The 57671-nt window shown below is 42.9% G+C and carries 56 protein-coding genes, 2 tRNA genes, 3 pseudogenes, 1 riboswitch and 1 other annotated feature (1 of these 63 running past the window's edge); of the genes and pseudogenes, 9 read left to right on the top strand and 52 right to left on the bottom strand.

Features of this window, described 5'->3' with window-relative positions; translation table 11 throughout:
- Positions 1-316 precede the first annotated feature (316 nt).
- From PGY05_RS13895 to PGY05_RS13930, 8 genes are all read right to left on the bottom strand, one after another.
- Complete coding sequence (locus PGY05_RS13895) at positions 317-2164, bottom strand: ABC transporter ATP-binding protein (protein ID WP_055246763.1); 1848 nt, start codon at positions 2162-2164, stop codon at positions 317-319.
- 1 nt (position 2165) lies between these two features.
- On the bottom strand, positions 2166-4559 hold the full coding sequence (locus tag PGY05_RS13900) for an ABC transporter ATP-binding protein (protein ID WP_055246765.1): 2394 nt from the start codon (positions 4557-4559) through the stop codon (positions 2166-2168).
- A 32-nt stretch (positions 4560-4591) separates the two neighbouring features.
- Positions 4592-5092 carry a MarR family winged helix-turn-helix transcriptional regulator gene (locus PGY05_RS13905; protein ID WP_022220104.1) on the bottom strand — a complete coding sequence of 167 codons (501 nt, stop codon included), beginning with the start codon at positions 5090-5092 and terminating at the stop codon, positions 4592-4594.
- Between the two features lie 275 nt (positions 5093-5367).
- Positions 5368-6393 carry a threonine aldolase family protein gene (locus PGY05_RS13910; RefSeq protein ID WP_270476153.1) on the bottom strand — a complete coding sequence of 342 codons (1026 nt, stop codon included), beginning with the start codon at positions 6391-6393 and terminating at the stop codon, positions 5368-5370.
- Positions 6390-7028: a thiamine phosphate synthase gene (thiE, locus tag PGY05_RS13915; RefSeq protein ID WP_117556911.1), complete on the bottom strand. Its 639-nt coding sequence runs from the start codon at positions 7026-7028 to the stop codon at positions 6390-6392. The genes PGY05_RS13910 and thiE overlap by 4 nt, the downstream gene beginning before the upstream one ends.
- Positions 7015-7836: a hydroxyethylthiazole kinase gene (gene thiM, locus PGY05_RS13920; protein ID WP_270476155.1), complete on the bottom strand. Its 822-nt coding sequence runs from the start codon at positions 7834-7836 to the stop codon at positions 7015-7017. The genes thiE and thiM overlap by 14 nt, the downstream gene beginning before the upstream one ends.
- Positions 7837-8117: 281 nt before the next feature.
- Positions 8118-9560 carry an MFS transporter gene (locus PGY05_RS13925; protein ID WP_175306022.1) on the bottom strand — a complete coding sequence of 481 codons (1443 nt, stop codon included), beginning with the start codon at positions 9558-9560 and terminating at the stop codon, positions 8118-8120.
- Between the two features lie 37 nt (positions 9561-9597).
- Positions 9598-10773 carry a M20 family metallopeptidase gene (locus PGY05_RS13930; RefSeq protein WP_008374392.1) on the bottom strand — a complete coding sequence of 392 codons (1176 nt, stop codon included), beginning with the start codon at positions 10771-10773 and terminating at the stop codon, positions 9598-9600.
- 280 nt (positions 10774-11053) lie between these two features.
- Here PGY05_RS13930 and PGY05_RS13935 point away from each other — a divergent pair, with 280 nt between their 5' ends.
- A complete protein-coding gene (locus PGY05_RS13935) occupies positions 11054-12373 on the top strand; it encodes a hypothetical protein (RefSeq protein WP_270476156.1) in 1320 nt (439 codons plus the stop codon).
- A gap of 144 nt (positions 12374-12517) precedes the next feature.
- Here the strand turns inward: PGY05_RS13935 and PGY05_RS13940 are convergent.
- From PGY05_RS13940 to PGY05_RS13955, 4 genes are all read right to left on the bottom strand, one after another.
- Positions 12518-12588, bottom strand: a tRNA-Trp gene (locus PGY05_RS13940).
- A gap of 73 nt (positions 12589-12661) precedes the next feature.
- Positions 12662-13168: an anaerobic ribonucleoside-triphosphate reductase activating protein gene (gene nrdG, locus PGY05_RS13945; protein WP_022220109.1), complete on the bottom strand. Its 507-nt coding sequence runs from the start codon at positions 13166-13168 to the stop codon at positions 12662-12664.
- A gap of 240 nt (positions 13169-13408) precedes the next feature.
- A complete protein-coding gene (locus tag PGY05_RS13950) occupies positions 13409-14539 on the bottom strand; it encodes a M56 family metallopeptidase (protein ID WP_330673024.1) in 1131 nt (376 codons plus the stop codon).
- Between the two features lie 6 nt (positions 14540-14545).
- A complete protein-coding gene (locus PGY05_RS13955) occupies positions 14546-14920 on the bottom strand; it encodes a BlaI/MecI/CopY family transcriptional regulator (protein ID WP_270476157.1) in 375 nt (124 codons plus the stop codon).
- 151 nt (positions 14921-15071) lie between these two features.
- Between PGY05_RS13955 and PGY05_RS13960 the strand changes: the two genes are divergently transcribed.
- Complete coding sequence (locus PGY05_RS13960) at positions 15072-15581, top strand: hypothetical protein (protein ID WP_270476159.1); 510 nt, start codon at positions 15072-15074, stop codon at positions 15579-15581.
- A gap of 86 nt (positions 15582-15667) precedes the next feature.
- Here PGY05_RS13960 and nrdD read toward each other — a convergent pair whose 3' ends face one another.
- From nrdD to ribD, 16 genes are all read right to left on the bottom strand, one after another.
- On the bottom strand, positions 15668-17857 hold the full coding sequence (gene nrdD / locus PGY05_RS13965; protein ID WP_270476160.1) for an anaerobic ribonucleoside-triphosphate reductase: 2190 nt from the start codon (positions 17855-17857) through the stop codon (positions 15668-15670).
- 140 nt (positions 17858-17997) lie between these two features.
- Complete coding sequence (locus PGY05_RS13970) at positions 17998-18591, bottom strand: HD domain-containing protein (protein WP_270476162.1); 594 nt, start codon at positions 18589-18591, stop codon at positions 17998-18000.
- A gap of 227 nt (positions 18592-18818) precedes the next feature.
- Entirely contained in the window at positions 18819-19232 is a 414-nt protein-coding gene (gene atpC, locus PGY05_RS13975; protein ID WP_117556897.1) for an ATP synthase F1 subunit epsilon, read from the bottom strand.
- 11 nt (positions 19233-19243) lie between these two features.
- On the bottom strand, positions 19244-20641 hold the full coding sequence (atpD, locus tag PGY05_RS13980) for a F0F1 ATP synthase subunit beta (protein ID WP_117556895.1): 1398 nt from the start codon (positions 20639-20641) through the stop codon (positions 19244-19246).
- 8 nt (positions 20642-20649) lie between these two features.
- Positions 20650-21543, bottom strand: a complete 894-nt coding sequence (gene atpG / locus PGY05_RS13985) for an ATP synthase F1 subunit gamma (protein WP_173698972.1) — start codon at positions 21541-21543, stop codon at positions 20650-20652.
- A gap of 1 nt (position 21544) precedes the next feature.
- Complete coding sequence (gene atpA, locus PGY05_RS13990; RefSeq protein WP_022220892.1) at positions 21545-23053, bottom strand: F0F1 ATP synthase subunit alpha; 1509 nt, start codon at positions 23051-23053, stop codon at positions 21545-21547.
- Between the two features lie 5 nt (positions 23054-23058).
- Positions 23059-23589, bottom strand: coding sequence for an ATP synthase F1 subunit delta (atpH, locus tag PGY05_RS13995; RefSeq protein ID WP_319637934.1), 531 nt, complete (start codon positions 23587-23589; stop codon positions 23059-23061).
- Positions 23573-24067, bottom strand: a complete 495-nt coding sequence (atpF, locus tag PGY05_RS14000; protein WP_117557023.1) for a F0F1 ATP synthase subunit B — start codon at positions 24065-24067, stop codon at positions 23573-23575. The genes atpH and atpF overlap by 17 nt, the downstream gene beginning before the upstream one ends.
- Positions 24068-24100: 33 nt before the next feature.
- A complete protein-coding gene (gene atpE, locus PGY05_RS14005) occupies positions 24101-24319 on the bottom strand; it encodes an ATP synthase F0 subunit C (RefSeq protein WP_008374373.1) in 219 nt (72 codons plus the stop codon).
- A 53-nt stretch (positions 24320-24372) separates the two neighbouring features.
- Positions 24373-25038 (bottom strand): F0F1 ATP synthase subunit A, encoded by a 666-nt coding sequence (locus tag PGY05_RS14010; RefSeq protein ID WP_081445281.1) that lies wholly within the window; start codon positions 25036-25038, stop codon positions 24373-24375.
- A 497-nt stretch (positions 25039-25535) separates the two neighbouring features.
- Positions 25536-25606, bottom strand: a tRNA-Trp gene (locus PGY05_RS14015).
- A gap of 124 nt (positions 25607-25730) precedes the next feature.
- The gene (mgrA, locus tag PGY05_RS14020) at positions 25731-26729 is read right to left on the bottom strand and encodes an L-glyceraldehyde 3-phosphate reductase (protein WP_055156444.1); all 999 of its coding nucleotides are present in this window, start codon (positions 26727-26729) and stop codon (positions 25731-25733) included.
- A gap of 167 nt (positions 26730-26896) precedes the next feature.
- On the bottom strand, positions 26897-27370 hold the full coding sequence (ribH, locus tag PGY05_RS14025) for a 6,7-dimethyl-8-ribityllumazine synthase (protein ID WP_008374369.1): 474 nt from the start codon (positions 27368-27370) through the stop codon (positions 26897-26899).
- A gap of 59 nt (positions 27371-27429) precedes the next feature.
- The gene (locus PGY05_RS14030; RefSeq protein WP_270476163.1) at positions 27430-28650 is read right to left on the bottom strand and encodes a bifunctional 3,4-dihydroxy-2-butanone-4-phosphate synthase/GTP cyclohydrolase II; all 1221 of its coding nucleotides are present in this window, start codon (positions 28648-28650) and stop codon (positions 27430-27432) included.
- 86 nt (positions 28651-28736) lie between these two features.
- Positions 28737-29384, bottom strand: a complete 648-nt coding sequence (gene ribE / locus PGY05_RS14035) for a riboflavin synthase (RefSeq protein ID WP_270476164.1) — start codon at positions 29382-29384, stop codon at positions 28737-28739.
- Complete coding sequence (gene ribD / locus PGY05_RS14040) at positions 29385-30497, bottom strand: bifunctional diaminohydroxyphosphoribosylaminopyrimidine deaminase/5-amino-6-(5-phosphoribosylamino)uracil reductase RibD (protein ID WP_022220886.1); 1113 nt, start codon at positions 30495-30497, stop codon at positions 29385-29387.
- A gap of 328 nt (positions 30498-30825) precedes the next feature.
- A riboswitch (FMN riboswitch) is annotated at positions 30826-30940 on the bottom strand.
- 178 nt (positions 30941-31118) lie between these two features.
- Between ribD and PGY05_RS14045 the strand changes: the two genes are divergently transcribed.
- Positions 31119-32393, top strand: coding sequence for an MATE family efflux transporter (locus PGY05_RS14045; RefSeq protein ID WP_270476165.1), 1275 nt, complete (start codon positions 31119-31121; stop codon positions 32391-32393).
- A 92-nt stretch (positions 32394-32485) separates the two neighbouring features.
- Positions 32486-33109 (top strand): flavin reductase, encoded by a 624-nt coding sequence (locus PGY05_RS14050; protein WP_022220884.1) that lies wholly within the window; start codon positions 32486-32488, stop codon positions 33107-33109.
- Positions 33110-33208: 99 nt separating this feature from the next.
- On the opposite strand, the gene PGY05_RS14055 is transcribed toward PGY05_RS14050, so the two are convergent.
- The 9 genes and pseudogenes from PGY05_RS14055 to PGY05_RS14095 form a co-directional block, all read right to left on the bottom strand.
- Complete coding sequence (locus tag PGY05_RS14055) at positions 33209-34387, bottom strand: iron-containing alcohol dehydrogenase (protein ID WP_118198531.1); 1179 nt, start codon at positions 34385-34387, stop codon at positions 33209-33211.
- A 202-nt stretch (positions 34388-34589) separates the two neighbouring features.
- The gene (trpA, locus tag PGY05_RS14060; RefSeq protein WP_270476168.1) at positions 34590-35372 is read right to left on the bottom strand and encodes a tryptophan synthase subunit alpha; all 783 of its coding nucleotides are present in this window, start codon (positions 35370-35372) and stop codon (positions 34590-34592) included.
- Positions 35365-36549: a tryptophan synthase subunit beta gene (trpB, locus tag PGY05_RS14065; RefSeq protein ID WP_270476169.1), complete on the bottom strand. Its 1185-nt coding sequence runs from the start codon at positions 36547-36549 to the stop codon at positions 35365-35367. Before trpB ends, trpA begins: the two co-directional genes overlap by 8 nt.
- Positions 36542-37165 carry a phosphoribosylanthranilate isomerase gene (locus PGY05_RS14070; RefSeq protein ID WP_270223520.1) on the bottom strand — a complete coding sequence of 208 codons (624 nt, stop codon included), beginning with the start codon at positions 37163-37165 and terminating at the stop codon, positions 36542-36544. The genes trpB and PGY05_RS14070 overlap by 8 nt, the downstream gene beginning before the upstream one ends.
- On the bottom strand, positions 37166-37951 hold the full coding sequence (trpC, locus tag PGY05_RS14075) for an indole-3-glycerol phosphate synthase TrpC (RefSeq protein ID WP_270476171.1): 786 nt from the start codon (positions 37949-37951) through the stop codon (positions 37166-37168).
- Positions 37952-37960: 9 nt separating this feature from the next.
- Entirely contained in the window at positions 37961-38983 is a 1023-nt protein-coding gene (gene trpD / locus PGY05_RS14080) for an anthranilate phosphoribosyltransferase (RefSeq protein WP_270476172.1), read from the bottom strand.
- An 84-nt stretch (positions 38984-39067) separates the two neighbouring features.
- Positions 39068-39184: pseudogene (locus PGY05_RS14085) on the bottom strand (glutamine amidotransferase-related protein); the annotation flags it as partial.
- Between the two features lie 17 nt (positions 39185-39201).
- Positions 39202-39447: pseudogene (locus PGY05_RS14090) on the bottom strand (anthranilate synthase component I); the annotation flags it as partial.
- Between the two features lie 218 nt (positions 39448-39665).
- Positions 39666-39923 (bottom strand) — a binding site (T-box leader).
- A 101-nt stretch (positions 39924-40024) separates the two neighbouring features.
- The gene (locus PGY05_RS14095) at positions 40025-40906 is read right to left on the bottom strand and encodes a LysR family transcriptional regulator (protein ID WP_055249238.1); all 882 of its coding nucleotides are present in this window, start codon (positions 40904-40906) and stop codon (positions 40025-40027) included.
- 146 nt (positions 40907-41052) lie between these two features.
- Between PGY05_RS14095 and sdaAB the strand changes: the two genes are divergently transcribed.
- Positions 41053-41721 carry an L-serine ammonia-lyase, iron-sulfur-dependent subunit beta gene (gene sdaAB, locus PGY05_RS14100; RefSeq protein WP_270476174.1) on the top strand — a complete coding sequence of 223 codons (669 nt, stop codon included), beginning with the start codon at positions 41053-41055 and terminating at the stop codon, positions 41719-41721.
- Between the two features lie 20 nt (positions 41722-41741).
- Positions 41742-42611, top strand: a complete 870-nt coding sequence (gene sdaAA / locus PGY05_RS14105) for an L-serine ammonia-lyase, iron-sulfur-dependent, subunit alpha (protein ID WP_270476175.1) — start codon at positions 41742-41744, stop codon at positions 42609-42611.
- Between the two features lie 142 nt (positions 42612-42753).
- On the opposite strand, the gene PGY05_RS14110 is transcribed toward sdaAA, so the two are convergent.
- Positions 42754-44478 (bottom strand): ABC transporter ATP-binding protein, encoded by a 1725-nt coding sequence (locus PGY05_RS14110; RefSeq protein WP_008374347.1) that lies wholly within the window; start codon positions 44476-44478, stop codon positions 42754-42756.
- A gap of 226 nt (positions 44479-44704) precedes the next feature.
- On the opposite strand from PGY05_RS14110, the gene PGY05_RS14115 reads away from it, so the two are divergent.
- A complete protein-coding gene (locus tag PGY05_RS14115; protein WP_173692369.1) occupies positions 44705-45733 on the top strand; it encodes a YeiH family protein in 1029 nt (342 codons plus the stop codon).
- Between the two features lie 428 nt (positions 45734-46161).
- Here PGY05_RS14115 and PGY05_RS14120 read toward each other — a convergent pair whose 3' ends face one another.
- The 8 genes and pseudogenes from PGY05_RS14120 to PGY05_RS14155 all read right to left on the bottom strand — a co-directional run bounded on the left by PGY05_RS14120 (position 46162) and on the right by PGY05_RS14155 (position 51509).
- Positions 46162-46623: an Hsp20/alpha crystallin family protein gene (locus PGY05_RS14120; protein ID WP_008374342.1), complete on the bottom strand. Its 462-nt coding sequence runs from the start codon at positions 46621-46623 to the stop codon at positions 46162-46164.
- A 105-nt stretch (positions 46624-46728) separates the two neighbouring features.
- Positions 46729-47154 carry an Hsp20/alpha crystallin family protein gene (locus tag PGY05_RS14125; RefSeq protein WP_008374340.1) on the bottom strand — a complete coding sequence of 142 codons (426 nt, stop codon included), beginning with the start codon at positions 47152-47154 and terminating at the stop codon, positions 46729-46731.
- Between the two features lie 165 nt (positions 47155-47319).
- Complete coding sequence (locus tag PGY05_RS14130) at positions 47320-47553, bottom strand: hypothetical protein (protein ID WP_270476177.1); 234 nt, start codon at positions 47551-47553, stop codon at positions 47320-47322.
- A gap of 171 nt (positions 47554-47724) precedes the next feature.
- Complete coding sequence (locus PGY05_RS14135; protein WP_173685679.1) at positions 47725-47886, bottom strand: hypothetical protein; 162 nt, start codon at positions 47884-47886, stop codon at positions 47725-47727.
- Positions 47887-47902: 16 nt separating this feature from the next.
- Entirely contained in the window at positions 47903-48295 is a 393-nt protein-coding gene (locus PGY05_RS14140; RefSeq protein WP_022220878.1) for a VOC family protein, read from the bottom strand.
- 1 nt (position 48296) lies between these two features.
- Positions 48297-49301 carry a carbohydrate kinase family protein gene (locus tag PGY05_RS14145; RefSeq protein ID WP_270476203.1) on the bottom strand — a complete coding sequence of 335 codons (1005 nt, stop codon included), beginning with the start codon at positions 49299-49301 and terminating at the stop codon, positions 48297-48299.
- 222 nt (positions 49302-49523) lie between these two features.
- Positions 49524-49826, bottom strand: a pseudogene (locus PGY05_RS14150) (GntT/GntP/DsdX family permease); the annotation flags it as partial.
- A 66-nt stretch (positions 49827-49892) separates the two neighbouring features.
- On the bottom strand, positions 49893-51509 hold the full coding sequence (locus PGY05_RS14155; RefSeq protein ID WP_022220875.1) for a mannitol dehydrogenase family protein: 1617 nt from the start codon (positions 51507-51509) through the stop codon (positions 49893-49895).
- Positions 51510-51755: 246 nt separating this feature from the next.
- On the opposite strand from PGY05_RS14155, the gene PGY05_RS14160 reads away from it, so the two are divergent.
- The gene (locus PGY05_RS14160) at positions 51756-52895 is read left to right on the top strand and encodes an ROK family protein (protein ID WP_270476179.1); all 1140 of its coding nucleotides are present in this window, start codon (positions 51756-51758) and stop codon (positions 52893-52895) included.
- A 229-nt stretch (positions 52896-53124) separates the two neighbouring features.
- Here the strand turns inward: PGY05_RS14160 and PGY05_RS14165 are convergent, their stop codons facing one another.
- Entirely contained in the window at positions 53125-53619 is a 495-nt protein-coding gene (locus PGY05_RS14165; RefSeq protein WP_008374319.1) for a nitroreductase family protein, read from the bottom strand.
- A gap of 13 nt (positions 53620-53632) precedes the next feature.
- The gene (locus PGY05_RS14170) at positions 53633-54508 is read right to left on the bottom strand and encodes a LysR family transcriptional regulator (protein WP_022220873.1); all 876 of its coding nucleotides are present in this window, start codon (positions 54506-54508) and stop codon (positions 53633-53635) included.
- 132 nt (positions 54509-54640) lie between these two features.
- On the opposite strand from PGY05_RS14170, the gene PGY05_RS14175 reads away from it, so the two are divergent.
- Positions 54641-55132, top strand: coding sequence for a GNAT family N-acetyltransferase (locus tag PGY05_RS14175; protein ID WP_008374316.1), 492 nt, complete (start codon positions 54641-54643; stop codon positions 55130-55132).
- A 75-nt stretch (positions 55133-55207) separates the two neighbouring features.
- Here PGY05_RS14175 and PGY05_RS14180 read toward each other — a convergent pair whose 3' ends face one another.
- The 4 genes in view from PGY05_RS14180 to PGY05_RS14195 are tightly spaced (at most 21 nt apart) and all read right to left on the bottom strand, a layout consistent with a single transcriptional unit that may run on beyond the window.
- Positions 55208-55384, bottom strand: a complete 177-nt coding sequence (locus tag PGY05_RS14180; RefSeq protein WP_022220872.1) for a hypothetical protein — start codon at positions 55382-55384, stop codon at positions 55208-55210.
- A gap of 21 nt (positions 55385-55405) precedes the next feature.
- A complete protein-coding gene (locus PGY05_RS14185) occupies positions 55406-56587 on the bottom strand; it encodes a MalY/PatB family protein (RefSeq protein WP_270476180.1) in 1182 nt (393 codons plus the stop codon).
- Between the two features lie 10 nt (positions 56588-56597).
- Positions 56598-56831 carry a thioredoxin family protein gene (locus PGY05_RS14190; RefSeq protein WP_173688056.1) on the bottom strand — a complete coding sequence of 78 codons (234 nt, stop codon included), beginning with the start codon at positions 56829-56831 and terminating at the stop codon, positions 56598-56600.
- Positions 56832-56846: 15 nt separating this feature from the next.
- A protein-coding gene (locus PGY05_RS14195) for a CobW family GTP-binding protein (protein ID WP_270476182.1) crosses the window boundary here: on the bottom strand, positions 56847-57671 show its 3' portion. The gene runs 108 nt beyond the window's last position; only the last 825 of its 933 coding nucleotides appear in the window; its start codon lies beyond the right edge, outside the window; the stop codon is at positions 56847-56849.

The following is a 57671-nucleotide window of genomic DNA, read 5'->3' on the forward strand; positions in this document are numbered from 1 at the left end:
GTTGTTTAACCAATTGACCTAAAAAATTTACTGTGTCCTTGACATGGGGTCCAGTTTACGTTGCTAGAGATGTTGGAAAATAATTGAATTAAATTTAGGGAACGCAAGACAGGCGCGGGAAGCGGAGCTGAAGCTCCTGTTCCGCTGGAGATTGATTAGTTTGTGGAATGATGCACTCTACTCTTTTGTCCCGACACATACGCTGTGCTGCATTCGGCTAATGCTGTCGCATCATCCGAATGAGAGCTGGCGCTCTATATAAAAATAAAAAGATGCCAAAAATCATGCGAGCATGATTTTTGGCATCTTTCCATCTTTATGCACAGCTTGTAGCGTTTTCAAATTGCGAGTTATACAGCTCTGCGTAGAATCCATTTTTTGCCAGGAGTTCTTCGTGGTTTCCTTGTTCGATGATATCGCCGTCTTTCATTACCAGGATGAGATCTGCGTCTCGTATGGTGGAGAGTCTGTGGGCGATTACGAAGCTGGTTCTGCCTTTCATGAGGTTATCCATGGCTTTCTGGATCTGGACTTCGGTTCTGGTGTCTACGGAGCTGGTGGCTTCGTCTAGGATCAGAATCTTTGGATCAGCCAGGATGGCTCTGGCGATCGTGAGGAGCTGTTTCTGACCCTGGGATACGTTGCTGGCTTCTTCGTTGAGAATCATGTTGTATCCGCTTGGAAGAGTCTGGACGAAACGATGTACGTGGGCAGCTTTGGCTGCTGCTACGACTTCTTCGTGGGTGGCATCGAGTTTTCCATATTTGATATTATCTTCGATGCTTCCGCTGAACAGCCAGGTATCCTGAAGTACCATTCCGAACATCTGTCTGAGTTCGCTCCGGTTGAAGTCTTTGATGTTGTGTCCATCGATCTTGATTGCCCCGCTGTTGACATCATAGAAACGCATCAGCAGTTTGATCATGGTTGTCTTTCCTGCTCCGGTTGGTCCTACGATGGCGATCTTCTGTCCTTCTTTTACTTTTGCAGAGAAATCATTGATGATGATATGCTCCGGATTGTATCCGAAGTGTACGTGTTCAAATTCTACATTTCCCTGTAATCCTTCTACAGATACTGGATTTTCAGCAAACTGATCTTCTTCTTTTTCGTCCAAGAATTCAAATACTCTCTCTGATGCAGCGGCTGTCGACTGGAGCATGTTTGCTACCTGTGCAACCTGCTGGATCGGCTGTGTAAAGGATCTTACATACTGGATGAAGGACTGGATATCTCCAACTTCGATGGTCTGTTTGATTGCAAGGTAACCACCTAAGATAGAAACTCCTACATATCCAAGGTTTCCGACAAACTGCATGATCGGCATCATCATTCCGGAAAGGAACTGTGATTTCCATGCAGAACGGAACAGGATATCATTAGTCTCATCAAATTCGCGGATCACGTCTTCTTCTTTATTGAATGCTTTGACAATATTATGTCCGCCATATACTTCTTCTACCTGACCATTGATATGTCCCAGATATTCCTGCTGGCTTTTGAAGTATTTCTGTGAGTGTTTTACGATTACAGAAATCAGTACCATAGATACCGGCAGGATCAGAAGTGCGATCACAGTCATCAGCGGACTGATACTGATCATCATGATCAGTACACCGATGATCGTTGTCACGGATGTGATCATCTGGGTTGCACTCTGGTTCAGGCTCTGGCTCAGAGTATCTACGTCATTGGTTACTCTGGAAAGTACCTCACCGTGTGTAGTCGTATCAAAATAATTCATCGGCATACGATTGATTTTTTCAGAAATTTCTTTTCGCATGCGATAGGTCAGCTTCTGTGATACGCCTGTCATGATATATCCCTGGATAAAGGAGAAACATGCGCTGATCACGTACAGACACAATAAAGTTAACAGGATTTTACCAATCTTTGTAAAATCAATTCCGCTGCCGCCGGATACTTTTCCGACCAGACCTTTGAAAATTTCGGTCGTCGCTTTTCCGAGAACCTTTGGTCCAATAATATTGAAAACCGTACTTCCGATTGCAAATATCATAACAAAGAAAATACCGATTTTATATTCACTAAGGTAAGTAAAAAGTTTCTTCATGGTACCTTTGAAGTCTTTTGCCTTCTCGCCGGTTCCCATTCTTCCATGTCCACCGCCCATAGGTCCTCTTCTTCTTGGCTGATTACTCATACTATGCTTCCTCCTTTCCGTCATTTTCGTTATTTAAGTCTCTCGCAAGCTCTGCTTCAGAAAGCTGCGATGACGCAATCTGATAATATGCATCACAGGATTTCAGAAGCTCTTTGTGTGTTCCGATTCCCGCAATCTTTCCATCATCCAGCACAATGATCTGCTCCGCATGTAAAATGGTGCTGATTCGCTGTGCTACAATGATCACTGTGCTGTCCTGTGTCTTTTCTTTCAATGCAGCACGAAGGGTTACGTCTGTCTTATAATCCAGTGCTGAAAAACTGTCATCAAAAATATAAACTTTTGGTTTCTTTGCAATCGCACGTGCGATAGAAAGACGCTGCTTCTGACCGCCGGATACGTTGGAACCGCCCTGTGCGATCGGACTTTCGTATTTTTTATGTTTTTCTTCGATAAATTCGGTTGCCTGTGCGATTTCTGCGGCTTCCTTCATCTCGGCTTCGGATCCATCCGGATTGCCATACAGAATATTGGACTCGATTGTTCCTGAGAAAAGTACACCTTTCTGTGGAACGTATCCAAGTTCATCCCGCAGATCATGCTGGGAAATGGTACGAATATCTTTTCCATCCAATGTGATCGTACCTTCTGTTACATCATAAAATCTTGGGATCAGGTTGATCATCGTAGATTTACCACTACCGGTACTTCCGATGATCGCCGTTGTCTGTCCCGGTTTTGCTGTAAAGCTGATATCATGAAGTACGTCTTCTTCTGCTCCCGGATAACGGAAGGATACGTGGTCAAATTTTACTTCGCCTTTTCTGGATTCTTCCAGTTTTTCCGGTGTTTTCGGATCTTCGATCGCTGTCCTGCTTGTCAGGATCTCATCCACACGGTCTGCTGCAACAGCTGCTCTTGGAAGCATAATAGAAATCATACAGATCATAAGGAAGGACATGATGATCTGCATTGTATACTGGATAAATGCCATCATATCACCAACCTGCATCTGCCCGTCACTGACACCATGTGCGCCGCTCCATACGATCAGTATGGTAATTCCGTTCATGATCAGCATCATCATCGGCATCATAAATGTCATGGCACGGTTTACAAATAAATTGGTTCTTGTCAGATCTCTGTTCGCTTTATCAAATCGTTCTTCTTCATGCTTTTCTGTACTGAATGCACGGATAACCGGAAGTCCGGTAAGGATCTCACGGGTAACAAGGTTCAGTCTGTCAACCAGGTTCTGCAGAATCTTAAATTTTGGTATTGCCACAATAAATAATACAGCAACAACCATCACGATCAGGATTACCCCAAGTACGATGATCCATGACATGCTGACATTCGTATGGAGAACCTTGAAAATACCTCCAATTGCCATGATTGGTGCATACATCACCATTCTCAGAAGCATAACTGCAAGCATCTGGATCTGCTGGATATCATTGGTACTTCTTGTGATCAGTGATGCAGTTGAAAACTTGTCAAATTCTGCATTGGAAAATCCAACAACTTTTTTAAATACCTTTCCTCTCAGATCACGTCCCGTACTTGCTGCCACTCTGGAAGCAAGAAGTCCTACGGTAACACTTGCGAGCATTCCAAGAAATGCAAGTGCAAGCATCTTACCGCCAGTTGTTAAAATATATCTGTTCTGGATCTTATCTGTATTCACGCCCAGAACACTGTAGGTTTCTTTAATATATGAAGTTGCTGACTGTTCCAGCATAGTATCCGGCATATCGTCCATTTTTTCTGATATTTTATCAATAACGTCTGCTCTCTGTTCATCCGGTATCATGTTCAGGATCTCAAAGATATCTGCATTTTCGATCTTTTTCACCTGTTCATCAATGTTTTTCTGCATTTCATCCTGCTGTTTCTTGGCAAGCTCCGGATTTGCCGCAAGTGCTGCTTTCTGCTCATCTGTCATCTGGGACTGCATACTCTCTGCCTGTTTCTCAGCCTGTTCCTTTATAGAAGAAATCATGTTTTCTTTCATAGATTCTTCCATCTTCTTTGTTGTATCGCTTCCAGATTCAAATCCATAAGTCAGAAGCATCGGCTTTCCAAGGATGTCAAATACCTTTCCTGACTTTTCTTCATCTTTTTTCACGGAATCCTTCAGAACATAAATTGCTCCATCATACTTATAATCCGAATCGGATTCCTTTTTCTCATATGCATCCAGCACTGTCTGCTGGTCTTCTTCTGCCACAAAAAGCAACAGCTTATTCATCTCTTCCTCTGCGATTGCATCCGGAATCTTCTCATCAATTCCTCCCTGCTGGATTCCGACATTGACAATGTCTGAAGTATAAGAAGGCAATGACAGATCACAGTACGCCTGAACGATCAGGATAACAACAATCGCTGCTATAGTTGCTGCATAAGGCTTCAAATGTTTGAATAACTTTCTCATATAGCAATTATTTCCTTTCTTAGTAACTATTTTTATTCCTTAAATGGATTTTTACATGGCATATCACGGAATTCTTTTTCCTGGAAAAGATTGTCACTCATCTGTAAAAGCAGTCTTCTGCACAGTATTTTCTCTTCTGTGCTCATATTCTTCAGGAGTGTATCTTCCGTGCTTCGGAGAATCTCATGCATGTTGCCAAGAATCTTCTCTCCTCGTTCTGTCAGATGGATCCTTGTCATCCGCTGGTCTTTTTCGTCCTGCTCTTTTCTAATATATCCGAGCTTTTCCAGTTTCTGAACTGCTACATTCACCGATGGCGGCGTAATATGAATATGATCTGCAAGCTCTCTCTGTGACATCGGTCCTACCATCTGCAATATTGCAAGAATTCCTGCCTGTCCGGCTTTCAGCTCTGTATCCTTCATCTGTTTCGTCACATACCATTTATACATATGTCCGACCTGTGCAAGAAGAAGTTGTACCGGCATATTCTCCCTGGTAAAATCCCCACACTCAAATTTATCCGACTTCACCCTTTCACCTCCCGCAATTTGATTAGATATCTATTCATTAGAAGTCTAATCGTTATTTTATGCGTATCACACACATAAGTCAACATTTATTCTCAATAATTTATATTTTTATAATATTTTTCACAAACAAATAATTAAATGCCTAACTATTATTTTCTCATATTAAAACACTACGAAAAGCAAAAAAGGACTCTTCTGCCATTTTCTGTGCAAAAAAGTCCTTATCATTTACCATATCTGCCTTACCTGTAAAGCTTTATTCAATTTTTCACAAATTACATATCTTGCAGGAATGCCTTCACATTTTCCTCTTTTGTCGCCCAGGAAGTGCATAATCGGATCACACTATGGGTCTCATCGTACCTTTCCTGATAAGTTACGCCATATTTTTGACGGATTTCCTGCAATTTGGCATCTTCCACAATAATGAACTGCTGGTTGGTATCGCTGTCCATGAAGAATTCATATCCTTTTTCTTTCAGTCCGTCTTTCAAAAGCATTGCCATATCAATCGCATGTTTGGAGATTTCAAAATAAAGACCATCTTTAAAAAGCTCCAGGAACTGAACGCCAAGCAGTCTTCCTTTTGCAAGCATTCCACCTTTTTGTTTAATGCAGTAACGAAAATCTTGCTTTAGACATGGATTTGTGATTACCACAGCTTCTCCGAACAATGCACCGACCTTTGTTCCTCCAATATAGAATACATCACAACACTTTGCAATATCCGGAAGTGTCACATCGGTTCCCGGTGCCATCAGTCCATAACCCATTCTTGCCCCATCCAGGAAAAGATAAAGTCCACATTCCTTACATACAGTAGAAATATTTTCAAGTTCATTCTTTGTATACAATGTTCCTACCTCTGTCGGATGTGAAATATAAACCATCTTTGGCTGTACAATATGTTCACGAGACTCATCACTCCAGTGCAGGTCGTAATATTCCTTGATCTGCTGTCCTGTAATTTTTCCTTCCTTTGAAGGAAGTGCCAGAACTTTGTGTCCGGTCGCTTCTACAGCCCCGGTCTCATGGACATTGATATGTCCGCTATCTGCACAGATCACTCCCTGGAACGGGCGTAAAATAGAAGAAATTACTGTAAAATTCGTCTGGGTTCCTCCCACCAGAAAATGAACATCTGCCTCCGGTGCTTCACACACCTTCTTAATTGCTTCTCTCGCTTCTTCACAGTAAGGATCTTCCCCATATCCTACTGTCTGCTCCATATTGGTCTCGGCAAGCTTCTCGATAATTCTCGGATGTGCCCCTTCTGTGTAATCGCTAGTAAACAAAATCATTTCAACATCCCCTCTACTTTCTCTTTTAATTCTTTTGTAGCCTGCTCAATATCCGGCTGTCCGAAAACTGCACTGATCACGGCAACTCCACAGATTCCGTTTCCGGCAAGCTCTGTCACATTCTCTTCCGTGATTCCCCCAATTGCCACAACCGGAATGTCCACCGTCTCGCAGATTTCCTTTAAAACCTTATGATCCAGCTTTGTTGCATCTGCCTTTGATGTCGTGCCAAAGACTGCACCGACTCCCAGATAATCGGCTCCATGTGCCTGTGCCTTTAGCGCCTGCTCGACCGTCTTTGCCGTAACACCGATGATCTTGTCCTCACCCAGTGTTTTCCGCACATCAAGAGCTTCCATATCGCTCTGCCCCACATGCACACCATCGGCATCTACCTTCTTTGCAATCTCTACATTGTCATTGATCACAAATGGTACATGGTAGGATTTACAGAGCCTGGCAATCTCTTTTGCTTCTGCCAGGAACTCTTCCTCACCCAGATTTTTTTCCCTGAGCTGGATAAATGTAGCCCCACCTTTCAGCGCTTTTTCCACCTGGCTGTACAGACTTTCTCCATTCAGCCAGTGGCGGTCTGTTACCGCATACAGAACCATATCTTTCTTATCTAATCTCATATTTTGCACCTTCTTCCAATTCTTTTCCTTCCATATTATAAATCGCATCGATGATCCGATTACGGTAGGTTGCGTTTCCATCTCCCGGCTGCATATATTTCCAGCCAGTCTCACCGGCAAGCCCCATGGCACAGACCGCTGCTGCCGCTGCTTCCAGATTATTCTCCGGATTCGCCGCAAGGAATGCCGTCATCATCCCGGAAAGCTGACACCCGGTTCCGGTGATCCGTCCCATCTCCGGACGACCGTTCCGGATCACAAAGCACCTCTTTGCATCACTTACAAGGTCTATTCCTCCAGTCACAGCAATCACGGAACCTGTCCTTCTGGAAAAATCCTTTATAAACGAAATCATTTTCTCCAGATTCTGCTCCGTCAGTGTATCTGCCTCGTCTGCATCCACACCACTCGTTGTACCATGTCCTGCTACTAAGGTCTTGATCTCAGAAATATTTCCCCGGATCACATCAAACTGAATATCACGTATCAGATTCAGTGCCGCCTCTGTTCGGAACGAACTCGATCCTGCTCCAACCGGATCTAACAGTACTTTATGATACAGTTCATTGGATTTCTTTCCTGCTTTTTGCATGCTTTCAATCTTACGCGGATTCAGCATTCCCATATTGATATTCAGTCCCTGACAGATGGATGTGATTTCTTCAATATCAGTCGGCTCATCCGACATAATCGGACTTGCACCGCAGGCAAGAACCATATTTGCCACATCATTGATCGTCACATAATTGGTGATATTGTGTATCAGTGGTGCTTTTTTTCGTACTTCATCCAGATAGTTTCCAAGCATTCTTTTCCTCCGGTAAATCATATTATTTCTTATATCTTTAAAATTGTCTCTATAATTATAAAAAGACAGATATATGTCTGCCTTTCTTCTTTTCACTATTTCTTATTATACTCTTGATTTTCTGAAATGCAATCTGCATTTACCTGAAACATATGTCATTTCCATTCTCATCCCTGTATCCGGCAGATCTATAAAAGACTTCTCCAGATAACAACCGGGACAGATGTTTTTTCACATCCGCCCCGGCTTCTTATTCACATGTTCACATGGATTTCAATATTCTATTTGCTTTCTGCTGCTTTCTTGCTCATCTCCGGTTTTACAATGAAGATTACCAGAAGAAGTCCAATCAGAGTAACGACTGCTGCTGTCCAGAATACAGATTTTACACCATTCTGGATCAGTGCTACATTGGTCGGATCAGCTGATGTACTTGCATTATATGCGACTGCAAATACTGCAACTGCAATTGTTCCTGAAAGTGAGTTTGCGAAGTTAACCAGAGAAGTTCCGATTCCCATATCTTCCGGTGCCAGCATTGCCTGTGCTGTTGGCGTAATGGATACAGCACGGAAGCTTTCAGCAATACCTGTAACTGCAAGTGCTACAAAATAAATCATGATCGAAGCACCTGAATTTGTTACCAACGCCATCACAGCCATCGGGATCATTGCAAGACTTGTACCAATTACCATTGCTTTCCATGCATTGGCAGCTTTCTTTCCTACCCATGCACCTGCGATAGTAGGAAGAATGATTGTAATCAGTGTACGAGGCATCTGCAGTGCACCTGCTGCACTCGTGGATGCTCCCATAACCTGCATGGCACCGATCGGTGCATAATAGTTCATGGCATTCTGATAAAAATAGCAGATAAATCCTACAATAAGGAGTACTGTGTAGTTTTTATTTTTAAATAATTTCATTGGAATCAACGGCTCTGCAGCTTTATTTTCAATCTTAACAAGTGCAATAAGAGCAATGATACCAATTACAAGACCTGCAAGAATCATTGGATTTGTCCATCCCATAGAAGATCCAAAGTTCAGTGCAAGCAGAATTCCGCAAAGTGATACGATGAGTGCGATCATTCCCGGAACATCAATCGTAACCTTTCCTTCTCTTTTCTGATTCGGCATGTTCATTCCGATCAGTACTATACCAAGAATAAGTGGAATTGCCGGCATAAGGATTGCCACAGTCAATAATCCCATATCTGTTAAAATACCTGCGATGATACTTCCTCCAAATCCACCAACAGCGATTGCGGTTGCAAGCATACCCATTGCCTTTGGTACATCTTTTCTTTCATTGATAAGACCTGCGATAATGTATGGTGCTGCTGTAAATGCGCCCTGTGCAAGGCTGACAATCAGTCTGAGGATCATCAGTGGAATCAGAGATCTGACAAATGCAAATGCAAAACCTGCAAGTGCGCAGATAATTCCAGGAATCACTACAATGTTTCTTCGCCCAATAAGGTCACCTAATTTTCCTCCGATCGGAGTCATAATCGATACACCGATCGCACCTACGATAGAGAAGAGTCCTACATATCCCATCGCATCAACTTTTTCAAGGATAGGTGCTGTTAACGTTGCAAATACCAGTCCATACATTGCTACGGAAAGCATCATGCAGATACATCCGATCTGAACCAAGTTTTTCTTTGCCTTCGGAAGCGGAATCGCAACCTGTGGCTGTGCCTGCTGTTCTTTACTCATATTCTTTTCCTCCTGTTCCTAAAGAAACCTTTACTCTCTATTTGTTATTTTTAAGCCACTGTGAAGCGCAATGTGCAAGACAAGCTGCTCCAATCGGGCAAACATCCTCATTAAACTGTGCTTTCGGATGATGTGCCGGATACTGTCCTCTTTCATCCAGATATCCTGCTGACAGATACATAAATGTACTTGGAACCTTTTCAGCGATCACTGCGAAATCTTCAGAAGCACTTGCAGAAATTCCCGGATATGGTGTGAGTCCCGGAATTCCAAGCTCCTGCATATATCCAACCACTTCGTCGGTAAGCTTCGGATTGCAGATCAGCGGAGGAACTTCTGAGATCATCTCAATATCAACGGTTCCGTTATATACAGCTGCTGTCTTTTCAGCGACTTCTTTCATTCTGCGGACCAGAAGTTCTCTTGCTTCCGGCTTGTTGGTACGGATTGTTCCCTGGAGAACAGCGGTCTCAGGAATGATGTTTGCTGCAGTTCCGCCTGCAAACTGTCCGATTGTAAGTACACAAGAATGTGTCGGATCACTTTCTCTTGCGATCAGTTCCTGCAATGCAAGATGGATATGAACTCCGATGTTGATCGGGTCAACTCCTACATGTGGATAAGCACCATGGGATCCTTTTCCATGGATGGTGATCTTAAATCCATCTACAGAATACATCATCGTATCCTTATCATTGTACATAAAAAGTCCGATTGGCATTTTTCCCGGTGATACATGGTATGCAAGTGCTGCATCAACCGGAGGATTCTCAAGAATACCATTCTCGATCATATTCTTGCTTCCTTCAAAAGTCTCTTCTGCCGGCTGGAACATGAATTTGATAGTTCCTTCCAGTGTATCTTCTTTTTCTTTCAGCATCTTTGCTGCTGTAAGAAGCATTGCAGCGTGGAAATCATGTCCGCATGTATGTGCTTCTTTTCCTGTAGGACATGCAAATTCTTCTCCGCTTTCTTCCGGCATCGGAAGTGCATCCATATCTGCTCTCAGAAGAAGAACCTTTCCCCCTTTGCCGAGTGTAGCTGTTACCCCGTAGCCACAATCCTTCGGCTCAAGTCCGTATTCTGTCAGCTTTTCCATAACATAAGCTTTGGTCTTTGGAAGATCCAGACCAGTTTCAGCATTTTTGTGGATGTGTCTGCGGTTTGCAATTGTTTCATCCTTTAATTCCAATGCTCTTTCATAGTAATTCATACTAAGCCCTCCTTTAACTTTGTTCCTGCCATTTACATTAAAAATACTGTTCTACTTTTAGAATATTTACAGAACATTTTTATTAGTTTTTGGAACATTTACAGAATAGTTATCACGATTACATAATACCAACTTCTAAAATTTTAGTCAATAATATTACAGAATATTCTTGATTTTCGTTGTTTTTACCTATTTAATCGTTATTTTTTTAATTTTCAGAATATTATGGTTGATTTATGGAAGATAATTTTATATGATACTTTTTGAGAGGTGAAAGAAAATGAGAAGAAAAATTGTGGCTATTACCAGCCAGTACTTAAAGGAACCTATCTCGCAGATCGTCTCAGAACTAAAACTAAACTGCGACATCCAGGTGGTTTCCTACAACAAATTTGACACAATATCAGAAGTTTACGATTCTTACGCCGGGGACACTGACGGATTTCTTATCAGTGGTAAGATCGCAAAAGCTGCCATTGAGTCAACTGCGCACGCTTATAACCGTCCGATTGTATCCTTTGAAATTGATATAGCCGGTCTGTACCGTGCTCTTTTGAATCTGCTGATTTCCAACCGGAATCTGGATATGGACCGTATTATTCTGGATTTCCTGATTCCGATCGATGGCGGCTGTACTGCAACCGCTTTCCTTAAGGAGCTGGACATTGATACAGTTCCACCACATATTAACAACTGGACCAAGGCACTGACCCGCACCAGTATCAGTACGATTGAAAATCATGTCCTTTCAGAGCTGATCCGTATGTGGAACAACAATGAAATGGATATGGTTCTCTGTCAGTACAGTAATATCCTGCCGGAGCTTCGTGCGCACGGGATCCCGACAATCTATCCGCTGCCAAGTGTCAGCCATATCCGGGATCTTGCAAATGAACTTCTGTCCACGATTGAGCTGGAGCACATGCGTTCCAACCTTCCGGTTATCATCAATGTATCTCCCCGTAGTTCGACAGATAACACACCGGAAAATATCCAGCAGATCTATGTCTGTATGGAAGATTTCTTTAAAAAGAATCTGATGAATTGTATCTCTCAGAAAGTGGATAATCACTGCAGTGCCCTGACCACTGTGGAAATGCTGCAGCATATTACACACAATAACAAGGTCTGCGAACTGAATGAATTTCTCACCGACAAACTGCATTTTGAATGTGCTGTAGGATACGGAATCGGGGCAAATTTTGACAATGCGATCCGTAATTCTGTAAATGCCCGCAAAGAGGCTGTTCAGTTTGGAAAAAGTTTTATCCAGAATGAAAACGGGGATATGATCGGACCCCTTGGTTCATCCGACCGAAGAGTGATCCCGAATCAGTATGTGCAGAATCTTGGAAAGATTGCAAAGCAGTGTAATCTTTCACCGGTTACGATCAAGAAAGTCCTTGCCAGTACGCATGCTGCCGGATCAAATAAAATTACAACGCACGAGCTTGCCGAACGTATGGGAAGTACGGTGAGAAATGCGAACCGGATTATTCAGAATCTGGAAAATGGAGGAGTCGCGAAGCTCGCTTATACGCAGACGACCAATGCGAAGGGGCGGCCGGTTAAGGTGTACGAACTTTATTTTAATTTCTAAAGAAATATATTGATTTACAAAAATATAGGTTGTGTCAACATCAGACAAAAATAATTCCCACCAGATTCTTTGTGCAAACAATTGAATCTGGTGGGAATTATAGAGTATAAAAAATCTCCCGGAACTACTTCCGAGAGGTTTCTACAGGGGATGACAGAATCGAACTGCCGCTAAGAGTTTTGGAGACTCCTGTCATACCATTTGACCAATCCCCTATTTGATTTTATGATCTAAAAAAGACCACTTGTTATTTATATCACAGTGGTCTTTTTTTGTCAATGAATTATTTTAGTTTTTCGCATTTTGGCGGATTTCATCAAGGTGAAGGATTCTCTGGTTGCGGCTTCCGCGGAATTCCAGGGTGAGATCTTTTTCGGCTTCGATGAACTCGCCGTCTACGAGGGTATCGATACAGGCGAGCATCTTGTCAGTGTATTCGGTGTAGACTTTTCCGCCGGGGATGAGGTCTACATCATAGAGATATCCGGTGTAGCACCAGACATTTTTCTCCGGGTAGCTTTCTTTGATCTTTTGCAGGAGTCCTGCGAGCTCTTTCTGGTTCTCCGGCTCAAAGGGTTCTCCACCGAGGAGGGAAAATCCCTGGATATATGCCGGTTTAAGTGCTTCGAGGATCTCTGCTTCTACTTCTTTGGTATATGGATTGCCGTAATTGAAATCCCAGGTCTCGGAATTGAAGCATCCTTTGCAATGATGCCGGCAGCCGGATACGAAAAGGCTGACCCTGACGCCGGTTCCATTTGCGATATCGTAATTTTTGATTGTTCCGTAATTCATATCTTTATACTTCCCTTTTTCTCATTATAGCAGTACTACTCTGCTGTCCATTCTTACTCTTCTTATCAATTATAGCAAATCGCACCCGAAAATCAACCGTATTTCTTTGACATCACTTTCTGTCTGTACTATTCTGATAGTATCAGGTGAAAGCTTTTTTCACACAAAGGATGAGTACGCATTATGATTGAAAAAGTAAATCATAAATGTCTTAAAAAAAGTTTACCCATACTATAATATTTAATGTCTGACACTCTTTCGTATAGGAATATTCTCCAGTCCATCCGGAATCTCTTTCACTTCTCCCCACAATTTATTATTTACAAATATCTGATAACCTTCTCTCTTTTTTAGAAAATATGTATTTTGCGGAGACATTTCTATTGAATTTTCCTGATTATCTGGATCTATCGGATGTGTTGCTTCCGGAACCCAAAAAACAGACAATAACATTACACTTATCATCAATATGTTAATTATATACACTACACTCTTTTTCTTCTCATTCTTTTTTAAGATATAATCTATTCTTGTTTTTAAATTCGTTTTATTTTTCCCGACAAAACAAGTAACAAAACTTCTATCAATTGTTTTAAAATACTCTTTTTCTTTGGCTATTTTTAAAATTAATTCTGCATACTCTATTTTTTCAGCATCAGATTGATTTTCTATAATTTGAAAATCATTAGATAGTTCTAACGCTAAAATTAGTTCTTCCTTTAAAAAATGAATTACAGGATTCCACCATTGTATACAACTAACAATATTTATAATTGCCATTAATATTAAATCACCTTTTATATAATGATTTATTTCATGTTCACATACCAATTTTAATTCCTGTCTTGAAAAACAATATTTTTCCGAAATGATTAATATTGGTTGTTTAATACCAATAATTGCAGGTGATACAAACTCTGGCAATACAGCTACTTCTATTTTTTCAAAAAGTAACTCATTTTGTACTATATCTATTATTTCTTCTGCTATTGGATTTTCCATACTAATCACATGATTTTTAACATATCTTCGTAATCTTATATTACTTCGTATCATTATTATGATCTGAAATATACTTCCTATCCCCCATATAATCAAACCAATATCTAATATCATTATTTTCCCATGTTGTAATTTATAATAAATGAAATCTACTATTTTGGGTAAAATATTGTCTGAATAAGAAGTATATGTAAATGGAAAATTAAATGGAAGTACCATCCTTAGTAATATAATTCCTATTATCCAGAATATAAAACGTAAACTTTTATCAAAAAATATTTTTTTCTTATATATCAGATAATGTAATATTATGCAGAGAATATTTGTACACAAGAAGCATGTGATAAAAGGTCCCAATGACAATGACATATCTGGCTACTCCTTTAATTCTTCTTTCTTCTTCCTAATTAAATTTTCAAGCTGTTCGAGTTCCTCAATATTGGTTTCCGTTTCTATTAAAGAAGTTAATATCAATTTTTTTGATCCAATAATATCTTTGTAGCTCTCACTAAAATATTTTCCTTTAGAAACTGTTGGCATAAAATATCGACTCATAACATTACCACTATAATCAATATATGCAACTTTTACATATTCTTCTTCTAATAATTTTCTAATACATGCATGAATTGTATTAATATTTAATTTTTCATTTGCTTTCAAGATTTCAGATGCAGCCATTGGTTTATCATTTTCCCATAAAATATTCATTACATCCATTTGTTTATTTGTTAATCTCTTTTTTAACATATTATCACCTCCTATTACCATATTATAAACTTCTTTTTTTAATATATCTACTACATATTAAAATTTTATTATTTTTTCATCTTGACTTTTTATTATTACAATTATATTATCAAATTAACATATTTAATTTTTTAATAAAGGAGGGATTTTCATGACTAAGAAAGCAACCCACAAAACCTGTTTCATTCTGTTATTTTTGTTCATTCTTCTTACTGGCTGCTCATCCAAAAAAGCATCTGAATCAGCCGTAAGTCCGGAAGCAGAAGCAGTACTCAATGCGATGTTCACTGCACCAAATGATGACTTGTATTCTTTGGATTCTTCTACTGTAATCGGTGAGAATAGCACGGCAGATTCTGAAAATGCTTCCGTTAATTCTGAGAAAATTCTCGAAAACTGGAACAAACTTGTAGGAAAATACTTTGAAACGGGACGATTAGAATATTTTGTTTCAACCTATGGTCAGACCTATCTGTCCGAAGCAGCTTATAATAATACAAAAATAACGGTAAAAGATATTTCACTTGATTCCAAAACAGATGATTCTGAAACAGTTCTTGTGACTTTTAAGATCAATAAAGAAGAAATGGTCGAAAAAATCTATTTTTCTTATGACCAGGATGGTTTGATAAAAGACGTTTATCCAATTAATTTTAAATAATTTATAATAAAGGACACGGCTTCGCCAAGCGAAAACCGTGTCCTTTATTATATCTTCTCACTATTTTTTCAAAAACATTTCCATCCTTACAGATGCAGTACCCTGTCCTTAATCTCCTGGGTCCTTCCCTGATTCCAGAACTGGGTTCCGATATATCCGCAGGTTCTTCTCGCTACAAAGAGCTTATCCTGATCCCGGTTGCCACAGTTCGGGCATTCCCATACCAGCTTTCCGGTCTCGTCCTCGATGATCTTAATCTCTCCGTCATAGCCGCAGACTTCACAGAAATCACTCTTGGTATTCAGCTCTGCATACATGATATTCTCATAAATGTACTGTAATACGGAAAGTACCGCCGGAATATTGGTCTGCATATTCGGTACTTCGATATAGCTGATCGCCCCACCCGGTGAAAGCTTCTGAAATTCCGATTCAAATTTCAGTTTGCTGAACGCATCAATTTTTTCGGTAACATGTACATGATAGCTGTTCGTAATATAGTTCTTATCTGTAACGCCCGGAATGATTCCGAAACGCTTCTGCAGACATTTTGCGAACTTGTATGTGGTAGATTCCATCGGTGTGCCGTATACGGAATAGCTGATATTTTCTGCTTCTTTCCATTCTTTACATTTATCATTCAGGCGCTGCATAACTGCCAGTGCAAATGGCTTCGCCTCCGGATCTGTATGGGATTTGCCAAGCATCCGCATACACATCTCATAAAGTCCTGCATAGCCAAGAGAAATGGTGGAATATCCGTTAAATAACAGCTTGTCAATCGTCTCACCCTTTTTCAGACGGGCAAGTGCCCCGTTCTGCCACAGGATCGGTGCAACATCTGAAACGGTTCCGAGAAGGCGTTCATGTCTGCATCGGAGTGCTCTGTGACAAAGCTCCAGTCTCTCATCCAGGATTTCCCAAAAACGTTCCATATTGCCCTCTGCTGAACATGCCACGTCAACCAGGTTGATCGTTACAACCCCCTGATTGAAACGTCCATAGAACTTATGACTTCCGTCTGCATTTCTCTGGGAATCTTCTACGGTAAGGAATGAGCGGCACCCCATGCACGGATAAACATCTCCGTTTTTCAGTTCTTTCATGATCTTTGCAGAAATATAATCCGGCACCATACGCTTTGCCGTACATTTTGCAGCCAGCTCAGTCAGATACCAGTATTTGGAATCCTCGGTAATATTATCTTCATCCAGTACATAGATCAGCTTCGGGAACGCCGGTGTGATCCATACACCCTTTTCATTCTTAACACCCTGCATACGCTGCTTCATCACTTCTTCGATGATCATCGCAAGGTCATCCCTGGTTCTTCCTTCCGGGACCTCATCCAGATACATAAACACCGTTACGAAAGGTGCTTGTCCGTTACAGGTCATCAGTGTGATCAGCTGATACTGGATCGTCTGGATTCCGCTCTGTACTTCGGTACGAAGTCTTCTCTCTGTGATCTTGTCGATGATCGCATCATCCAGAACCTCTCCGGATTCTATTCTTTCTTCAATGACACTCTTGCGGAGCTTCTGACGGCTTACATCTACGAATGGTGCAAGATGTGACAGCGTAAATGACTGTCCGCCATACTGGTTACTTGCAACCTGTGCAACGATCTGTGTGGTCACATTACACGCGGTAAAGAAACTATGTGGTTTCTCGATCATCGTCTCGCTGATGACAGTTCCGTTCTGGAGCATATCCTCCAGGTTGATCAGATCACAGTTGTGCTCTTTCTGCGCAAAATAGTCCATATCATGAAAATGAATGATTCCTTCTTCGTGTGCACGGACGATTTCCTCCGGAAGAAGGACTCTCTTGGTAAGGTCCTTGCTGACCTCTCCTGCCATGTAATCTCTCTGTGTAGAATTGATCACAGGATTCTTATTGGAGTTCTCCTGCTTTACTTCCTCGTTCATATGATCGATCAATGCAAGAATTCCGTTATCCGTTGTATTCGACTTTCTGGTTAATTCTCTCTTATAGCGATAGCGGACATACTTCTGGGCAACCTCATAACCACGCATCTCCATAATGCCGGTCTCAACCATATCCTGGATGTCCTCCACATTCACTGCATGCGTAAATTCCTCTGCCTGCTGTGCAATCTTCTCCGCAATTGCAATGATCTGAAAGTCATTCATCCTGTGGATGTTCTCAACCTCTTCATTCGCTTTTTTGATCGCATTCACAATCTTCTCCAGCCGGAAGTCTACTTCCTCACCGTTTCTTTTGATTACTCTCGTCTTTACTTCCAAATCCATCCCAACTTTCTCCTAACTTTGTTCCATCGTTCCACAAAATATAGTGTCACTTTTAAGTTTCTCCACTATATTTTGCGCTCTGTAGTATATGATACCCCATATTCACGAAAATGAAAAGGGGGATTTTTGTTTTTTTTATGTTATTTTTTTATCTTGCCATTTTCCAGATTCGGTCTTAAGAATTCTTCTTTCGCATACTCCCAGATCGCTTCTGAGCCTTTTGCCGTATTCCGGTTACGGTTCAGGATCTGTTCAATATGAACATCGTGTTCCTCCCACGCTTTGCCGTCTGTAGCCGCATTTAACATGATCGGCTGGATATTGTCCATCGTCCGGGCAAACTTCGACTCAGCAGTCTCCTGTGCCTCAAATTCCTCCCAGAGCGCCCGAAATTTCTTTCCCTGCTTTTCCGGAAGAAGTCCGAAAATCCGGTCCGCAGCCTTCACTTCCCGTTCCCTCTGCGTCTTCTTCGCATCTTCATCATAGGCATAGGTATCCCCAGCATCAATTTCTACAATATCATGGATCAAAAGCATCGTCACTGTCTTAAGAACATCGATCTTCTCATTGGCATATCCCGCAAGCAGAACCGTCATGATCGCCATATGCCACGCATGCTCCGCGTCATTCTCCTTACGCACCCCATCCGTCAGATATGTCTGCCTTCCAATAAATTTTTCCTTATCAATCTCCCGAAAGAAATTAAATAATTGCGTAAGCTCCTCTTTTTCCACGTTTTTGCTCCTTCTATGATGAAATACACTCTATTTGAACACCTCAAAATCCTTTTTCTCAGTACACGCACACTGTTATATATTCTACCACAAACTACCCTGTATCGGAACTTTTATTTTGTAAAAGATTGTACCATTTTTCCCAATAAATTTTGTCAAAAATTCCGTATTGAAAAAGCGCGCAATCTGTAGTAGATTACGCGCTTCCACATAAATTTGTTTCCTATTTACCATTTTTTTCGCTTCGACACCTTCAACCGGTTCATCGCCCTTGAAAGCGAAGCCTGTGTCCGGTAATATTCCTGTATACTCTGTTTCTGGCGAAGCTTTTCTTCTGCATACTCCATCTGCTCCTGGGCAAGTCTGGCATCGATATCCTCCGGTTTCTCTGCCGTCTGCACCAGCATCGTCACACGGTTGTTGACGATCTCAAGGAATCCGGCTCCGACCGCAAGGTTCACCCATTCGCCTTCTTCAAACTGAAGCATTGCCTCACCGATCACCACAGCGATCACCATATTTTCATGGTGCGGAAGAATTTCCATTCCACCGCCGTCCGGTACCGGCACGATCATCTTTCTGCAACGTCCTTCATAGAATACCCGGTCACTGGAAATGATTTTAAGTCCAAATGTATCCATACCTGGCACCTCTATTCTGCTTTTTCAGCCTTTGCCTTCTCGATGACTTCATCAATCGTTCCTACATTGAAGAATGCATTCTCCGGATACTCATCCATTTCTCCGTCGAGGATCATCTTAAATCCTCGGATCGTCTCTTTCAGAGGTACATATTTTCCCGGAACTCCGGTAAATGTCTCTGCAACGAAGAATGGCTGGGAGAGGAATTTCTGAATCTTTCTTGCTCTCATAACCGTTGCCTTGTCTTCATCGGAAAGCTCTTCCATACCAAGAATTGCGATGATATCCTGCAGCTCTTTGTATTTCTGCAGAACCTCTGTTACACGGTTTGCAACTTCATAATGTTCTTCTCCGACAATATCCGCCTCAAGAATACGGGAGTTAGATTCCAGTGGATCAACTGCCGGGTAAATACCCTGTTCTACAACCTTACGGGAGAGTACGGTTGTTGCATCCAGATGAGCAAATGTAGTTGCCGGAGCCGGGTCTGTAAGGTCATCGGCAGGGACATAGACAGCCTGTACGGATGTGACAGAACCATTCTTTGTAGATGCGATCCTCTCCTGCAGTTCACCCATTTCAGTTGCCAGTGTCGGCTGATAACCTACGGCTGATGGCATACGTCCAAGAAGTGCGGATACTTCGGAACCTGCCTGTGTAAAACGGAAAATATTATCAATGAAAAGAAGCACATTCTGATGTTCTTTATCACGGAAATATTCAGCCATCGTAAGTCCTGTCTCAGCGACACGCATACGTGCTCCAGGTGGTTCGTTCATCTGACCAAACACTAAGGCTGTCTTATCCAGAACTCCGGATGCTTTCATTTCTGTCCAGAGGTCGTTACCTTCACGGGAACGTTCTCCAACACCGGTAAAGATGGAATATCCGCCGTGCTCTGTGGCTACGTTACGGATCAGTTCCTGGATCAGTACAGTCTTACCTACACCGGCACCGCCGAACAGACCGATCTTACCACCTTTTGCATAAGGTGCAAGCAGGTCGATAACCTTGATCCCAGTTTCCAGGATTTCTACAACCGGGCTCTGGTCTTCAAATGACGGCGGATCTCTGTGGATCACCCAGTGTTCGGTATCTTCTTTGATTTCTTCGCCATTGTCGATGGTTTCTCCAAGTACGTTGAACAGACGTCCAAGGGTCTGCTCTCCAACCGGTACTTTAATTCCAGAACCGGTAGCGGTTACTTCCATGTCCTTGCAAAGTCCTTCACTTGCTGCCAGCATCAGACAACGAACCTCATCATTTCCCAGATGCTGCGCAACTTCCATAATACAGGTTTTTCCGTTGTTCTCCACCTGCAAGGCATCTTTGATGCGCGGCAGATTTCCGTCTTCAAATACAACGTCAACAACTGGTCCCATGACCTGTACAATACGTCCTTTATTCATACCTGTTTTCACTTCCTTTTCCGTTTCTGGGCTTTGGCGCCTGCACAAACCTCAGTAATTTCCTGTGTGATCGCAGCCTGCCTTGCCCTGTTATATATAATAGAAAGATCTTTGATGATTTCCTGCGCGCTGTCTGTTGCTGATTGCATTGCTGTCATTCGCGCATTGTGTTCGCTTGCATATGCCTCTACCAGACATCCATAGATCATACCAACCACGTAGTTTGGTACGATGCTGTCCAGAACCGCCTCTGCTGATGGATAAAGCGCGATCGCCTCTCTATGGATGTTAAGCGGCATTTTCATTTCATTAAATGAAGATCTCTCAAGCGGCAGGATCTTCATTTTTTCAACCGTTGTCAGCATCGAATTTTCCATTCTGGTGTAAACGATGTAGACCTCGTCCAGTTCACCTTTCCCATACTGGGAAAGAATCACTTCCGCGATATCTCTTGCCCTGTGCATGGTCGGTTTCTGCACAGTATAGAGGAAATTGGTGTCAATTTCCACACCCTTATTCGCATAATAGTGTCTGCCAAGCTCACCGACTACGAACAGCTTATGCTCTCCCGGTTCCTCCAGGATCTCATCCTCCACCTTGACAATGTTGTGGTTGTAAGCTCCTGCAAGTCCTTTATCCGCAGTAATGACAATGGAACCTATCTTTCTTTTCTCTTTTGGAATCTCTTCCCGCACATCAAAATACCGGTGCTCGATCTCAGGAATATGCCTCAGGATTCTGGAAATCTCTCCCTGAAGTCCGTAAAAGTACGGCTCTGAATCTGTCAGCTTTTTCTTCGCCTGTCTCATCTTGGTAGACGAGATCATATACATGGCGTTCGTGATCTTCATCGTATCTTTGACGCTGTTGATTCGAGTCTGTATTTCTCTGATATTTGCCATATTAACACCTGCTGTCTTTGAATTCCTTCGCTGTTTCCACAATCTTTGCAGCCAGTTCATCGGACAGAGCCTTTGTCTGCTCAATCTCTTCACTGATTTCCGGATGAACTGTTGCAAAATAATTCAGCATATCCATCTGGAATTTCTTAACCTCTTTTACCGGAATTCCCAGAAGCACTTTATTTCGTGCTGCGCAGAGGGTGATGACCATCTCATGCATGGACATTGGATGTCCGAGTGGCTGTTTCAGAAGTTCCATCAGACCAGATCCATATTCCAGCTGTTCCTTTGTTGCTGCATCCAGATCGGAACTGAACTGTGTGAATACTTCCATCTCACGATACTGTGCAAGATCGATACGGATACTTCCGGCTGCCTTCTTCATTGCCTTTGTCTGTGCTGCACCACCAACACGGGATACGGAAAGACCTACGTTAACCGCCGGTCTCATTCCTGAGAAGAACAGATCACTTTCCAGGAAGATCTGTCCATCTGTAATGGAAATGACGTTGGTCGGAATGTATGCAGATACATCTCCTGCCTGTGTCTCGATGATTGGAAGTGCTGTGATCGAACCGCCTCCCATTTCATCACTTAAACGGCTTGATCTCTCAAGCAGTCTTGAATGCAGATAGAAAACATCTCCAGGATAAGCTTCACGTCCCGGTGAACGTCCAAGAAGCAGGGACAGCGCACGGTATGCAACTGCGTGCTTTGAAAGATCATCGTAAACGATCAGGACATCTTTTCCTTTATGCATGAAATGTTCTGCGATCGCGGTTCCTGCATATGGTGCAATATACTGAAGCGGTGCACAGTCACTTGCTGTTGATGCTACTACGATGGTGTAATCCATTGCGCCGCCGTTTTTAAAAGTATTGACAACCTTTGCGATCGTTGATGCTTTCTGACCGATTGCTACATAGATACAGATGACATCCTTACCCTTCTGATTCAAAATCGTGTCTGTAGCAATGGAAGTCTTTCCTGTCTGACGGTCTCCAATGATCAACTCTCTCTGTCCACGTCCGATCGGGAACATAGAATCGATAGAAAGGATTCCTGTTTCCATTGGAACGCTGACGGATTTACGGTCTACAATTCCTGGTGCTTCATTTTCAATCGGTCTGTAATCTTCTGCTTCGATTTCTCCCGCTCCGTCAATCGGAGCTCCAAGTGCATTTACGACACGTCCGATAAATTTATCGCCAACCGGTACTCCGGCTTTCTTTTTGGTACGCATCACTTTCGTACCTTCTTTGATCTCTACATCTGATCCGAACAGGATGCAGCCGATCGTATCTTTCTGAATGTCCTGAACCATACCTTTCAGTCCATTTTCAAATGTCACGATTTCTCCGTACATTGCATGCTCTATTCCATAGATATTTGCAATTCCGTCACCGACAGAGACAACCGTACCGACCTCGCTGTCTTTACTGATCTGATCAAAGTTCTCTATTTCATTTTTCAGAATAGAAATAATTTCATCTGAGCTAATTGAACTCACTTTGTTCACCTCCAGGTCAATTTTTGCTCTAATCTCGATAATCTTCCTTTCAGACTCCAGTCATATTCATCATCACCGGTCTTTAAGATAAATCCGCCAAGTAATGCCGGATCTTTGACTATCTCAATCTTCACATCTGTCTTATGGTACTTCTCACAAAGAAATTCTCTGATTTTCTCAAGCCGCTTTTCATCTGGTGCTTCCACACAGGTAAGCGTTGCCATCTGGATTCCTTCCTGCATTTTACAGTATCTGTCATAAGCAAAAAGAATCTGACTGATCTCGCTCATTCTCTGATTACGGCATACAACCTTGAGAAAGTTTTTTATTTCTTCCGGGAAAATCTTGTCGATCGAACTTAATTTTTCCCGCATCGGTACCACCGGACTTGCAAATGTTTCTTCAAGCACCGGTACTTCTTCAAAAAGCCTTTCAGTCTCTCCTACCGCTTCTTTTGAAATTCCAAGCTCATATAAAACATGTGCATACTGTTTTGCCGAAGGGCTACAGCAATACTCTTTATTTAACCTCTTCATTGACATGAGCATCACCTGCACCTTTCAGAAACTGATCATATATATCCTGATTTCCTTTTGTGTCATCCACAATCTTACGTGCTGCCTGCATTGCCAGTCCTGCGATCTCACTTTGCAGATCATTCATGGTCTGTTTGCGTTCATTTTCAATCGTCTTTCTGGCATCTTTCAGGATTCCTACGGCTTCCGTATTGGCTTCCTGAAGGATACGCTCTGATTCTCCGGCTGCAGTTTTCTTAGCTTTTTCCACGATCTGAATGGATTCTGCCTTTGCTCCTTCCAGAGCCTTTTCATATTCCGCTTTCAGTCTCGCCGCTTCTTCCTGACTATCACTGGCATTTTTCAGTCCGTCAGCAATCATTTTTTCACGTTTTTCCATAATTCCCATTACTGGTTTGAATAAGAATTTTTTCAGCAAAAGATAAAAGACAATCAGGTTGATGATCGTAAAGAGAAGGCTTACATTAAACTGTATCACCTGTCCCACCTGCCTTTCTTCATTTTACTTTTCTTATTTCAGCATTAAGATGATAAGAAGTCCGATAATGAAACCGTAAATAGCGGTTGCCTCTGCAAGTGCACAACCAAGGATCAGGTTCTTGCTGATCTTGCTTTCTGCTTCCGGCTGTCTTGCGATCGCGTCTACTGCTTTACCTGTTGCAAGGCTGATTCCAAGTCCTGCTCCTAAACCTGTTAAAACTGCTACTGCTGCTCCAATTGCTACTAACATAATCTTAATCTCCTTTTTTCTTATAGATTTGTGTTTCTTCTGTCATTTCGGGATTATTCCTGCTCCTCATTCATGAAAAGTGCTGTCAGGAATACGAATACATATGCCTGCAGGAATCCATCGAAAATATCGAAGTAAAAACTAAATGGTATCGGGATAAGAACCGGAGCCACTGCTTTTAAAAGCTCCATGATAACAAACGCTCCCAATACATTACCGAACAAACGCATGCAAAGTGATAATGGTCTGATCACAATCTCCAGAACCATAATTGGTGCTACGAATGGTACCGGCTTTGCAAAATGCGCCGCCCAGTGCTTAAATCCATTCTTCCGGATTCCGGAAAATTCAATCAGGCACATACTCATGATTGCAAGTGCTGCTGTTACATTGAGGTCTTTTGTCGGTGACTTAAATCCGAACAGACCAATGATATTGGCTATCCCAATATAGATAAGCACTGTAATCAGATACGGAATATATTTCCTGTTTTCTTTTCCCATGATGTCTTCAAAGAAGTCCAGTCCTTTTCCTATTGCGGATTCCAATAAAAGCTGAACCTTTCCCGGATTTTCGACGCTCAAGCTTCGGACAAATATGATACAAAGTCCTACGATTACCGCCATGATGATCCAGGTAACTACGACCGACTCTTTTACCGGTATTCCGCCGAATATCGGGATCGTAAACACTGTCTCGCAGTTCAGCTCTTCTAACAGAGTCTCTGTTAAATGTTCCGTATCGCTCCCTCCCTTTCGTTTTATTTATTCTTATTTTAGAGTACTTTTTAGAGTGTCCTCTAAAAGTCATGCTTATATTACGCTCACACTTTTTCTTTGTCAATATTTTCAGCTTTTGTAGATTGTACAGTAAAAAAACCAATTTTTTTATCTATTTTCACTATCTTCATCTATTTTTCTTTTATTTTCTTTAGCTGTTTTTACTTCTATTTTTTGACACTTTTTTTAGTTTGTAGCATTCGAGATTCTTTTTTGACGGATTTTGTGCTTTTGTACAGTTGAATTTTTGGCACTTTTTACAATTATTTTCTTTTATTTTTATGCACTATGTATAGTGACTATGTCGAATATATATATCTAGCAGGATGATTATTTTGTTTTTGGAAATGAAGAGTTGATTTGGACTTGCGCTATCACCATTCTGCCTTCGGCTCATCACATACGAAAAAAGGACTCAAACTGAGTCCTTCAAGTTACAGGGGATGACAGAATCGAACTGCCGCTAAGAGTTTTGGAGACTCCTGTCATACCATTTGACCAATCCCCTATATGAAATTGTTGATTGCTGAAGCAACCATGGACTATAATAACACAATGGCTGCTTCCTGTCAATCATTTATTCAATATTTCCTTTGCGTCCTTTGCAAATAATTTCTTCGCGCAGGTTTCACTTACAGATCGCCCCTGCTGATCTGATCGATCTTTTTCAGTTCTTCCCGGGTGAACTTCGTATTCTGCACAATCTCCACATTCTGAATGATCTGCTCCGGTCTGGACGCTCCTATCAGCACACTGGTCACATCCTCATCTTTCAGGATCCAGCTCAGTGCCATCTGTGCAAGAGACTGTCCTCTCTCACCTGCCATCTTGTTCAGAGCCTCGATCTGCGCAAGCTTTTCTTTCGTCAATGCATCGGCATGTAGAAACCTTCCATCCACAGCAATCCGGCTGTCTGACGGTATTCCGTGCAGATATTTATCTGTCAGAAGCCCCTGTGCCAGCGGACTAAATGCAATGATTCCTTTTCCCATCTGGTTCGCCGTCTTTTTCAAGCCGTTCTGTTCAATCGTCCGGTCAAAAATGGAATACCGATTCTGGTTAATGACAAACGGACATTTCAGATCTTCCAGAATCTCCGCTGCACGTACCATTGTCGGACCATCATAATTAGAAATTCCGACATAAAGTGCCTTCCCACTCTTTACGATGGAATCGAGTGCACCCATCGTTTCTTCCAGTGGGGTATTCGGATCCATTCTGTGATGATAGAAGATATCTACATAATCCAGCCCCATTCTCTTCAGGCTCTGGTCAAGGCTTGCGAGCAGATACTTCCTGCTTCCCCAGTTCCCGTAAGGTCCCGGCCACATATCATAGCCTGCTTTGGTACTGATGATCATCTCGTCCCTGTATGGTGCAAAGTCTTCTTTTAAAATCTTCCCAAAATTCGTCTCAGCACTTCCGTATTCCGGTCCATAGTTATTCGCAAGATCGAAATGGGTGATTCCCAGATCAAATGCTGTCCTCAACATTGCCTTCATATTCTCCGGATCCGCATTGGTTCCAAAATTGTGCCAGAGTCCTAAAGAAACTGCCGGCAGCAAAAGCCCGCTTTTCCCACAACGGTTATATACCATGGTATCATATCTCTCAGATGATGCTGTATACATAATTCATTTTCTCCTTCATTATCTCTGAATTGAAACTTTACTATTTCTTTTACAGATTTCTCTTATCAGATATGATACCTTTTTCCTGCATAAATGTCCAGTAAATCCCGGCATCTGCCCTTTTTCTTCCGGAAAACGGGATTCTTTTTGTAACCGTCAGCCGGAAATTACATCTGTCTCAGAAGATTTACCATTTCGATTGCAGAAAGTGCACAGTCATATCCCTTATTTCCGCCTTTACTTCCGGCTCTTGAAATTGCCTGCTCGATATTTTCAGTCGTGATCACACCAAATAATACCGGCACTCCGGTTGCAAGTCCGACCTGTGCGATCCCTTTGGATACCTCATTGCAGACATAATCATAATGCGTCGTGTCTCCACGGATCACTGCTCCCACACAGATCACCGCATCATACTTTCCGGATGCCGCCATTTTAGAAGCTGCTGTCGGAATCTCAAATGCTCCCGGTACCCATGCTGCCGTTATGTTTTCATCCTCCACGCCATGGCGTACCAGCCCGTCTACCGCACCACCAAGTAGTTTATTAACAATAATCTCATTAAATCTTGAAGCAACAATTCCTACTTTCATTCCTTCTGGTGCTACTACTTTTCCTTCTAATACATTGATCTGTCTCATGTTTTTTTCCTCCTGTAATTAAAGTGTTTCTTCTATGATAAATACTGTTTATTCTCTTTTTACTGAAATTTGATTTCTTTAAAGATATGTCCCATCTTTTCCTGCTTCGTCTTCATATAAAATGCATCAAATTTCTGCGGTGCTATTTCAATCGGTACTCTCTCATGGATTGCAAGCCCGAAACCGGAAAGTCCATATACCTTCTCCGGATTATTTGTAAGAAGCCGGAGTGATTTTACTCCCAGATCCGATAGAATCTGAGCCCCTACCCAGTATTCCCTAAGATCCGGTGCAAATCCCAGACGGATGTTGGCTTCCACGGTATCGTATCCCTGTTCCTGAAGTTCATACGCTTTCAGCTTGTTGATCAGACCGATTCCCCTTCCCTCCTGTCGCATATACAGAAGAACTCCTCTTCCTTCTCTCTCGATCTGCTGCATCGCCGACTGCAGCTGCTTTCCACAATCGCAGCGGAGAGATCCAAAAGTATCGCCGGTCAGGCACTCGGAATGTACACGGCACAGAACATCTTCCCCATCGCCAATCTCACCTTTCACCAATGCCACATGATGTTCACCGGTGATGTCATTCACATACCCATAAATCTGAAATTCTCCATACTGGGTTGGCATCTTTGCACATGCTTCCCTTACGACATGTTTTTCATGGATCCTGCAGTAATCCTGCAGATCTTTGATCGTAATAAATTTCAGGTCGTACTTCTTCGCCAGCTTCCAGAGATTCTCTGTCCGCATCATCGTTCCGTCCTCTTCCATGATTTCACAGCAGATTCCACATTCTTTCAGTCCGGCAAGACGCATCAGATCAACCGTTGCCTCGGTATGACCATTTCTTACCAACACACCTCCATGCCTTGCCACCAGCGGAAATACATGCCCCGGTCTTCGAAGGTCCTGCGGTTTCGTTCCTTCTTCTGTCAGGCTGCGTATAGTATATCCTCGCTCTGCTGCTGAAATTCCCGTTGTCGTATCCACATGGTCAACGGATACCGTAAATGCAGTCGAATGGTTATCTGTATTTTCGGAGACCATCTGTGAAAGCCCAAGCCGTCCGGCCAGCGCTGCACTCATCGGTGTGCAGATCAGCCCTTTCGCATGGCATGCCATAAAATTGATATTCTCCTGAGTTGCAAATTCCGCCGCGCAGATCATATCTCCTTCATTTTCCCGGTCCGGATCATCCGTTACCAGAACGATCCTTCCCTGGCGCAATTCTTCAAGTGCCTCTTCTACGCTATTGTATTGATACTGTTTCTCCATTTGTTACTTCCTCCTGTCCGATCTATAACTCATTTTTATCCTGTTCTTCTGTATGCTCTCCATTCCGGTCCCGGAATTTCTTCGCATCAAATTCCATACTCCTCTAATAATTCCATGGTAAATCCACCACATTTTCCAGCCGGTTCCGATGGTGTAAGAAACTTTTTAATATACTTCCCTACAATATCATTTTCCAGATTCACCCTGTCCCCAGCTTTTTTCTTCAGCAGTGTGGTTTCCTCTCCAGTATGAGGAATGACTGATACCTGAAAGCTTTTTTCACTTACTTCTGCCACTGTCAGACTGATCCCGTCAATACAGATTGAACCTTTTTCTACGATCAGTTCCAGAATCTCCGGCGTTGTCCGGATTTTTACCCATACCGCATTTTCTTCCTTTCTGAGTTCTTCAATCATTCCGGTCCCGTCAATATGTCCTGCAACGATATGTCCACCGAATCTGCCATCTGCCGCCATCGCGCGTTCCAAATTCACTTTCTCACCGATCTTCGTATCACCAAGATTGGTTCTTCTCACTGTTTCCGCCATCACATCTGCGGTAAATCCATCCTTTTCCAGAGAAACCACCGTCAGGCAGACACCATTTACCGCAATACTGTCTCCGATCCTGGTTCCACCGAGTACTTTTTTTGCCCGGATCGCAATCTTCCCGGATGATCCAGAAAGTCGGAGTGACCGGATAGATCCGGTTTCTTCTACAATTCCTGTAAACATTTACATTTCCTCCAAAACCTTATACTCTGCCAGAATATCTTCTCCAACCTGCGAGATTCTCATAAGCTGTAACTTGATGGCATCGTCTACTTTCTCAATTCCAAAGCCTTCCACCGGAGTCTTGCCGCCTCTTCCGCCAAAAATTTTCGGTGCGATAAAAGCTTTCACCTCATTTACGATACCGGATTGCAGGGCATCCTCATTTAAAGTTCCACCGCCTTCAATAAGTACACTGTCAATTCCCAGCTCTCCAAGCTTTCTCATCAGAAGCTGCAGATTGATCTCCCCTTTTTCCGAAGGAACTCTGAGAAGCACGACTCCAAGCTTTTCCAGACTGCGTTTTTTCTCTTCTAAATAAATCGCATTCCCCTTTTCACCGGCATATGCAACAATCGTCCGGTATCTCCCTGCTGTCTGGCAGATCTGACTGTCCAGTGGGATCCTGAGCATACTGTCACAGATAATTCTGACCGGACTTTTCTTTCCCTCCAGACGCACATTCAGCATCGGATCATCTGCCAGAACCGTTCCGATTCCTGCCATGATTGCCATATAGTCATGGCGCATCTCATGTACCAGACTTCTTGCTTCCTCACCGGATATCCATTTTGATGCTCCTGTTTTTGTCGCAATCTTTCCGTCTGCCGTCATTGCGTATTTCATCACCACATAGGGCAGCCCTGTTGTGATATAGTGGAAAAAGACCGGATTTAACGCATCACATTCTTCGCGCAGGAAATCCTCTTCCACCCGGACGCCTGCCTCGCGTAAAATCTTTGCTCCTTTGCCGGACACTTTCGGATTCGGATCTCTCGATCCGATCACAACCCGTGCAATCTTCTGTTCCAGAATCGCTTCCGTACATGGTGGTGTCTTCCCATAATGGCAGCACGGCTCCAGCGTCACATAAAGTGTTGCTCCCTCGGCGCTTTCTGTCAGGGATGCGATTGCGTTCCGTTCTGCATGAAGCTCACCACATTTTTCGTGATACCCTTCCCCGATAATGCTTCCATTCTTTACGATCACGGCACCAACCATCGGGTTTGGATTTGTCCATCCACGTCCTTTTTTTGCCAGTTCAATTGCACGGCGCATGTAAAATTCATCTGTCATTTTTTCTCCTTTCTCATCTCTCCCGGAAAAGCCCCCTGGAAATGTACTCTGCTAAACATTTTAGGTATGTTGCCGGATAAGTCTCTTTTCAAAAAATGTGCTTTGGCATATAGGAAAAGCCCTGACAGATTCTCTTACCTGTCAGGGCTTTCTTTCTCAGTTATATCGCTGTACGCTCTGTCATACTTCTCGGAAATACCATTTTCTCATCGAATCTGGCCTCGGCATTTTATTTTCCGGAAAATAAAAACTCTGGAATGATTCCCATTCCAGAGCGTTTTACTTTTTATTCCTGCATATATGATAGAAACCGCTTCTATCAGCAACGATTCAACTTCTTCCATCCAGACTTTACTGTCGGCACTGGAATCTCACCAGTTCATGCCTTACGGCTCGCGGGCTTTACCGCCGGTGGGGAATTTCGCCCCGCCCTGAAGCATTATTTGGTTTTACAAAACTTACTATAGCACGTTACCGCAATAATTGCAAGATTATTTTTTCGACAAACCAGTATGTTTATGCTATTCTTATATGGAGATATCAGAGTCCGCTTATTACCAGGCTGGTACAGATGGTTATTTCATTTAATCTGACTTTAAGAAAGACGAGGAATTCAAAAACATGTTTCATAAATTTTTAAAATACATTTCCCAGAGTATTTCCGGAATGATCGGTGTCTCCGTCTACATTCTGGCAGATACCTTTTTTATCTCTTACAAATGCGGTGCAGATGGACTTGCTGCCCTGAATCTGATCCTGCCGGTGTTCGGTCTGGTCTTCGCAATCGGTTCGATGATCGGAATCGGCTCCGCCACACGATACAATATCAGCACAGCCCAAGGTTCACCTTCGAACTACTATTTTACCCAGTCCATCTTCTGGTGTCTCATATGCAGCATTCCTTTTATGCTCACCGGAATCTTCATTCCGCATAAAGCACTTGCACTTTTAGGGGCAGATGCCGGGCTCATCCGGCTTGGACGTAATTATATGCGTATCGTCCTGCTCTTTACCCCGTTTTTTATGTCAAACTATACCTTCACGGCATTTGCGAGGAATGACCATGCGACCTCTATCGCCATGATCGGTTCCATTTCCGGAAGCTTCTTTAATATTTTATTTGACTATATTTTCATGTTCCCTTTGAATCTTGGATTTCTGGGGGCTGCACTTGCAACCGCTCTTTCACCGGTTGTGACGATGCTGGTATGTTCGACACATTATCTTGGAAAGAATAACCATGTAGAGTTTCACTGGCGCAAGCCCTCTCTTCGCCGGATCATCGGATGCTGCCAGCTTGGTGTTTCTGCATTTTTTGCTGAAATTTCTTCCGCTGTCATTACGATTATATTTAACATGCTGATCCTGCGCATTGCGGGAAATATCGGGATCGCAGCCTACGGCGTAGTTGCAAATATTTCACTGGTCGCAATGGCGATCCTAAACGGACTTGCCCAGGGTGCACAGCCGCTGATCAGCCAGAGTTACGGAAAGGGTGAACATGATCTAGTCCGTAAATTTCTCAACTGGTCTCTTGCTGCAGCACTTCTGATCGAGCTTGTGATCGTTGTACTGATCTACGGATTTACGGATACCTTTATCAGTATCTTTAACAGCGAACATAATCTCCAGCTGCTTGCTTACGCCCATACTGGTCTTAGGCTTTATTTCCTGGGCTTTTTAGTCGCCGGTATCAATATTGTGCTGGTTGCCTATTTTTCCGCAATCGACAGAGCATGTCCTGCCGTCCTTGGTTCTGTTATGCGCGGCATTATCGCAATTGCTTTCTGTGCGATTCTGTTCTCACAGATTCTGGGGCTGAATGGAATCTGGCTTTCTTTCTTAGGATCGGAAATCATCACATTTTTTGTGATTCTGATTTTCCGGAAATCTTGATTTTGTAATTGACAATTTTTCTTTTATCATGTATATTTTAATTATAGTAATGATTCTTATTATTGAGTTTTAAAAGTCAGGAGGAATGTCATATGGATAAAAAAGCACTTTACAATTTATCTTATGGAGTATTTATGCTTGCAACACGCTCTGGGAATGTAGTAAACGGATGTATTACCAACACCTGCATCCAGGTTGCGAATAATCCGGTACGGATTGCAATCTCTGTGCTGAATAGCAACTATACCTGTGATCTGATCAAAGAGAGCGGCATTTTTACGTTAAGCCTGCTTGACCAGACCTGCTCTTTTGAAACGATCCGGCATTTCGGTTTCCAGTCCGGCAGAGATGTTGATAAATTCGCAAATATCACTGCACCTGCAGATGAAAATGCAGTTCCTTACCTCGGATGGCAGACATGTTCTGTTCTCAGCGCAAAAGTAGTTTCCAGACAGGATCTTGGAACACATACCCTTTTTATTGCTGAAGTAACCGATGCGAAACTTTTAAGTGACAATCCGCCTCTGACTTACGCAGATTATCAGGCACATGTAAAGCCAAAACCAGAACAGAAAAAAGAGGATAAGAAGATTATCGGATGGCGCTGTAAGATCTGCAATTATGTATACGAAGGAAGCAATCTTCCGGAAGAATTCACCTGCCCGCTCTGTGGACACGGCGCAGATGATTTCGAACCGATTTATGAAAATGCATAGCCTGTTGGAAAATAGACGTTTCAAAAAGAGGGAGTGTATGACTTGAGTTTAAGTCACACACTCCCTCTTCCAAATTTCCTTTTTTCCGATATTCCTTTTCTAAAATACCATCAGTTTATAAATATTTTCCACATCTTTCTGATCAAGAGTTGCAAATCCTTCCACTGTACCAGTATTTACATCTCCATAACAACAGGTATGTGCCAGCTTTTCAATATCTTCTTCTTTGGCTCCAAGCTCTGCAAAATTCTTTGGCATCCCAATCGAAATTAAAAAGTTTCGAAGTGCCTCAATTCCTTCCAGTGCCGTTCTCTTTGGATCTGCAAAATCCATCTGACAGCCCCAGACACGGACTGCAGCCTGTGCAAAACGCATCACATTGTGTTCCAGTGTATAAGTAAATACAGCCGGCATAACAACCGCAAGCCCTGCACCGTGCGCGCAGTCATACAATGCAGATAATTCGTGCTCGATGTTATGGCTTGTCCAGTCCTGTGTACGTCCTACTCCGCAGGAATTATTGTGTGCCATCATACCTGCCCACATGATGTTTGCTCTTGCCTGATAATTATCCGGGTCTGCAATGACTCTCGGTCCTTCATGGATCATCGTCAGAAGAAGCCCTTCGATCATACGGTCTGTCACTTCTACTTCTTCGGTATTGGTCAGATAACGCTCATACAGATGTGCCATAATATCCGTAATTCCGCAAGCTGTCTGATATGCCGGAAGTGTCTGTGTAAGTGCCGGGTTCATGATCGTGAATTTCGGACGGAATGCTTCTCCGGTTGCCCCTCTTTTGAACATTCCTTCTTCTTTTGTAATAACAGAGTCCGGTGATCCCTCACTTCCTGCAGCTGAAATCGTAATAACTGTTCCGATCGGAAGTGCTTCCTCGACAAGCTTTCCTTCATAATAATCCCAGAAATCTCCATCGTATACTGCACCTGCCGCAATTGCCTTTGCGGAATCAATTGTACTTCCGCCTCCGACTGCCAATACAAAATCTACTTTTTCTTTCCGGCACAGGTCAATTCCCTCATATACAAGACCACTTCTCGGATTTGGCTTTACGCCTCCTAATTCTACATAAGAAATTCCTTCCCCGTCCAGAGATTTTTTAACACGGTCCAAAAGTCCGGAACGAATGACAGAACCTCCGCCATAATGGAGCAGTACACGACTGCCGCCAAAACGTTTTACATACTTTCCGGTATCATTTTCTGTATCCTTACCAAAAGCAAAATAAGTCGGTGCATAAAATGTGAAATTTTCCATCTTTTATTTCCTTCTTTCCTCTTATAATTTTCTGCTAATTTTTAGTATAAATCCTTTTTTGAGACTTCGCAAGATGACGTAGAAAATATTATGCTCTCCCTGCTCTTCAGATAAATTTTCGTAATACATCCAAGCCAAAATCAGTATTTTTCCATATGCACACAAAATGGCTGCCACCCGGACAGCCATTTCCCATATCTCTTTATTTTCCGGCTTCTTCTACAGCCACTTTCATTTTCTTCACATACTCAGCCACATACGGCACACAATCCTCGCCATACTTTGCGACGATCTTCACGATTGCCGATCCCACGATCGCACCATCGGAAAGGGATGCCATCTCCTTTGCCTGCTCCGGCTCGGCAATTCCAAAACCTACCGCGCAAGGAATCTCTGTCACTTCTCTTACCTTCTCAATCATCTCACCGATATTGGTTGTAATCTGCTTTCTGACTCCGGTAACACCAAGGGAAGACACGCAATAGAGAAATCCTTCCGCTTCTTTTGCAATCATTTTGATTCTTTCATGGGAGGTCGGCGCGATCAGAGATACCAGTTCGATCCCATATTCCTTACATACACCGGAAAGCTCTCCCTTTTCTTCAAAAGGAACATCCGGTACGATCACACCTGCCATGCCACATTCCACACATCGCTGCATAAACTTCTCTTTTCCGTAAGTAAAAATTGGATTGACATAAGTCATAAATACCATCGGAATATGGATCTCATCCTTTACTTCCTTTATCGCATCAAATAATTTGTCCAATGTACAGCCCGCTAAAAGTGCCCGTTCATCAGCCTCCTGGATCACCGGTCCTTCTGCGATCGGATCAGAAAACGGGATCCCGACCTCAATCAGGTCTGCTCCTGCCTCCTGCATTGCAAGGATCAGTTTTTTCGTCACATCCAGGGACGGATCCCCTCCTGTGATAAATGGGATAAATGCTTTTTTATTTTCAAATGCTTCGCTTATCTTATTCATAGATTTCCACTCCTCTGTATCTTGCAATTGCCGCTACGTCTTTGTCTCCACGTCCGGATACGGTCACAACGATGATCTTGTCCTTGTCCATCGTCGGTGCCAGCTTCATCGCATAAGCAATCGCATGTGCACTTTCTACTGCCGGGATGATTCCCTCGGTTCTGGACAGATATTCAAATGCATTAACCGCTTCTTCATCGTTGATCGGTACATACTGTGCTCTTCCTTCGTCTGCAAGCATCGCATGCTCTGGTCCGATTCCCGGATAATCCAGTCCTGCGGAAATCGAATAAACCGGTGCGATCTGTCCGTCTTTGTTCTGGCAGAACAAAGATTTCATACCATGGAAAATACCAGTTGTACCATTTGCGATCGTTGCCGCATTTTTCTCAGTATCCACACCAAGTCCTGCTGCCTCACATCCGATCAACTGTACTTCCTTGTCCGGAATGAATTCGTAGAAAGTTCCCATTGCATTACTTCCGCCTCCGACACAGGCGATCACAGCATCCGGAAGACGACCTTCTTTTTCCAGCATCTGAGCTTTGATCTCTTCTCCGATAACCTTCTGGAAGTCGCGGACGATCATTGGAAATGGATGTGGCCCCATAACAGAACCTAATACATAAAGGGTATCATCCATGCGGTTTGCCCATTCCCTCATAGTTTCGTTGACCGCATCCTTGAGCGTCATGGTTCCGCTTGTAACAGCATGCACCTTCGCTCCAAGAAGTTCCATACGATAGACATTCAGTGCCTGACGATCCGTATCCTCTTTTCCCATAAAGATTTCACATTCCATATCCATCAGTGCTGCTGCTGTCGCTGTTGCCACGCCGTGCTGTCCGGCTCCGGTCTCTGCAATGACACGGGTTTTCCCCATTTTCTTTGCAAGAAGCACCTGACCTAGAACGTTGTTGATCTTATGTGCACCGGTATGATTCAGATCTTCACGTTTCAGATAAATCTTTGCTCCGCCAAGATCTCTGGTCATCTTCTTTGCCTCATATAAAAGTGACGGGCGCCCTGCATAGTTCTTTAACAGATCATCCAGTTCCCGGTTAAATTCCGGATCATTTTTATATTTCTCATATGCTTCTTCTACCTCATGCACTGCATTCATCAGCGTCTCCGGCACATACTGTCCGCCGTATTCTCCATATCTTCCTTTACTCATGATTTCGTACCCTTTCTATGAATTCCTCTATTTTTGTTTCATCCTTTACGCCATCCGTTTCGACTGCGCTACTCACATCCACCGCAAACGAATTGCATCTGGAAATATTTTCGTTTACATTTTCTGCATCCAGACCACCTGCAAGAAAATATGGCTTTGTAAGCTTTGGGATCAGTGCCTTGTCAAAACCGGTTCCGCTGCCACCATATTGCCCTTTTACATAAGTATCCAGAAGCAGATAATCCACATCCAGCTTTTCTGCCTCCAGAATCTGCTCTTTTGACTGCACCCTCACCGCCTTGATAAGCGGAGTATCCGGCAGGTTCTTCCTGATCTCTTCTATATAACAGTCATCCTCATTCCCGTGAAGCTGCACCAACTGAATGATCCCTTCCCGGCAAAGTTCTGTGACATTTTGGATCGGTTCATTTACAAAAACTCCAACTGCCGGAATATCCGGATCCAGTGCTTCACGTAGTTTTTCCGCCTGTTTATTGTCAATTTTTCTCTTGCTTTCCGCAAATACAAACCCGACAAAATCCGGCTTCAGGCGATTCACGATCCAGATGTCCTCCGGTCTTTTCAGACCACATATTTTAATTTTTGTTTTTCCCATTTATAAGCTTCCACCATTCAGTTTTTCAAGCGTCGCTTTCTTATCCGGACTTCTCATCAGTGTCTCACCGATCAGTACCCCGTTCACTTTCGCCTCGCGCAGTTTTTCAATATCTTCCGCTGTCTTTATCCCACTTTCTGCTACAAAAAGTACATTTTCCGGTGCCAGAGTGCGAAGCCGGATGCTGTTACCGATATCCACGGTAAAATCCTTCAGATTCCGGTTATTTACACCGATTACCCTTGCTCCTGCTTCAATCGCTGTCTGCATTTCTTCTTCATCATGGACTTCCACCAGTGCGGAAAGACCAAGCCGGTCCGCAACTTTTATGTATCTTTTCAGTGTCTCGGTATCCAGAAGTGCACAGATCAGAAGCACCACCGAAGCCCCCAGCGTCTTTGCCTCATAGATCATATACTCATCAATGGTAAAATCCTTCCTGAGCACCGGGATCGATACATTTTCCGTAATCTCTTTCAGGTAAGTGTCCTTCCCCTGAAAATATTTTGGCTCTGTCAGACAGGAAATCGCAGCTGCCCCTGCTTTTTCATACTCCCTCGCAATCTCCAGATACGGGAAATCCTGCGCGATCACACCTTTTGACGGGGATGCTTTTTTCACCTCACAGATATAATGAATCCCCGGCTCTGCAAGTGCCTTTTCAAATGGGAAGCCGGTATTGGCATCCATCGCCATTGCCCTTCTGCAGATTTCCGAATATGGAACCTTTCTTTTTGCTTTTTCCACACGCAGCTTCGTATCTGCTGCAATCTTTTCTAAAATCATTGCCCTCTCCTATTTTGCTGTGACTGCTTTTGTTGCCTCACGGAACTCTTCGTATTTCTTAAGTGCTGCTCCGCTCTCGATCAGTTCTTTTGCTTTTTCCACGCCTTCGGCAAGCGTGATCCCGTCAATTCCAAGGTAAAGTGCCATACCTGCATTCATCAGAACCACATCTCTCTTTGCCCCAGTCTCTTTTCCAGTCAAAATATCCATCGTGATCTGTGCATTTTCTTCCGGTGTTCCTCCGATCAGATCGGCAAGCGGGCATCTGGACAGCCCGAACTGTTCCGGTGTGATCGTATAAGAAGTAATTTCTCCAAAACGGATTTCGTGTACATCCGTTTCTCCGGTGAGTGTAATTTCATCCAGTCCGTCCTCGCCACAAACGGCAACGCCCCTGGTCACACCCAGATTGGAAAGTACCTCTGCCATCGTTCCTGCAAGCTCTTTATCATATACACCGAGAAGCTGCATGGTTGCCGCTGCCGGATTGGAAAGAGGTCCGAGAATATTGAATACTGTTCTCACTCCCAGCTCTTTTCTGACCGGTGCTGCATATTTCATCGATGAGTGGTAAACCGGTGCAAACATGAAGCAGATACCAGTCTCGTTTAATACTGTTTCATTCTGCTCCGCAGTAAGTGCAACTTCCACGCCAAGCTTTTCAAGAACATCAGCTGCTCCGCTCCGGCTGGACACGCTGCGGTTTCCATGCTTTGCAACCGGCACGCCGCCTGCTGCCACTACAAATGCAGATGTTGTGGAAATATTGAAGGTTCCCACCTGGTCTCCGCCCGTTCCGACGATATCAATGACCTCTCTCTCCGGTTTGATCTTCACACCCTTTTCACGCATCACTTCTGCAAATGCGGTAATCTCATCAATGGTCTCGCCCTGCATGGAAAGTGCCATCAAAAGACCGCCCATCTGCGCCTGCGTAGCAGTACCATCCATCATTTCTTCCATGACACCTCTTGCCTCTTCGTATGTAAGATCTTCTTTTCTTGTTAACTTTGCAATTGCTTCTCTGATCATAATTTTTGTCCTCCATCTTATCTGCCTTGTTGTCTCTGCTATTTTATGAGTTGGTTTCAAAAGATATTTTGACACCTTTCCTCTCTACAGTCCCAGAAAATTCTCCAGAATCTTCCTTCCCTTCGGTGTCAGAATCGATTCCGGATGAAACTGTAATCCGTACACCGGATACTCTTTATGCTGGACTGCCATCACTTCTCCGTTTCTTCTCCATCCTTTTCGATAGTGACTTTTCCGCAGCTGCATTTCACACGCATCACCGGATCAAAGCCAAGGAAAGAATATCGTCCCCATTTTTCGCCACCCTCTACACTCTCCAGCAGGTAATAGCGTTTACTGACTGCTGCGAGCTTCCGTAGAAGTGTGATCGGTGTAATAACGTCTGCGTAGATTTCACGGCAAACCGGAATGATGTCATAATCCTGTGCCATTTTTAAAATTTCATCACAATCTGGGTACATGATTCTTTCCTCCTGAATTTTCGTTGTTGTTTTTATGTTGAGTAAGCTTTTTTTGAATGATTTACTCCGGGCGTGCGTATTCACCTCGATTCCGCTACGCTGCATCTCGGTCGTGTAAAGACTGCTTATACGTCCTGTAAAGAATCATTCTTTTTCGGACGTGCACGCCCTCTTTGTAGCACGAAAAAAGAGCTTTCGTCTCTGTATAAGATTTTCACTTATACAGGGACAAAAGCTCTTGAAATTCTACTTCTGCGGTACCACCCTTATTGCCGATTTTGATCGACCTCTCAACTGCGTACTGACATACACATCTCCTTGGTAACGGGCGAGCATCCCGTCAGCGTCTACTCCTGCTCTGCAGTTTCAAGCTGCCCTCACAAGTCCATTCGGTAAAAACTCTTACTACTGCCTTTCCACCACCGGCAGCTCTCTGGAAATAAATATCTTTACTTACTCCTCTTGTTCATCGGTTTATTGCTTTAATTAGCTGTAGTATATGCTGATATTTTCCATTTGTCAACTGATTTTTCTATTTATTTTTGCAAAATTCCGCAATTGTCTTGTTCCGTATTTTCTTTTAGTTGTCCTCCAGTGCAAACTCTGCAAATTTCTCCATCTCTTTTGTCTTGAACTTATTTTTATGATAGAAAATCTGACGATACATCGTAATTTCTATATCTTTCACATCCAAAAGTGTGAGTTTCTTTTTCTCAATATCATCTTCTACTGCAAAACGTGGCAGGAATGAAACGCCTCCCCCACGCATCAGCATTTTTTTGATAAATGCAGTATCACTGATTTCCAGCATCGGAGAAAGCTCTTTTCTTCTTAACGCCAGCTGACCATCAAGTGCCTGCCTGTAATTGGCATTGCGCTCTGTAAGATAAAAAGACTCTTTCAGCAGATCATCAAGCAATAAATTTCTTTCTTTTGCCAGCCGGTGACTGACTGATGTCACAAACATAACCGGTTCTGCCTTCTCCATCACCTTGATCCAGTTGCTGTCCCATCTTGGTGTATCCAGAATATAGATCAGATCCAGTTCATTATGTTCCATCATCTGGATCAGCTTTTCCGGAGAATCTACCGTAATCCGGATAGAAACCCTGGGATACTGTTCCCTGAATTTCCTTATGATCTTTGGAAATTTCACCGTACACAGAGACTCGATCGTCCCAATGTGAAGTGGATTTTTCAATTCATCCGTATCATTCATGGATGCTTTCGCCTGATGAACATCATAAAGAATCCGGTTGGCATGCTCCAGAAATTCTTCCCCCTGCGGGGTAAGCACCACTTTCTTTCCTGTCCTGTCGAACAGCCTTTTCCCAAGTTCGTTTTCCAGCTGGCGGATCTGAACCGTCACTGCCGACTGCGAATACCCCAGCATCTCTGCCGTTCTGGAAAAGCTCTGCATCTGCGCGATCTGTGTAAAAGTCTGTAATTGACGTAATTCCATCTTCTGACTCCATTATGAAAAATTTTCAACGTCTTCATAAAATCTATGAATTTGTTTCACTCATAAGTTGATGGTACAATATAACTAATAAGACGTCAATCCTTTTTACTTACGTAAAACAATTATTTTACAGGAGGAGGTTTACTATGTCCTTTATCAGTGTTTTTGATGTCATGGGACCGAATATGATCGGACCATCAAGCTCCCATACTGCGGGAGCTGCCAGAATCGCTCTGCTTGCAAGAAAGCTTCTCACCGGTTCTCTTAAAAAAGTAGAATTTACCCTTTATGGATCTTTTGCCAAAACCTATCACGGTCATGGTACGGACCGTGCTCTTCTCGGCGGTATTATGGGATTTGCCACCGATGACGTGCGCATCCGCGATTCCTTCCAGATCGCGACAGACAACGGAATCGAATATTCTTTCATTCCGAACAACGTAGAAACCGACGTACACCCGAATACCGTCGATATCCTGATGGTAAATGAAGAAGGGCAGGAGATGATAATCCGCGGAGAATCTCTCGGTGGCGGAAAAGCCCGCCTGTGCCGGATCAATGGTGTGGAGGTTGATTTTACCGGAGAATACAGCTCGATCGTCGTCGTCCAGAAAGATGCACCGGGCGTTGTTGCTTACATTACCAAATGCCTCAGTGAACTTGGAATCAATATCGCATTCATGCGTCTGTTCCGCGAATCCAAAGGAAATACCGCTTATACCATCGTAGAATCCGATGATCTGGTACCGGAAGATATCGCAGATACAATCAGAAAAAACAAAAATGTATACAACGTTATGGTTGTTCAGATGTAATTGGAAGGAGAATACAGATTATGGATTTTAAAAATGCAAAAGAATTATTAAAAGTCTGTCAGGAACAAGACCTTTCAATTTCTGCTGTGATGCTTCAGAGAGAGCTCACAGAGGGAGAACAGGATCCAGAAGAGACAGACCGCAAAATGGATCGTGTTCTTGAGATTATGAAATCAGCCGCTTCTACTCCGATCCATACCCCGGTCAAATCTATGGGTGGACTGATCGGTGGCGAAGCAAAAAAGATCTCAGATCACAAAGATGCCGGAAAAGGTCTTTGCGGGAATCTTCTGGAAAGAGCTGTCATTTACGCGATGGCAACTCTGGAAACCAATGCTTCCATGGGTGTGATCGTAGCTTCCCCGACTGCCGGATCTGCCGGTATCGTTCCGGGACTTCTGCTTGCCCTCCAGGAAACCTATGATCTTTCCGATGAACAGATCAAGCAGGGACTTTATAATGCCAGCGCGATCGGTTATCTTGCTATGCGCAATGCAACTGTCGCCGGAGCAGTCGGTGGATGTCAGGCAGAAGTCGGAATCGCATCTGCAATGGCGGCATCTGCAACCGTTGAACTGATGGGCGGATCCCCGGAACAATCCCTTGCCGCAGCATCTACTGTTCTTATGAATATGCTCGGTCTGGTCTGCGATCCGGTCGGCGGGCTGGTCGAATATCCTTGTCAGAACCGTAATGCTGCCGGTGTGGCAAATGCAACGATCGCTGCAGAGATCGCCCTTTCCGGAGTACGCCAGCTGATTCCATTCGATGAAATGCTGGAAGCGGTGTACACTGTAGGAAAGCGTCTTCCGGCAGAGCTTCGGGAGACAGCTCTCGGCGGATGCGCAACGACACCGTCTGCATGCGCAGCCTGCCATATGTGTGATTAAGCTGTGTAATGTTTTGCAAATATAGACCAGCACACACTGCTTACAATTTTACGATATAAAAAGCTTCTTTTTCAGAAACGGCCCTCCTGTTTTTCTGAAAAGAAGCTTTTTTGTTTACTTATTTTGATTTTCTCACTTACTATTATGACATCTCATAATAATGCGCATAAATTCCACCCTGCTCAAGCAATTCATCATGATTTCCCCGTTCAGCGATTCCATTATTTGCAACCACAAGAATCTCATCTGCATTGCGGATCGTAGAAAGCCGGTGTGCAATCGTGATCGTGGTCCGGTTCTTCGCAAGCTCTTCCAGGCTCTGCTGGATCCAGCGCTCACTCTCATTGTCAAGCGCACTAGTCGCCTCGTCCAGAATCAATATCGGCGGATTCTTAAGAAATACTCTTGCAATCGAAATCCTCTGCTTCTGTCCACCCGACAGACGAGTTCCTCGTTCTCCTACAAAGCTGTCATATCCATCCGGCAGGGACATGATAAATTCATGGATATTTGCCTTCTTCGCCGCATCGATAATTTCTTCCATCGATGCCCCCGGTTTTCCATAAGCAATATTTTCCCTGATCGATCCACAGAACAGATAGACATCCTGCTGTACCAGTCCGATCTGGCTTCTCAGACTTTCCAGTGTCAGCTTTCTTACATCCTGCCCGTCGATCGTGATCACACCTCCGGTCACATCATAAAATCTTGGAAGCAGGGAACAGATCGTCGTCTTTCCACTTCCCGACGGTCCCACAAGGGCAATGGATCTGCCAGCCGGGATCTTAAAAGATACCCGATCCAGTACCGGCGTATCATCATCACTGTAATGGAAAGAAACATTTTTATATTCCACTTCACCCTTTACGTTTTCAAGTGGCTCCGCATCCGGTGCATTTACAATCTCCGGCTCCGTCTCCACAACATCCAGAAAGCGCCGGAAACCAGAAAGACCTTTCTGCATCATCTCGGTAAGCTCCACAAGAATCTGGATCGGGCTGATAAAAATTCCGATGTAAAGCGCATACATGGCAAGATCGGCAGCTTCCATTTTCCCATGTGCGATCAGCCATCCGCCGAACACTAATGTGATCAGATACATCATTCCCTGGAAGAAAAGATTGCCACTCATAAAGCTTCCCATACAATGATAGTTTGCATCCTTGGATACCAGAAATCCTTCATTGCTTTTCTCGAATTTCTCCCGTTCAATCTTTTCATTTGCAAAAGACTGCACCACACGGATTCCCGCAAGCGTATCCTGCAGACTGGAATTGACATCCCCGATCTTTCTCCGGTTGTCCATAAAAGTCTCCTGCATCTGACGGTTCTGCTTATAAGAAAAGATCAGCATAAATACAACCATCACAAGCAGCGGAATCGCCAGTCTCCAGTTAATAAGAAACAAAAATGTAAACGAACCAACGATTTTAATTACGGATATAAATAAATTCTCCGGTCCATGGTGCGCAAACTCGGAAATATCAAACAGATCCGACACCAGCTTACTCATCATCTGTCCGGAATTATTCTGGTCATAATAAGAAAAAGAAAGTCTCTCATAATGATCAAATAACTTCTGGCGCATATCCCGTTCCATATGTGCCCCCATCATATGCCCCTGATAACTGACATAATATTTACAAAATGTCTGTATGATATACATCACAAGCAAAGCCAGTCCGATCGGCAGAAGTGCTCCAAGGATCTGTGACGGATCCTCTGTAAATAAAGTCTTTGTCAGTGATCTTAAAATCTGTGGAAATGCAAGATCCACCAGACTGATGATCGCCGCACAGATCAGATCCAGAAAGAATACTGTCCTGTACGGCGCATAATATTTTACAAATTTTTTCAGTGTATGCATCACTTTCTTTTGTGCAATGTCCGGATTCCCCGTTTTATCACACTTTACCTCCTTGTCCCCAAAATCACATATTATTATATCGGGAATCTTTCGTTATTTCCACCTTATTCTCAAATTACTTTGGGAATTTTCCTTCCTTCATCTTTTTATTCTGCTGTTTTTATGCTATGATAGGACAGATTGTTATGAGAGTAACTTATTTATTTCACTTGAAAGGGGTATTTCTATGAATTTTATAACAAAAAGCTGGAAAGGCATCTTACTTTGTCTGGTCATCGCCGTTCCATGTTGGTTCCTCGGACAGACATTTCCAATCATCGGCGGACCAGTATTCGGTATCCTTGCCGGAATGATCATTACTTTATTATTAAAAAACAAATCCATGTTTCAGGACGGTATTACTTTTGTGTCAAAGAAGGTTCTTCAGTACGCTGTAATCCTTCTCGGTTTCGGACTGAATCTCTCCGTGATTCTGGAAACCGGAAAACAGTCACTGCCAATTATCGTAACGACGATTTCAACGTCCCTGATCATTGCATATCTGTTACATAAAGTTATGCATGTACCTGGAAATATTTCCACACTGGTCGGTGTCGGATCTTCCATCTGCGGAGGCTCTGCAATTGCCGCAACAGCACCGGTCATTGATGCGGATGATGAAGAAGTTGCACAGGCAATCTCTGTTATCTTCTTTTTCAACATGCTCGCCGCACTGTTCTTCCCATCACTTGGTGCACTGCTTGGATTTTCAACCAAAAGCGGGGAAGCCTTCGGTATCTTTGCCGGAACTGCGATCAACGATACCTCTTCCGTAACTGCAGCGGCTTCCACCTGGGATTCGCTCTACGCTCTCGGTTCTGCCACACTGGATAAGGCAGTTACGGTCAAACTTACCAGAACGCTCGCGATCATCCCGATCACACTGGTTCTCGCATTTATCCGGACACGCAGCTCCAAAGCCGAAGGAAAGAAAGTGGAATTTAAAAAGATTTTCCCGATGTTCATCCTCTACTTTGTTCTCGCTTCCGTGATCACAACGATCGCAACTTCAGCCGGCGTATCCGCAGATGTATTTACTCCGCTGAAGACACTCAGCAAGTTCTTCATCGTCCTCGCCATGAGTGCAGTCGGTCTGAATACGAATATCATCAAGCTGATCAAAACCGGCGGCAAACCACTCGCTCTTGGTTTCTGCTGTTGGATCGGTATCACGATCGCCAGTCTTTCCATGCAGCATGTGCTTGGAATCTGGTAAATGAAAATCTTTCTCATACTTCAAAAGCCTTGCATAAAGCAGGGCTTTTTCTATAATACATCTTGCCGATGCCAGCAAACTGTTCCTCTTATTATCCTTATGTCCAGAAAAGGGAATGTCCATGCCATAACACTAAACATTCCCTTTCTCATGGTTGATTTTTCATTATCTGTAATTCTCCGATTCCCACATTCGAAAACTCTCTCAGATTTTATTTTTCGATTCACCACTACTACACAGCTTTTCTGATGGATATTTCTCCCTTTTTCCACATCTCGAAATACAGATCAAATCCTAATTTCATTATACTATCCAGACTTTCTCAAATTTCCATTTATATAGATGGCAAAAAGGGCAGCATACAGGATTTTGCTCCTGCATGCTGCCCTCATCATATGGTGTATTTGAAAGTTTTTAACGTGTTGTCATTATCCTTCGATACTGATATATTTCTTCTCTTCTACCGCCGGTTTTACTTCTTTCTTCGGGACAAAGAGTTTCAGGATACCATGCTTAAACTCAGCCTTGATATCTTCTTCCGTGATATCTTCACCTACATAATAACTTCTCTGGCAGGCTCCTGCGTAACGTTCACGACGGATGTACTTACCAGTTTCTTTCTCCTGCTCATCCTGATCCAGTCCTTTGGCAGCGCTGACTGTCAGATATCCGTCATTCAGTTCTGCTGTAACTTCATCTTTCTTGAATCCCGGAAGATCGATCTCCAGTTCATAACCATCTTTTTTCTCTTTGATATCTGTCTTCATCAGATTGCCTGCATGATGTCCATACAGTTTTCTCTGGATCTTACGATCTGCTTTATCATCATAAAATGGAAAATCAAAGAAATCATCAAATAAGTTATCATTAAAAATACTAGGCATTAACATAAGTCGTTCCTCCTTATAAATCTATCTGAATTTAGCTAACTTTCTTTTTAAGCGGCTGCCTCATCTGGCAGCCTTGTAACCGGACGCTTACAATCCGTATTCTGATTATCCCTCAATGGAAATGTATTTCTTCTGTTCTACAGCAGGTTTTGCTGCTTCTTTCGGTACGAACAGTTTCAATGTACCGTCTTCAAATTTGGCTTTGATGTCTTCCTGTTTGACACCGTCGCCTACATAAAAGCTTCTGCTGCAGGATCCACTGTAACGTTCACGGCGGATGTACTTGCCATCTTCAGCTTTTTCATCTTTCTTCGTGTTCGTCTCAGCACTGACTGTCAGATAACCATCTTTCAGTTCTGCTTTTACATCTTCTTTTTTAACTCCAGGCATGTTCATCGTTACTTCATAGCCTTTATCGGTATCTTTTACATCCGTTGTCATAAGTCCGGATTCACTGTAATCATATCCTCCAAATGGTTCTCCAAAGAAATCATCCAATAAGTTCTCTCCAAAAATACTAGGCATTAACATAAGTCATATCTCCTTTCAAAAGACATTTATTAATTTATTTAGCACATTCGGATTTACTCTGAAGTGTTGTTGTCATCTCAAACACCGGTCGGTGGAATCTTTATCATCTCTTTTTGTTCCCCTTCCTTTGTTCTAGCTGTAATATAACACTTATTATTAGCACTGTCAATAGGTGAGTGCTAATTCTTTTGTGAAGATTTTGTGAACGCTACGAGCCATGCAAAATGGTGAAAATAAACGCCCTGCAAGTTTACTTGCAAAGGCGTCTATTTTTGCTATTTTATAGGGCGACAGCCCGGCAGCAAGGGAATTCTTTCCCGAGCTGTGCATGGCGTATCTCTCAGCTTCACAGGGATTTTTCACTTGCTTTCGCACGGAGGTTTCTTGATTTGACCACATTTTACGACAAATCTGCGGATGATCCGTTTACAGTAATTACTTTTTCTGTATCCATGCTGCATTATCTCTCTTCTGTATTTTTTATATAAATAGTGCTTCGTGCCGCACCCTCTTTTCTCAAATAACCGTCCTTAACCATATTCAGCAAGACAGCTCTGGCTCTACGATGTTTTACATCTGTCCTAAAATCTCTACTGTTTCAGCAGTAGTAATAAAGCCATTTTCCAATACATATTTATAAATTTGTTGTTCCTGTTCACTATAAAGACGGATATCTCTTCTGCAAACCGGTCCATATCTCACTGCTTCATCCATCCGCTCATAATAAGCCATCGAAAAATCTACAATTTTATAAATACTGACTGAACTCTACCTTCTCCTTATTCGGTCCTTCAATCGTAAAGAACCGCACGCCGTTATCCCAGAACGGAAGGAAATGAATGGTATCCTTCGTTGTGTTCATTTTTTCGGCTTCAATATACCGATACACTTCTTCGATATCTTTCACATTGATCGCCACATGATCAATTGCTCCGCTCTCCATCTTTGCAGCCTTATTTTCATAAGTCTCGATCACAAGCGTTTCCAGTTCCAGAAATGCAACCTTTTCGTCTGCTTCTTCATTCACCGTCTGAAGCGCAATCTCAAATCCCAGTTTCTGATAAAAAGCAATTGTTTTTTCAATATCATTTGTCGGAATCCCGATATGCTGAATCCCTGTTGTATATGTTTTCAGATCCATCTTAACGTCCCATCCTTTCTTCAACCTGTGCAAGTTCCGGCATTGCAGGGATCGCGCCTTTCCTCTCTACACAAAGGCTTGCCACCGCGTTGCCAAACCGTACATACTCTTTCAGTTCATCCATGGTAAATGCTTCCGGTCTCTTTCCGGCTTTGCTGATACAGTATAAAAATCCTCCCCAGAAGGAATCTCCTGCCCCATTGGTGTCCACCGCTTTGCTCACAAATCCCGGAATATGTACACCGCCTTCTTTGCAGTACAGATATGCTCCATCGCTTCCCAGCGTGACTGCAACAATCTTGACACCCTTCCGGAATAAAATTTCTGTCGCTTCTTCCGGACTTTCTTTGTCTGTCAGAAGCTTCGTTTCTTCATCTGAAATTTTCATGATATCCACGTAAGGAACCAGACTTCTCATCTGTTTCTTTGCAGTCTCCTCATCCTTCCATAAAGAGGCTCTGTAATTCGGATCATACGAGATAATACTTCCTTTTTCTTTTGCGCGCCGGATCGCATAATGTGTGGTATCTCTTGCCGGCTGTTCCGTAAGTGACAGAGAACCGACATGGAAAATATGTGTCTTATCCAGAATATCAACATCGATTTCTTCTTTTTCCATTCTGGTATCTGCTCCCGGTTTTCTTGCAAAAGAAAATGTTCTCTCTCCATTCTCATCAATATTTACAAACGCAAGAGTCGTAAAATATTTTTCATCCAGAAGCATTCCTTCCGTTTCCACGTTTTCTTTTTCCAGCACAGATTTCAAAAACTCTCCATGCATATCCTTTCCTGCCTTCCCGATAAAAGCGGTATGTCCACCAAGTTTTGCCACCGCAACTGCAACATTTGCAGGAGCGCCACCCGGATTCTGGGCAAATAGTGTCTGCCCGTTTTCATTTACTCCCTGCCAGGTAAAATCGATCAGGATCTCACCAAATGTTGTAATGTCGTAAAGCGACCGTTTTGCCGCATCATTGGTATCTGCAAGAAGTCCTTCTTCAAGCAGTCTCTCCAAAACCTGGTTGCATTCATTTTCTTCGTCCGTGTGGATATGCAGTTCTCCGTATTCAAATTCAGGCATACTTAAAACACCGAGCATGGATTTCGCATTGACCACATATCTGCCACTGCAAAGCTCTACGTCACAGGAAATCCGCTCTGCAATGCTGACCAGTTTCCGTGCATTTGTCATGGTTCCCAATATTACTTTCGCAATCATTTTTTCCTCCTAAGCAAATATGCTGATAATCAGGGCACAGATAAGACCGGTAAATCCGATAATCGTCTCCATCATCGTCCATGATTTTAAGGTTGTCTTTTCATCAATTTCCAGCAAGGAGCTTACCAGCCAGAAACCCGAATCATTCACATGACTGAATGCCGTTGCACCACCGGTAATCGCACAGACCATCGCTGCAAGGTATAATGGCGAAAGTCCTGCAACCGCCGGCATGGATGCCATAATTCCGGCTGCCATCGTCATCGCAACCACTGCCGCTCCAACCGATGCTCTTACCAGAGCTGCGATCAGCAGTCTTGTCGGATCTGCTGCAAATACTGTTTCTGACATTTTCATTTTCTCCCGTATTCTTCCTGATTAATGAACATATTTGTGGATCGTTGCTTTTACAGCACCTGGTCCTGCGATCATTTCACGAAACATTTCTTCAATCTTTTCACCGACACCATCTTTGTAAAGATCGGTAAAGAACAGACGTTCATTGGACAGGATCGGTTTCAGCTGGTCTTTCAATGTCTCCGGCTTTCCAACTACGATGTCACCAAGCTGTTCTCCGATTTCTTCATTCATCGGATCCGGTGCCAGTTCGAATTTGTTTCCTTCATCATCAACTGCCAGCATATATCTGAGCCAGCCTGCAATACCAAGCGGAATTGCTGTCAGTTTTGATGCATCTCCGTATTTTGCCACATAAGCTTTTACCGTCTCGCCAAAACGGATACCAACCATCTGTGACACATCAACTGCAAGACGGAGATTTGTATCTCCCAGATATTCATTCGGAAAACGGTCATTAAAAAGTTCATCCACAAATGCCTGTGGAGAAAGGATTCCAGGATCTGCCACTACCGGAAGTCCTTCGTCATAAGCAACCATTCTTGCCATCTTCATCATATCTTCATTGGTATTAAGCATATGTGCGAACAGATCATATCCAAGTACGACACCAAGCGGACCTGTGGCTGAATGAACCGGATTTAAGCATACCGTTACTTTCATTCGTTCCGAAAGATTTACTGTATTTCTGTCCGCCATATAAACTCCAAATCCTTTTTCCAGTGCCGGGCGTCCGTTCGGAAAACTGTCTTCAATGACCAAATATTGCGGTTTTTCTGCATTTACAAATGGAGCAATGTAAGTCTTTTTTCCGGTGATGACCGGCTGCATTTTTTCCACACCGAGAGCTTCAAGATCATCTGCAATCTGTTCGCTCGGACGTGGAGTGATCTTGTCAATCATGGTCCATGGGAAGGCAACGACTTTTTCATCACTTACATATGTAATGAAATCATCATCTACAAATCCCTGCTTCTTCCACTCTTCTGCCATTGTAAGAACAGATTCACGGAGTTTTGCACCATTCTTGGAACAGTTATCCATAGATACCAGTGCAATTGGATATCTTCCTGCTTTGAATCTTTCATAAAGCATTGCTACCAGTACTGCCATGGCTCCTGTCGCTTTGTCCGGTCCGTTCTTAATGTCCGCTTCCACGAATGGAAACCAGGTTCCGTCTGCTTTCTGCAGAGCATATCCTTTTTCGGTAATTGTAAAGGATACCATCTGAAGAGATTTGCTTGTAAAGATCTCTTTCAGGCGGTTCCACTGTGCCAAATCAGAAGACTGTGCTTTTACTGCTTCTGCAAGGGATCCGAGTACTTTATATTCACGTGTTCCGTCCCCATGCAGAATTACGCTCAGTCCCAGATTGTCATATGGATCATAAATTTTATCTACTACGTCATAGTCAAATGTCTCTACACAGGTGATTCCTCTGTCCAGTACACCTTCTTCCAGAAGTCCGTCTGCAATTCCACCGATAAAAATACGGAAAATATTACCGATTCCAAAATGAACCCATCCCGGTTCTTCTTTTGCTTTTTCAGATATCTTCTCCACATCATATCCCGGAAGTGCAATTCCTGCCTTCTCCCATGCCGCACGGTCTTTGATTCCTTCGATTGTTAACTTCATTTTGTTACCTCCCGTTTTACTTTTTCTTTTTAGTTATGTTTTTGATTTACGCTTATATCTAAGTTGTAAGTGTAGTATATAACCACAAAAGTGAGTTGTCTATTGACAAAAAATACAATTTTACAATTCTATTTTTATCTATTTTTCACAAAGCGAATCAGAAAGCTCTTGTTTTATCCGCACATCTATATTAGAATAAGTTCATATCTTGTGTGTATGATTCACGCATAAGTAAAGGAGAATATCATGAAAGAAAAAGGAATGACCACGATTACCCTGAAAAAAATCAATCGGGAAAAAGTGTACCAATATATTTATCAGCAAAAAGAAACATCCAAACTCCAGATCGTTCAGGATCTGCAGATGGGACTTTCTACTGTCAGCCAGAATTTAAATGAGCTGGAAAATGACGGTCTGATCAGCCGGAATGGATATTTTGAATCAACCGGCGGACGAAAGGCCCAGATTATAAAAATTGTTGAAGATTTCCGTATTTCGATCGGACTTGGGATTTTAAAAGATATGTTTCATATTGTAGCCGTGAATTTATATGGAGATGCAGTTGCAACAGAGACAATTGAACTCCCATATGAGAACAGCGATGCTTACTACACTGCCCTTGCTGCAAATGTAGAGCTCTTTATCCAGAAGAATCATTACGCTCCTGAAAAAATTGAGGGAATTTCGATTGCCACACAGGGAATCATCTCACCGGATGGAAATGCCATAACCTACGGCGATATTATGGGAAATGCAAATATGCAGCTTTCGGATTTTTCCTCCAGACTTCCGTATCCGTGTCATCTGGAACATGACTCCAAAGCAGCGGCGGATCTGGAGCTCTGGAATCATCCGCAGCTTGACAGTGCACTGGTCTTTCTGCTGAATCCAAACCTGGGCGGTGCGATCATCACCGGGCATGAAGTCCATCAGGGAAATCATATGCGCAGCGGGCTGATCGAGCATATCTGCATCGACCCGGACGGTCCAAAATGCTACTGTGGCAATCATGGATGTCTGGAAACTTATTGCTCCGCTAATGCTCTGAAAGTTACTACCGGTATGCCGATCAAAGATTTTTTTAATCTCCTGCATCAAACACAGGCTCCGAACCTTATACAGATCTGGCGGAACTATCTGGATCATCTTGCTTTTGCAATCCGCAACCTGAATCTTGTGATTGACAGTCCGGTGATCATCAGCGGATATCTTGCACCATATTTTCAGGAAGCAGATATGCAGTATCTTTTAAGCAAGCTCAATGAAAGTTCCCTTTTCCAGATGGACGAAAGCCAGCTTCTGGTGGGAAATCATGGACAGTATACTCCTGCGATTGGTGCGGCACTTTATTATATTAAAGAGTTTCTGACGCCGGCTGTGTCGTAATAATCGAGCAGGCTGCTCCTGCTCAGCTTGTGTACCATCTTGCTTAACAGCCAGGTGATGTACTTTTTCCAAATACAAATCCTTATGCAAACATAAATCTGCATTTTGCACATCGTATACACAAAAACAGGACAGATATTTGATATCACTTTCCTCATTTTCTGATAAAAATGATATCAAATATCTGTCCTGTTTTCTTATGCTTTACCTAAACATTTTCACAGAACTTCTACGCATCAAAATGAATCCTGCTCTCATCAAACCGGTCCTGCTGCGCTCTTTCTTCCGCCGGATATCCAAGTGGAAAGATTGCGAATGCTCTCTGATCTTCCGGAATCCCAACGATCTCTTCCACTTCCTTCATCCGCTCTTCGATCGGAGCAATTCCAAGCCAGACTCCGCCAAGTCCGATTTCATCTGTCTTAAGCCATAAGTTCTCCATTGCAATACTCATATCGATGTCCGCATAACATGGGACATCACAATCTTTCCGATATGCAGATATGATTGCCACCGGTGCATTCGCCGTCATCCCTGCATACGGACTTGCCTTTGATAATTTCTCCAGTGTATCTTTTTTGGTAATTACATAGAATTCCCACGGCTGCTGGTTCTTTGCAGACGGTGCTGCCATTGCCGCGCGAAGGATTTCCACAATCTTTTCCCTCTCCACTGGTCTGTCCTGATATTTTCTGATACTTACGCGATGAAATAAATCTGCCATTTTCTGTTCTCCTCTATTCTATCTTTTTCAGTCTCTCAACCGCATATTTGATAAATCTTTTTACCGCTGGTGATGCCTGTTTATACGACGGAACTGCAAGTCCAAGTGTGATCCTTGATGGTGGATCTACCGGAATCTTCACTACATCACAATTCCACTTTTCCGTGATCAGATTGTTCATCACACTCATTCCAAGTCCCTTTTCAATCATTGCCATTGTCGCAAAATTTTCCAAAGTTGTAAAATGAATATTCAGTTTGATTCCATTTCGCTCAAACAGCGAAACCACATCATCATCCCGTCCAAGTGCCGGCATAATAAACGAATCGGTCTCACAATTGATTAACGGATAACTTTCTTTTGATGCATACGGATGATCTTTTGGCAAAACTGCCAGCATTTCATCATAGTCCAGTGGTGTCCACTCATACGGCATTGGCTCCTGATAACTTAAAAATCCGATATCCGCCTTTTTTTCATCCAGCCATCTTGTCACTTCCTGCCGGATTCCCTCCATAAGCCGGATTTCGATCTGCGGATAATCCTGTTCAAAGTCCCGGATCACCTCCGGAAGCCAGTGCGTAGAAATACTGGAATATGCTGCAATCGTCACACTGCCTACAAGAAGTCCCTTTACTTCTGCTGCGAGCTCATAGATTCGATTTTCTTTTTCAAGAAATTCTCTGACTGCAGGCAAAAGAATTTCCCCATCCGGTGTTAGGGTAACCCCTTTCCTCGTTCGTCTGAGTAAGGTAAGACCTGTTTCGTTCTCCAAAGCTCCAACAAGCTGACTGACTCCTGACGGTGTATAATTTAATCTCTCTGCTGCTTTTGTAAAGCTCCCAGTATCTGCAGCATACATAAAAGCTTTACATCTGGCACTTTCCACATCTGTTCACCTCTTAATTTAAATATTTATTTTAAGTAATACTATTCTTATTTTGAATAATTCATAGTTTTACTTTATTGTAGGTGTATTTTAAAATAATTTCAACAGGAAATAGAAAGGAGGTTTTATAATATGAATATTCAAATCAGAGCTTATCAGAGTAAAGATGCTGCCTCTGCAGCACAGATATGGAATGAGGTTGTAACAGACGGAAATGCATTTCCACAGGATACCGAAATGACAGCTAACGTTGCCAACTTATTTTTTCAGGAACAGACTTATACCGGTATTGCAGAAAATGCGGACACTCACGAAATTCTTGGCCTTTATATCCTTCATCCTAATAATGTTGGAAGATGTGGGCACATCTGTAATGCCAGCTATGCTGTCCGTAAAAATATCCGTGGATTGCATATAGGTGAAAAACTGGTTCTTGATTGTCTGCAGAAAGCAAAAGAAAACCAGTTCCGCATTCTGCAATTTAATGCGGTTGTTGCTACCAACACCCCAGCATTACATCTTTATGAACGAATTGGATTCAAAAAACTCGGCACAATACCCGGCGGTTTCCGGATGCCGGATGGAACTTATGAAGACATCATTCCACATTACTATCTTCTCTAAGTACATCCCCCTCCATAACGGAGGAAGGGCGCATCCAGCTTATCCCAGATGCGCCCTGTATTTATGATCAACTATTTACAAAATATCTTTATAGAGCCGGAGGACATTCTTATAAAAAATCTTTTCTATTTCCTGATAACTTTTTATAAATGAAATTTTGTCTTTATTCTTTTCCATTTCATTATAAAAAACAGCTAAAAGGCGCATTCCATATGCAAAAGGATTATTCTCCGTTCTTGGTCTTGTTGCCATATCTTTTGCTCCTTCTTTCTGTTATGCCATATGGCTGTCACGTGCTACTTTAATGCACTCCAGACCTTTCTTTAATACTGCGGTCTGTGTTGCCACATTCAGACGAACATATCCTTTTCCGCATTCACCATAGTTTGTTCCACTGTTCAAACGGACACCTGCTTCTGCAAATGCATTCATCAGATCATCCTGTTCCATATTCCATGCACTGAAATCGATCCACAGCAGATAAGTTCCTTCTGGTTCGATCATCTTAACTTCTGGCATATTTTCTGCAAGGAAGTCTCTTACTACACCGATGTTCTTCCAGAAATATTCATTCTGCTGGTCTACATAGTAATCGCACTCGTTGTAGCATGCCATAAGTGCTTCGATTCCAAGATAGTTATAGTCAAAGTGGAAATCATCATATACCACATTGTACTGGTCGCAAAGCGCTTTATTCTTGATTACAACATATGCAGAATAGAAGCATGCAAGATTGAATGTCTTACTTGGTGATCCCATTACAACGATATTGTCTGTAAGGTCATCTGAAAGTGAGAATAATGGAGTATGTTTGTGCTCTCCGTATACAATATCTCCGTGAATCTCATCACCAACAAGAATTGTATTGTTTTTCTTACAGATTTCTGCAACTTTGATAAGTTCTTCTTTTGTCCATACACGTCCTACCGGATTGTGTGGGTTACAGATCAGCATGATTCTTAATCTTGGATCTGCTACTTTCTTCTCAAGATCTTCAAAATTCATCTCATAACGGCCATCTTCGAGTACCAGATCATTGCTTTCAACAAAACGTCCTGCACCTTTGATTACGATGCTGAATGTGTGGTAAACCGGAGCCTGGATCAGCACTTTATCGCCCGGACGGGTATATGCATTCAGGATCATCCATAAAGCACCTGTCATGAGTCCCTGTGAATAACGGATTGTTTCCGGGTCAACAGTAAGACCATATCTCTTTTTATACCAGTTACAGATTGATGCTGCAAATCTTTCCTGTGGCAGTGCACCATATGCATACACACCAAATTCTGTACGTTTACGAACTGCTGCAATTGCTTCTTCCGGTGCTTTGAAGTCTGTATCTGCTACTCCAAGCGGAATATACTTTCCATTTTCTCCTTCATAATCCCATTTGAAAGAATCTGTGCCAATACGATTGATCGGTTCATCAAAATCATGAAATTTGTTTGCCATTGTTTTTACCTCATTTTTTCAATATCTTCATCATCTGTTTTTTTGATGGCACCTGCCCTGCAACTACCAGTTTTCCATCAATCATAACCGATGGAGCCGTCATCACACCCAGTTTTACAATCTCAACCAGATCTGTAACTCTTTCAATCTCCGTATCGATTCCAAGTTCCTCCAGACATTCTTTCACAACTGCATTTGTCTTATCACAGTTCTCACAGCCGCTTCCAATTACTTTTATATTCATATCCCGCCTCCAGATTTAATTGTTCAGTTTCATGGGAAGTCCCACACACTCTTCCCACGCCGCCGCGATCTCCCGGATCAGTGCAATTCCGATTTTGGAAATAAAGACAAGCTGAGACTTCGGCTGTGGTTCGTAAGGCGCATAATCCCGTTTCTTTCCGACTACATCAACTTTTTCCCATCCTTCTTTTTCTACTTTAAAGAATCCCTTTACACGGAAAACATCCGGTTCAATCTTTGCAAGGAAAGCTTCCAACTTTTCCTTCTGGATCTCTCCCGTAAAATCCATAGAAAATGTTTTTGGTTTATTTTTCGATGAATTCGTAGTATCCTCACATTCTGCCCATTTGTACAGCATCAGATCCATATCATAAAATGAACGGTCAATATTTCCATTCGCACTCTCTGTAATTGGGCATACCGGATTAATTTCACACACTTTGTCTTTCACCTGTTCAATCTGCTCGCTGCCCACCAGATCAACCTTTGTCAGAACTGCAAGATTGCAGTGCTTAAGCTGCCGGTCAATTGTCTCTGAATCCCCAATCTGATCCAGAAAATTATAACAGTCCACCAGGCAGATGCATCCTTTGAAATCATATGCATCCGGAGCCATCACTTCCGTCGCCGCAAGAATTTCTTCCGCATTGGACGGATCTCCAAACCCTGAGCTCTCTACAAACACGTATTCCAAACCTTTTCTGGACATCTGAACCAGCGCATCCACAAAGGATAATCTCAGACAGCTGCAGAAAATTGATCCCCGGTTCAGTTCTACCATCTGGATATCATTATTCTGAAGCACGGTTCCATCAATACTGATCTTTCCCAGTTCATTCTG

Origin of the sequence: Coprococcus sp. AF51-11b1 (assembly GCF_027682785.1) — a bacterium.
GTDB classification, from domain to species: domain Bacteria; phylum Bacillota; class Clostridia; order Lachnospirales; family Lachnospiraceae; genus Allocoprococcus; species Allocoprococcus comes.

Excerpts from the sequence above, each read along its gene's own strand:
- PGY05_RS13895 (WP_055246763.1), bottom strand. The coding sequence starts at position 2,164 with ATGAGTAATCAGCCAAGAAGAAGAGGACCTATGGGCGGTGGACATGGA.
- PGY05_RS13900 (WP_055246765.1), bottom strand. The coding sequence starts at position 4,559 with ATGAGAAAGTTATTCAAACATTTGAAGCCTTATGCAGCAACTATAGCA.
- PGY05_RS13910 (WP_270476153.1), bottom strand. The coding sequence starts at position 6,393 with ATGATTTTGTTTACTAGCGATTACACAGAAGGGGCACATCCGAGAATT.
- thiE (WP_117556911.1), bottom strand. The coding sequence starts at position 7,028 with ATGAGATTAGATAAGAAAGATATGGTTCTGTATGCGGTAACAGACCGC.
- thiM (WP_270476155.1), bottom strand. The coding sequence starts at position 7,836 with ATGCTTGGAAACTATCTGGATGAAGTACGAAAAAAAGCACCACTGATA.
- PGY05_RS13925 (WP_175306022.1), bottom strand. The coding sequence starts at position 9,560 with ATGAGTAAAGAACAGCAGGCACAGCCACAGGTTGCGATTCCGCTTCCG.
- PGY05_RS13930 (WP_008374392.1), bottom strand. The coding sequence starts at position 10,773 with ATGAATTACTATGAAAGAGCATTGGAATTAAAGGATGAAACAATTGCA.
- PGY05_RS13935 (WP_270476156.1), top strand. The coding sequence starts at position 11,054 with ATGAGAAGAAAAATTGTGGCTATTACCAGCCAGTACTTAAAGGAACCT.
- nrdG (WP_022220109.1), bottom strand. The coding sequence starts at position 13,168 with ATGAATTACGGAACAATCAAAAATTACGATATCGCAAATGGAACCGGC.
- PGY05_RS13950 (WP_330673024.1), bottom strand. The coding sequence starts at position 14,539 with ATGTCATTGTCATTGGGACCTTTTATCACATGCTTCTTGTGTACAAAT.
- PGY05_RS13955 (WP_270476157.1), bottom strand. The coding sequence starts at position 14,920 with ATGTTAAAAAAGAGATTAACAAATAAACAAATGGATGTAATGAATATT.
- PGY05_RS13960 (WP_270476159.1), top strand. The coding sequence starts at position 15,072 with ATGACTAAGAAAGCAACCCACAAAACCTGTTTCATTCTGTTATTTTTG.
- nrdD (WP_270476160.1), bottom strand. The coding sequence starts at position 17,857 with ATGGATTTGGAAGTAAAGACGAGAGTAATCAAAAGAAACGGTGAGGAA.
- atpC (WP_117556897.1), bottom strand. The coding sequence starts at position 19,232 with ATGGATACATTTGGACTTAAAATCATTTCCAGTGACCGGGTATTCTAT.
- atpD (WP_117556895.1), bottom strand. The coding sequence starts at position 20,641 with ATGAATAAAGGACGTATTGTACAGGTCATGGGACCAGTTGTTGACGTT.
- atpG (WP_173698972.1), bottom strand. The coding sequence starts at position 21,543 with ATGGCAAATATCAGAGAAATACAGACTCGAATCAACAGCGTCAAAGAT.
- atpH (WP_319637934.1), bottom strand. The coding sequence starts at position 23,589 with ATGAAGAGGTTAAATAAAGAGTATTGCTGTAGCCCTTCGGCAAAACAG.
- atpE (WP_008374373.1), bottom strand. The coding sequence starts at position 24,319 with ATGTTAGTAGCAATTGGAGCAGCAGTAGCAGTTTTAACAGGTTTAGGA.
- mgrA (WP_055156444.1), bottom strand. The coding sequence starts at position 26,729 with ATGTATACAGCATCATCTGAGAGATATGATACCATGGTATATAACCGT.
- ribH (WP_008374369.1), bottom strand. The coding sequence starts at position 27,370 with ATGAGACAGATCAATGTATTAGAAGGAAAAGTAGTAGCACCAGAAGGA.
- PGY05_RS14030 (WP_270476163.1), bottom strand. The coding sequence starts at position 28,650 with ATGGAGAAACAGTATCAATACAATAGCGTAGAAGAGGCACTTGAAGAA.
- ribE (WP_270476164.1), bottom strand. The coding sequence starts at position 29,384 with ATGTTTACAGGAATTGTAGAAGAAACCGGATCTATCCGGTCACTCCGA.
- ribD (WP_022220886.1), bottom strand. The coding sequence starts at position 30,497 with ATGACAGATGAATTTTACATGCGCCGTGCAATTGAACTGGCAAAAAAA.
- PGY05_RS14045 (WP_270476165.1), top strand. The coding sequence starts at position 31,119 with ATGTTTCATAAATTTTTAAAATACATTTCCCAGAGTATTTCCGGAATG.
- PGY05_RS14050 (WP_022220884.1), top strand. The coding sequence starts at position 32,486 with ATGGATAAAAAAGCACTTTACAATTTATCTTATGGAGTATTTATGCTT.
- PGY05_RS14055 (WP_118198531.1), bottom strand. The coding sequence starts at position 34,387 with ATGGAAAATTTCACATTTTATGCACCGACTTATTTTGCTTTTGGTAAG.
- trpA (WP_270476168.1), bottom strand. The coding sequence starts at position 35,372 with ATGAATAAGATAAGCGAAGCATTTGAAAATAAAAAAGCATTTATCCCA.
- trpB (WP_270476169.1), bottom strand. The coding sequence starts at position 36,549 with ATGAGTAAAGGAAGATATGGAGAATACGGCGGACAGTATGTGCCGGAG.
- PGY05_RS14070 (WP_270223520.1), bottom strand. The coding sequence starts at position 37,165 with ATGGGAAAAACAAAAATTAAAATATGTGGTCTGAAAAGACCGGAGGAC.
- trpC (WP_270476171.1), bottom strand. The coding sequence starts at position 37,951 with ATGATTTTAGAAAAGATTGCAGCAGATACGAAGCTGCGTGTGGAAAAA.
- trpD (WP_270476172.1), bottom strand. The coding sequence starts at position 38,983 with ATGATCAGAGAAGCAATTGCAAAGTTAACAAGAAAAGAAGATCTTACA.
- PGY05_RS14095 (WP_055249238.1), bottom strand. The coding sequence starts at position 40,906 with ATGGAATTACGTCAATTACAGACTTTTACACAGATCGCGCAGATGCAG.
- sdaAB (WP_270476174.1), top strand. The coding sequence starts at position 41,053 with ATGTCCTTTATCAGTGTTTTTGATGTCATGGGACCGAATATGATCGGA.
- sdaAA (WP_270476175.1), top strand. The coding sequence starts at position 41,742 with ATGGATTTTAAAAATGCAAAAGAATTATTAAAAGTCTGTCAGGAACAA.
- PGY05_RS14110 (WP_008374347.1), bottom strand. The coding sequence starts at position 44,478 with ATGCATACACTGAAAAAATTTGTAAAATATTATGCGCCGTACAGGACA.
- PGY05_RS14115 (WP_173692369.1), top strand. The coding sequence starts at position 44,705 with ATGAATTTTATAACAAAAAGCTGGAAAGGCATCTTACTTTGTCTGGTC.
- PGY05_RS14120 (WP_008374342.1), bottom strand. The coding sequence starts at position 46,623 with ATGTTAATGCCTAGTATTTTTAATGATAACTTATTTGATGATTTCTTT.
- PGY05_RS14125 (WP_008374340.1), bottom strand. The coding sequence starts at position 47,154 with ATGTTAATGCCTAGTATTTTTGGAGAGAACTTATTGGATGATTTCTTT.
- PGY05_RS14130 (WP_270476177.1), bottom strand. The coding sequence starts at position 47,553 with ATGTGGTCAAATCAAGAAACCTCCGTGCGAAAGCAAGTGAAAAATCCC.
- PGY05_RS14135 (WP_173685679.1), bottom strand. The coding sequence starts at position 47,886 with ATGGCTTATTATGAGCGGATGGATGAAGCAGTGAGATATGGACCGGTT.
- PGY05_RS14140 (WP_022220878.1), bottom strand. The coding sequence starts at position 48,295 with ATGGATCTGAAAACATATACAACAGGGATTCAGCATATCGGGATTCCG.
- PGY05_RS14155 (WP_022220875.1), bottom strand. The coding sequence starts at position 51,509 with ATGAAGTTAACAATCGAAGGAATCAAAGACCGTGCGGCATGGGAGAAG.
- PGY05_RS14160 (WP_270476179.1), top strand. The coding sequence starts at position 51,756 with ATGAAAGAAAAAGGAATGACCACGATTACCCTGAAAAAAATCAATCGG.
- PGY05_RS14165 (WP_008374319.1), bottom strand. The coding sequence starts at position 53,619 with ATGGCAGATTTATTTCATCGCGTAAGTATCAGAAAATATCAGGACAGA.
- PGY05_RS14175 (WP_008374316.1), top strand. The coding sequence starts at position 54,641 with ATGAATATTCAAATCAGAGCTTATCAGAGTAAAGATGCTGCCTCTGCA.
- PGY05_RS14180 (WP_022220872.1), bottom strand. The coding sequence starts at position 55,384 with ATGGCAACAAGACCAAGAACGGAGAATAATCCTTTTGCATATGGAATG.
- PGY05_RS14185 (WP_270476180.1), bottom strand. The coding sequence starts at position 56,587 with ATGGCAAACAAATTTCATGATTTTGATGAACCGATCAATCGTATTGGC.
- PGY05_RS14190 (WP_173688056.1), bottom strand. The coding sequence starts at position 56,831 with ATGAATATAAAAGTAATTGGAAGCGGCTGTGAGAACTGTGATAAGACA.